The organism is Pseudomonas sp. DE0010, assembly GCF_007680745.1.
GTDB classification, from domain to species: domain Bacteria; phylum Pseudomonadota; class Gammaproteobacteria; order Pseudomonadales; family Pseudomonadaceae; genus Aquipseudomonas; species Aquipseudomonas parafulva_B.
Window position 1 is genome coordinate 1 of the sequence record NZ_VEJQ01000016.1, and the last position, 57671, is coordinate 57671.

Consider the following 57671-nt stretch of genomic DNA (forward strand, 5'->3'; position numbering starts at 1 on the left):
GACGACCATAGAGCATTGGAACCACCTGATCCCATCCCGAACTCAGTAGTGAAACGATGCATCGCCGATGGTAGTGTGGGGTTTCCCCATGTGAGAGTAGGTCATCGTCAAGATTCATTTCGCAAAACCCCTATCTGCGCATGCAGGTAGGGGTTTTGTCTTTGGGGCTACCCAAAGCTATTGCAACTGCATAGGTGATTTGATCTGTAAGGCCATGCCTACCATCTGAATCGTAGAATCCTACCGACTTATCAGAAACGCCCGACTGTATCCGGTCAATGAAAGCCGGCTCTACTGGCTTCCTTCTAAACGATCAAAAGAGGGAAGGCATCATGGCCGCATTCAGCCCGGCACGCATTGCCGTCATCCAGTTCGCGCCTCAGGTGGGGCTTGAACATTGCGCTGGTAACCTCGCCAAGAGCCTGGCGTTGGCACGCAGCGCCGCGCGTGCTGGAGCCAACCTCATCGTGCTGCCCGAACTCACCAACACGGGCTACACCTTTGTGTCGCGGGCAGAGGCCTTTGCTCACGCCGAAACACTTGAGCACGGCCCTAGCGTGCAGGCCTGGGCAGACCTTGCCGAGCAATACCAGGTCTACTTGGTTGCCGGATTCGTCGAACAGGATGCATTGAAACTGTATGACAGTGCGGTGCTGTTCGGCCCGAGCGGTTTGCTCGGGCATTACCGCAAGGCTCACTTAGGGGCCCAGGAAAACTTGTGGTGTGCCCCAGGTAACCTGGGCTTTCCAGTGTTTGACACATCGATAGGCCGCATAGGTCTGTTGATTGGCGGTGATATCTGGTTCCCGGAAGTGCCACGACTGCTGGCAGCGCAAGGGGCCGATCTGATCTGCAGCCTCAATAACTGGGTCTGGACACCACCACCGCTATTCGATCAGGCAGACCGGTGCATGGCCAACTACCTGACCATGACGGCCGCCCACGTCAACAATATCTTCATCGCCGCTGCCAATCGTATCGGTGACGAGCGAGGTAGGCGGTTTCTGGGATGTTCACTGATTGCTGGAACCAACGGCTGGCCTATCGGCGAAGTGGCCAGTGCACAAGAGCAGACCATCGTCTATGCCGATATAGACCTGAGCAGTGCTCGCTCGGCCCCCTGCAATACCTTGAATGACGCACCCCGTGATCGGCGTACAGATCTTTATGATGTGACGCTCGGTTATCGCCTGCATGCGGCCATGCCGCTAAGGAAGTGAGCACACTATTCAGGCGTACCCACGTGAGGCCTATGTGGCGCGCAGGCGCTCTGCAGGAGGTGTTTATGTTAGGGTGCACGCATACCCGACTGCCAGGACCCTACTGCATGTTCTTACCGCTTACCGAAAAAGAACTCAATCGCCTTGAAGACATGTTGATCGTCTACGGCAATGACTACTCGGTCATCAATCTGGCAGAGCTCAACGGCTTCTTCACCGCCCTGGCCAGCTCACCCACTACCGTCCAGCCGATGGAATGGCTGCCAGCGGTAGCCGGCGGTCACGTTCCCAAGTTCAAGAAGCCTGCTGACGAAGAGGCCTATACGGCATTGATGTTGCGCTACGCCGGTCAGGTTGCCGAAGACCTGGAAGACGATGTTGATGGCTTCGAACCGCTTTTCGAGCAAGGCGAGGGCGACCAAGGGACCGAAGTCGTCATGGAGGAGTGGTGCTTTGGCTACATGCGCGGCACCCAAGTCGCGGGTTGGGCTGACCTGCCTTCAGAACAGGATGCGCTGCTCAAGGCCATCTCGCTGCATGGGCTGGAAGATAACGTCGAGCTATTGGATCAGATGTCCGAGCAGGATATCCAGCAGTGCGTGCCCCAAGTCATCGATGCCGTTCGCCAGCTCTATCGCTTCCATTCAAAGCAGCGGTAAGGCCATGAAGGACCGCGAATTTGATGAACTGAGCGAGTTGTTGTTCAAGTACGGTAACGACGCCGCCATCTTCACCCTGTTCGAGTTGGACGGCTTCATGAACGCGCTGTGTAGCGCACCGCGAGTGGTGCCCCCAAGCGAGTGGCTACCTGCGGTAGGTGGGGGAAAGCTCCCTCATTTCAAAAGCAAAGCACAGAGCCGGCGCTATTTTGATCTGCTGATCAAGTTCCACAACCGTGTGTTGCAAATGCTTGCGCAGGCAACTGACGCGTCTGAATTGCTATTCGAAGTGCGTGAATTTCCAGACGGTGATGTCGTGGTTCTCGAGGACTGGTGCTTTGGCTACATGAAAGGTGTCGAAGTAGGCCAGTGGCCGTGTTTGCCTGCTGGGCTTCAACATCATCTTGATGCCATCGCGCTCCATGGCGAGGAGAAGAATTTTCCGCTGCTCGATGAGATGAGCCCTGAAGAACATCAAGCTACAGTTCCCCACGTTGTAGAGGCTGTGCACAGGCTCTACCTCCACAACCGTCATTCCTGAAACGCAAGTTCTTGGAGTCACCGCCCCGCATGGCTTGATACATAGGTGTAGCCGGCCACTAAATCCCCTTTCCAGCGAGCGCCACGCAGGCCCATTGTTTCGATCAGCGAAATTGAGGCTTGCTCCAGGCGCTGATTCTGCTTCTACGTCGATACATGCAGTATGGCTCCACCAGCGCTATGCCGGCGCTGACCAGGAGCCATGGCAATGTCCAACCCAATAAAGCTCTACAACTTCCCCAAGTCCGGTCACGCGCACCGCATCGAGCTCATGCTTTCTCTGCTTGCGTTGCCCACCGAACTGGTTTTCGTGGACTTGGCAGCAGGTGCGCACAAGCAACCCGAGTTTCTGGCCCTCAATCCTTTCGGTCAGGTGCCGGTGATCGATGACAACGGTACGGTGATCGCTGATTCCAACGCCATCCTGGTGTACCTGGCCAAGAAATACGACAACGGTGCATGGCTGCCCGAAGATCCAGTGGCAGCGGCGGCTGTGCAACGCTGGTTATCAGTGGCGGCCGGCCCGCTGGCCTTCGGTCCGGCCGCCGCGCGCCTGGTAACCGTATTCGGCGCGGCATTCGATACCGACGAGGTCATTGCTCGCGCCCATGCGCTGCTCAAGGTGATCGATACCGAGTTGGCCAAAAGACCGTTCCTGGCGGGCCATACGCCAACCATTGCCGACATCGCCAACTACTCGTACATCGCCCACGCACCTGAAGGCAATGTGTCGCTGGAGCCCTACGCCAATGTGCGCGACTGGCTGGTGCGAATCGAAGCATTGCCAGGCTTCGTGGCCATGCCACGCACCCAGATCGGGCTGCAGAACAACGCCTGATACTTTGCCGCCCCGAGGACGTCGCCATGCAGCACACACTCGACCATCGCCCATCGCCTTGGCACCCAGGCGAGAAAACCCTGCAGGAAAAGGTGGGTGTTGCAGCGCGCATGGAGGCGGTGGGGCATAAGGTCATTCGCGACTACATGCCCGATCAGCACCGCACCTTCTATCACCAGCTGCCGTTCATTGTTGCCGCCAGCGTGGACTCGCAGGGCCGTCCATGGGCGACCCTACTGGAGGGGCCGGAAGGTTTCATCCGCTCGCCCCATTCACGTGAGCTGATAATCGATACCCAACCGCCAGCCGACGATCCAGCGACGCCAGGGCTGGCCGCCGGGCAGGCAGTTGGTCTGCTGGGTATCGAATTGCACACCCGTCGGCGCAATCGTCTCAACGGCCACATCCAACAGGCCATCCAGGGGCAGTTGCAGGTGACCGTGGCTCAGTCATTTGGCAACTGCCCGCAATACATCCAACGGCGCGACTACACCCGGGTTGCGCAACTGCCCCAGGGGCGCGTCGATTCCACAGCGCTGGATGCCGATGCCGTCAGCCTGATCCAGGCAGCCGATACCTTCTTCGTTGCCAGTTATGTCGAACACGCCGATGGCCAGCGAGCGGTGGACGTCTCCCACCGGGGCGGGCGACCCGGCTTCGTCAGGGTTGAAGGCAGCCTCCTGACCATCCCCGATTACGCCGGGAACCTGCACTTCAATACCCTGGGCAACCTGCTGGCAAACCCCCGAGCTGGGCTACTGTTCATCGACTTCAGCAACGGCAACCTGCTGCAACTGTATGGGCGTGCCGAGCTAGTGCTGGACAGCCCCGACACTTCCCTGTTCGAAGGCGCCGAGCGTCTATGGACGCTGGAAGTCGAGCAGGTGGTATGGCGTCCGGGCGCAGTTGGCCTGCGTTGGGCATTCAAGGATTACGCGCCAACCACGTTGGCGACCGGCACCTGGATCCGCCATTCGCCACGCTTGCAACAGGCGCAATGGCAACCCTGGCGCGTGCTGCGGGTAGAGCAGGAAAGCCGTGATATCCGCTCGTTCTACCTTGAGCCACCTGGCGCTACCGCAGTGACGTTCGCGCCAGGCCAACATGTGCCCGTGCAAGTCCCGCTCGACCGGCACAAGCCTCTGATCCGCACCTACAGCCTGTCCAGCGCACCCTCCGACGACCATGTGCGTATCAGCGTCAAAGCCCAGGGGCCCGCTTCGCGGTACCTGCATGAGCGCGTCGTGGCAGGCGATGTACTGCAGGTGCGCCCGCCCGTAGGCAGTTTCACGCTCGATTTGAACAGCACCCGGCCGCTGGTACTGATTGGCGCTGGCGTGGGTATCACGCCTTTGCTGGCCATGTTGCGCGAGCAGTTGAAGCAGGGGCAGGCTCGGGTCATTCATCTTTTCCAAGGTGCCCGTAGCTTGGCTGATCTGGCATTCCACAAGGAACTGACCCACTTGCAACATCACGCCGCAGGGCTGCTGCATGTGTACCGCGCCCTGAGCCAACCCGAAGACCACGCCCGGCCAGGCCGCGATTATCAGTTTGCCGGTCGGCTGGGAATCGAGCACGTCAAAGCCACACTGACACTCGATGACTACGACGTCTACCTGTGTGGCCCAGGCAACTTTACCCAGGACTTCTACCAGGGGCTGCGTGGCCTGCATGTGCCGGACGCGCGGATTCATGCCGAAGCGTTCGGCCCGTCAAGCCTTCGCCGCCACCTCGACGCCGGCCAGCCGACGCTGCAGCAGCCGCCTGCTGCCAGCGAGCCAGTGGCGGTGCATTTTGCAGCATCAGCTAAGCAGGCACAGTGGTCACCCTCCAGCGGCACACTGCTGGAGCTGGCCGAAGCACATGGCCTGTCGCCGGAATTCAGTTGCCGGAGTGGAACCTGCGGCACCTGCAAAACGCGGTTGCTCAGTGGCCAGGTGCATTACCTTAACCTCCCGGCCGAAATGCCAGAGAGCGGGACCGCGCTGATCTGTTGTGCGGTGCCAGCGAACATGGATGAGCGGGGGCAGGCGCTGATGCTTGATATCTGATCGGCCAGAACAGGCAGCACCAGCGCCTCGAATCAACCATAATGCCCGCATTCCCGCCCCCAGGAGCCCGCATGGACCAGATCCACCTGATGAAGGTGTTCGTTGCCGTTGGCGAACTGGAAAGCTTCGCCGCCGCTGCCCGGCGCCTGGATATCTCCCCGGCGGCCGTCACCCGTGCTGTTGTCGCCCTGGAAGAACAACTCGGGGTCAAGCTGGCGCTGCGTACCACGCGCAGTGTGCGCCTGACCGAAGCCGGCGGCCGCTACCTGGAGGACACCCGGCACATTCTTGCTAGCATCCATGAGGCCAACGAAGCCGCTGCCGGCATCAACGCCACCCCCAAGGGTGACCTGGCCGTTACTGCGCCCATCCTGTTTGGCAAGAAGTTCGTCATGCCGTGCATCGTCCGCCACCTGCAGCAATACCCCGAGGTTGACGTCTGCGCCTACTTCCTCGACCGCATCGTGAACATGGTCGAAGAGGGTATGGATGTGGCCGTTCGTATCGGGCCCTTGCCCGACTCCGGGCTCAAAGCACTGCGGGTGGGCAGGGTCCGACGCATGCTGTGCGCCTCTCCCGAATATCTGGCGCGTCATGGCGTGCCAAAGCACCCGTCCGACCTGGCGGAGCATGCAGTGATTGGTACCACCAACCTGTCGCCGCGAGCCGGCTGGCGTTTCGGAGTAATCGGTGAACCGACCTTGGTGCGCATGAAACCCCGCTTGACTGTGACCAGCAATGACGGCGCCATCGCTGCGGCCAGCTGCGGGTTGGGCATTGCTCGCCTGCTGTCTTATCAGGTCGCGGATGAACTGGCCAGCGGGCAGCTGCAGGTGGTTCTGGCCGATTACGAAGAGGCGCCTTGGCCAATCCATATATTGCACCGGGAGAGCAAGTACGGTTCAGCCAAGGTCCGGGCCTTCATTGACATGCTGGCGCAGGCGCTGAGGGCTCGACAGCTGGACTGATTTAACTGAGCAGGGTGAATGTAAAGCAACCTGGGTGGTTCGTGCTGCAGGTCCTTGTGCAGGTTGAGCTTGCCCACCACGACTGCTTGCCGGTACGCGGGCATACGTGCGGCAAGCCAGGGTCATGCGGCAGCGAATCAATTGTAGAGGTCGGCCCGCCTTCCAGATCGAGGTAGTCGGTAATGGGCTAGGCGGCTGGGGTGTCTGGGCCGGCGCGCTTGATGCTGTCTACATCGGTACCTTCGCCCAAGTCTCCCCAAGGGGCGGCGCGTTGTCCAAGTGATGGATGTTCACGTGAATCTCCTCAGCCCTTGCTCCTCTCGGGTGATCGCCTTGAGTCAGCAGCCCTTCAGGTGAACTGAATGAAGAAGAACCCGGCGTCATCGCCTTCCTTGCCACGGCGCGCCTGCATGTCCACGAACAGGTAGCCGTTACCTTCGCCAAACAGCCCACCATGTGGCGGACTGGCTTGGGCCACGTCGGCGTCTACCAGTTGCATCATGAACATGTAGCGCGGTGGTTCATAGATCGGATCCTGCAGCCAGCAAGGGCGACCGCTGGGCTTGCTCAGGCCGATCCCGCTGTCTTCATCCTCATGCTCCTCGTCATGCTCCTCGTCGGTCATTTCTTCGAAATCGATGAACGCTCGCTCCAGCAGCAAGGGCGGGGTGCTGGGCTCCAGTGGATGGCTGGCGAGTTCATGCAGAATGACCCGGGCAAAGCCACCGCTGAGCACGCTCTGCAGTTCAGACTGCTGATTGACCGTATAGCGACGCTGAAGTGGGCGGTTGAAGCTACCGTCCTGCTGTTGCTCGACTGCAAGAAAAACGGTGATAGCCATGCCTGGTGGGACGAACCGGGCCGGTTGGAATTGTTCGGTAAGGGTCATGATGGGAGTCATCAGCCCACCGGTTTGCGGGTTGGCCGGCCACAGGGAGAGGTCCTTGAGCAAAGGCGCACCACCGATCTGGCCGTAGCCGTGATCTTGTTGGGACAACACGATTTTCTTCATGGCTAGTAACACCCTTTGCTTTTGGCGAACGATTTGGCGTAGCGTCGGGCCGTTCTGAGTTGCTGGATTGTGACATCCCCCTGGCTGACTAACGATTGGTAGATCGCCTTGGACATCAAGCGGATTTCAAGCTTGCCGCTTTTGAGCATCTGGTTAGGCTTGAGGCCCATTGCCTTGCGTAACCGGTTCTCTGCAGCATGCACCTGGTCATGGTGCTTCGGCGTCAGGGCAATCGAAGGGTTGCCGCGCAACCTGCGGTTTTTCGGTGCAATACCGGCGTCCTGCAAGAACTTGTTACGCAGAATCTCATGAGCTTCAAGGCCATCGCCTCGGTGCGCCTTGGCACCATACCCCGCGGTCTCGCCTTCCTTCAATAGACCCCATGGGTCGATCCAAGTAAACGGGTTGGGCGCATACTCGTACAGGTTCAAACCACCGGCCAGACCAATCGGGTCAGGCTGGGTAAAGCGGCCTATCTCCGGGTCGTAGAAGCGGAACAAGTTGTAGTGCAGGCCGGTTTCGCGGTCCAGGTACTGGCCTTGGAAGCGCAGGTTCTGTTTTTCAGGCAGACGGGTAGCCCGCTGTTCATCCCAGCTTGCGCCCCAGGTCAGGTAGCGCGCCGACCACACCTCCTCGCCAGCGTCGTCGGTCAACTGCTCCGGCAGGCCGTTGATGTCATTGTGGTAATGCAGTACCTGCTGGTGAGCACCCAGGCCATCCACCCGGGCCAGCGGTTCATGACCATCGTCCTCGTACAGGTACAACGCCTGCCGGCCATTGTGCTGCTCGCCGAGCAGGCGCAGGCCACTCCAGATGAAGCGCGTGCGGCCGACCACCTGGCCGTCGAGCGTCGATTCGATCTTCTCGGTACGCCGGCCCATCGGGTCGTAGCGCATGTCGATGATGCGCTCCCGCCCGGGTTGCAAGTTGCGCACCTGGACCAGCCGGTGCTCGGCGTCGTAGCGAAAATGCTGCGTACCGCGGCGACGGCTGCGCTTTTCCACCAGGCGACCGAAGCCATCGTAGCGATAGCGCTTGTCCTCAAAAGTGAGCACGCGGTTGTGCCGGACCAGCCCGGCACCTGCTGCCCGCGGGTCGAGCAGGTTGCCGGCCGGGTCGTAGCGGAATGCTTCGCGCTGGCCGACAGGGCTGTCTTGGCGCCCCAGCACATAGCCGCAGCCATCATGCTGGTAAGCCTGCAGATAGCCGCTGCCCGGGTGCTGCACTTCGCGTACGGCCAGTTGGTCGGCCGCGTCGAATTGGTACCGCTGCTGGTCTGGCGCCGGCAGCTGGCTGGGTTGGGTTGCCGGGCGGCGCAGCAGGGTGCGCACGCGCCCGCCACGGTCGTACTGGCGTTGAACCGCCAGGTTGCCCTGCAGGCGCAGCGTCTCCCGGTGTACGCGGTCTCGCTCGAAATCGCACACCACCTTGCCATCGAGGTTGATCTGGTGCAGGTGCCCGCTACCGTAGTACAGGCGGTTGATCCAGCGGCCGTCGGGGACTCGCGTGCGGGTGACATTGCCGAGCGGGTCGTACTGATACTGCACGCGGCCCTGCGCGCTGTGTTCTTCGAGCAACTGGCCAAGTGCATCGAAGGCGAAGCCAAGTTCCTCGACCTGGCCATCCACGGCGGTACGGCGGACCGCAACCACGTTGTCCAGGGGGTCATTGCAGTAGTCGGTGCGCCCCTCATCGGTATGGCGGGTCAGCAGGCGACCGCCGGCGTCATACGCCATGCGATGAATGATGGGCGCATCCTCGCTGCCCGGCGCAGGCAGGAAGGTCACCTGGACAAGGTTGTCCAGTAGGTCGTACTGGTAGCGCCGCAAGCCGCCGTCCAGGTCGCGTTCTGCGATCAGCCGGTCGCCTGCATCCCATTCGAAACCGTATGCTTCGCCATTTTCGTTGTACAGCGCGAGCAGGCGCCCATGGTTATCGTACTGGTAGCGCACCTGTCGGCCGAGCGCATCAGTGCGTAGTTCCAGTTGCCCGCGGCGGTTACGCCGGTATTGGGTAACGTGACCTGCTGTGTCGATGTGCTGGGCCAACAAGCCGCTGGCATCCAGGGCAAACGCTTCGCTGCGGCCATCGGGCAAGGTCACGCTGCGCAAGCGACCCTTGCTGTCATGCTGGTAGCCGGTGCGCTCGCCCTGGGCGTCGGTGATCGATTGCAGGTGGCCCAATGTATCGTAGGCGAAGCGGGTCAGATAGCCGGAGCAGTCCCGCTGTTCGACCAGCAGTCCTTGCTCGTTCCAGCGCAGGTGGCGGCTGGAACCGTTGGCATCGATGATTTCGACAGGGTTTCCCTGGCTGTCGTGGCGATACCGTGTGTGCTGGCCCAGCGGGTCAGTTTCGCGCGTGCAGTTGCCACGTTGGTCGTAGGCGAATATCCAGCGGTGGCCGGCCTGGTCGGTCTGGCTGCGAGGCAGCGACCAATGCTCGAGCCACTCGGTCGACTCGCTACGCCCCAGCGGGTCGACCGTTTCGGCAAGATTGCCCGACTCATCGTAGAAAAATTGCCAGCGTCCATCCATGGGATCGCTTGCCTCGAGCAACTGGCGCTCGTCGTTCCATTCGAAGCGCCAGGTCCGCTTGAGTGCATCGGTGTAGGCGGTGATCTGATACTGCGGGTTCCAGTGGCGCACGGCGACGCGGCCAAGACTGTCGGTCACCCGGGTGATGCCAGCGGCCACATCGTATTCGAAGGCGTAGCTGTCGCCGCCGTTGGTCCAGTGTCGTACTACCCGCCAACCGTCCTCATGCTGCGCCCATTCGTAATTGCAACACAGGCCGCCGCCAGTACGGTGTTCGATCATGCGTCGGGCGGCGTCGTAAGCAAAGCTGCGCAGCGGCTGGCTTGCGCCATCCAGCACCTGAGCCAGGTCACCGTTGGCGTCATAGCCATAGCTGGCCAAGCGTTGCGATTCGCCGCTCGCCGCGTGGAAGTCGACGTGGCTCACACGCTGTGGCCATTGCTGGCTGTAGCCGAGCCGGACACGCACCTGGTCGAAGGTATCGCGCAACTGGCAAAGACGGCCTTGGTCGTCGTAATCCAGGTAGATCCGGTTGTCGTTGCGATCACCGATCTGGCTCAGGCGCAGTCGGTCAGGCCGCCCCGGGGTCGGCTGGAACAACCGGTACTCGCCTTCGCGGCTTTCGGTCAGCAGCTCGCCGTTGTGCGCCCGGCGTACGCTCAGCCCTTCACCGACGCTGAACACCGCATCACCCAAGGTGATGATGCCCATATCCACCCGGCGGGCCTGCTCGTCGACCAGCACCAGGTGATCGTCTTCGCCAACCTCTACCGAAACTTCGTAAGGCAGGCTCCAGCCCGCGCCGAACAAGCCATCGATCCGCTCGTCGTGGCTGTTGTAGAAGCGTTGCCAGGCGATCGGCAGGGTGGCCTGCACGGTGAAGTCGAGGTCTTCATCGCCACACAGGACCTTGCCGCCGGTCGCCGCATGTACCGGGTTGGGCGAACCGGCCATGGCCTGGGTGAGGGCACCGGTCACCTGGCCGGTCACGACGCTGCTCACCCCGCCCACCAGCATGCAACCGAACTTGCTGTAGAACTTGCCGCCACGCCCGCGCAGCAGCATCAGCGCGGTCACCGCCAGGCCGATGCCCGGCGTCTTGCCGCTGCGTATCTCGCGCACCACGATCGGCTCTCCACCGATGCGCACGTTGCTCGATATCAGGCCACCTTCGACGATCACCGCTTCGCAGGTGCTGCGGTCACCGCTGCGGCAGGCCGGGTGGCCATTGATCAGTACCTTGCTTGACCCTTCGGCCAGATATTGCGGTGGCATGGGCGGGTGCTTGCTGCACAGTACTTTGTCGTCCGGGGCTGGCAGAGTATTGGCGGCTGGCGTGGCCACGGTCGGCCGCCACATCTGCGAGAAGAAGCCCTTGGCCATGTCCAGAAAGCTTTCTTCCTTCGCCTCGCCAGCCTCGGCGCCGGCCGGCTCCAGCGGTGCCGGCGGGCCGATGACGATGCCGGCAGCACGTGCCGCGCGCATGCCGTTGGTGCGAGTGTTCGGCGAGCCACTGATGATGGTGGCCTGCACCGACGGCGGGAACAGGAAATTTCCGATACCCTCGCATAATCGGCTCAGGCCGGTATCGGCGCCGGTCTTGGCCATGACCACACCGACCACCAGGCCGACCACCGCACCCAGCACGAAGCAGCCCAGGCCACCGGTGGCCACGGTCAGGCCGAACGCCGCCGCCACGGCGGCAGTGGCCAGGGCACCGATGGCCACGGTGGCAGCGATTTCCAGTACACCGCCGACGATGTCTGCCAGCATCGAGGTGTGCATCAGCGCGTCGCCTTCGCGGGCGGCCCACAGGGCGTCGGACATGGTGCGCGTTCAGCCCAGGTTGTCGAAGTCGAGCGACTGCTTGATGGTTGCCCAGTGCGCCGCTTCTGCTGCGCCCAGCGGGCTGGCCTTGACGTAGCTCAGGGCAAACATCTTGCGCGTGCCGGGCAGCACCAGGGCCAGCTGGTACTGGTGGACCTTTTCCTGGCCCTTGCTAAATTGGCTGCTCAGCTCGATGGCGGCGATCGCCTGGGCGGCACCCACTTGCACGGCCTGGGCCGGTTGCATGCGCAAGTCCTTGACCTGTTGTTGCAGGCGCTGCAGCTGGCCATCGAAATTGCTCTGCAAGGTCTCGCCTTCGGCCAGCTGGCTGCGGCTGATGATCAGCGAGGTGGCCAGCGCCTCGAAGCGCAGTATGTTGATGCTGCTGTCCTGCACGGCGGCATCGGGCAGGGTCAGGCGGAATTCGTTGATGCGATAACTCATAGCTGGTCTCGTTACTGGTCAGAGCCGGAGAAGATCGCCTTCACCGAACTGTCGATGGTCTGTTTCACGCCCTGGTTGTCAGGCGCGGTCTGCGCGCCGCTGCCGACGTTGAGGTCGAGGGTGCCGTCGGTATTGATCTCGCCGTTCTGACTGGCATGGAAGCTGAACTGCTCGCAGCTGATGTTGATCTGGCCGCTGGCGTTCAGCTCGATCACGCTCTTGCCGCACACCAGGCGCAGGTTTTCACCCACTTCGATCAGGTAGCTGGTGCTGACGCTGTCAGTCTTGCTGGCGCCGACCAGCAGCATGTCGTCGCGGCGCACGGCGCGGATGCGGTCCTGGCCGATGGTGATGGTTTCCAACATGCCGACCGTCTGGGTGCGGTTGATGCCGACCGCCAGCGTCTCGCACTGCTCGACCACGGTGTCCATGTTGCGCTCGGCATGCACGTACAGCTGCTCGGCGCCCTTTTTGTCCTCCATGCGGATTTCATTGAAATTGGCCGGGCTGCCCCCCTTGCTCGAACGGCTCTTCATGCCGCTTTGCGTGGCATTGGCGGGCAAGTCGTAAGGCACGCTCTGCTCGGCGTTGTATACGCGGCCGGTGATGATCGGCCGGTCAGGGTCGCCTTCGAGGAAGCTGACGATCACCTCCTGGCCGATCCGCGGGATCTGCATCGAACCCCAGTTCTTGCCGGCCCAGGCCTGCGACACGCGAATCCAGCAGGAGCTGTTCTCGTTGGACTGGTCATGACGGTCCCAGTGGAAGTGCACTTTCACCCGGCCATACTGGTCGGTCCAGATTTCCTCGCCAGCGGGGCCGACCACCACGGCGGTCTGCGGGCCCTTGACGATCGGCCGCACGGTGCTGCATTCGGGGCGGAAGCTCTGCTGCGCGTCGATGCAGCTGAGGTTGCTCTCGAACTGCGCGGCGCCGCTGCCGGTGCCGCTTTCCAGGCGCTCTTGATGCACGTAGTAGCGCGCGGCGACGATCAGGTACTCGCGGTTCTGGTCCTGACGGGTGAAACCGCTGAGGCTGAACAGGTGACCGCTGCCCAGGCCACGGGCGTTGCCGCGCAGCTCGACGCGCTCGTGCAGGCTTTGCAGCGATTCCAGGCGCGTACGCGCGTAATGCTCGCCGTCCTGGCTTTGCTGGTAGGCGCCGGGGTAGTCGTACAGCGGGTAATCCCCGGCCTGGTGCGGGCGCGGCATGGCCGAGCGCACATCGATGCGTGCGCTGGGGCGCTGGAAGTCATAGTCGTTGAGTTCCAGCGAACCAGGTTGGACTTCCTGGGCCAGGTGCCAGTCGTTGATGTGGTCGCGCTCGCGATGCTGCCCGTCCGGCGGGTAGTAGGGCACGCTTTCGTAGCCCGGCACCTGCGGATGCGCGCCGTAGGCATCGGCCAGCACTAGCACGTGGCGCTGCGCTTCATGGCGGAAGAAGTAGTAGATGCCTTCCTCTTCCATCAGCCGGCTGACGAAATCGAAGCTGGTCTCGCGGTACTGCACGCAGTACTCGCGCTCGCAGTAGCTGCGGCTCAAGGCATCCTCGAAATCGGAAAAGCCAAGGTCGCGGAACACCTGCTTGATGATTTGCGGTGCGCTCAGGTGCTGGAAAATGCGGCAGTCGCTGGTGCGGGTCAGCAGCCACAACCACGGCCGCAGGGTGACCCGGTAGCTGGCGAACTGGCCCTGATCGACCGCCTGGCTGCAGCGGGCGACGATGCCATGGAAGTAGCGAGAGGTGTCCAAGCCCTGTTGCACGCTCAGGCTCATCGGCTTGCCCAGCAGGGCGTTGAGGTCGATGGCCGGGTCGTCGCTGGTCAGCCGCAGCTCATAGTCGAACAGGCGGCCGAGCTCGTCGCTGCCGCCCATTTCGGCCAGGATCAGCTTGTCCGGCCCCACCGGGCTGTTGATCTGCGCCAGGCGCGTGAACTGCGTGAACAGCATGGTCGGTCCTGTCAGTCGGCTGCGCCGAAGTCATAGTGCAAGTCGTTGTCGCGGCGGCTGATGCGTACGCTGGCTAGCGGCTTGCCTTCGAGCATGCGGGTGAGAAACTCGCGGCTCATGTCCGGCAGCAGGCCGTTGGTGAGGATGGCGTCGATCATGCGGCCACCGCTTTCGGTTTCGCTGCAGCGCGAAACGACCAGCTCGACCACACCGTCGTCGTAGGCGAAGCCTACCTTGTGCGTGCCTTCCACGCGCTTACGAACGCGCTCCAGCTGCAGACGGGTGATGGCCTTGAGCATGGCGTCGCTGAGCGGGTAGTAGGGGATGGTCACCAGTCGGCCGAGCAGCGCCGGCGGGAAGATCTCTAGCAGCGGCTGGCGCAGCTGGCTGGCTACCGTGTCGGGGTCGGGCAGAGCCTGCGGGTCGTTGCAGGTACGCGCGATCAGCTCGGTACCAGCGTTGGTGGTGAGCAGGATCAGGGTATTGCGGAAGTCGATCTGGCGGCCTTCGCCGTCTTCCATCACGCCCTTGTCGAACACCTGGAAAAAGATCTCGTGCACGTCCGGGTGGGCCTTTTCTACCTCGTCCAACAGCACCACGCTGTACGGCCGGCGGCGCACCGCCTCGGTCAGCACGCCGCCCTCGCCATAGCCGACATAGCCGGGCGGGGCGCCCTTTAGGGTGGACACGGTGTGCGCTTCCTGGAACTCGCTCATGTTGATGGTGATCAGGTTCTGCTCACCGCCGTACAGCGCCTCGGCCAGGGCCAGTGCGGTCTCGGTCTTGCCCACGCCGGAGGTGCCGGCGAGCATGAACACGCCGATCGGCTTGTTCGGGTTGTCGAGGCCGGCGCGGGAGGTCTGGATGCGCTTGGCGATCATTTGCAGCGCGTGGTCCTGGCCGATGATGCGCTTGGCCAGCAGGCTGTCGAGGTTGAGCACGGTCTCGATCTCGTTGCGCGCCATGCGCCCCACCGGAATCCCGGTCCAGTCGGCCACCACCGAGGCGACGGCCTGGTAGTCCACGGTCGGCAGAATCAACGGGCTCTCGCCTTGCAGCGCGCTCAGGCGCTGTTGCAGGTCGGCCAGTGTTTCGCGCAGTTCGGAGTTTGCTGGCAACGCCGCGTCCTGGTCGACCACACCGGCCTGGTCGCGCAGCTGCGCGCGGGTGGCCAGCAACTGATCGACCAGGGCCTTTTCCTCGGCCCAGCGGCTTTCCAGGGTGGCTCGGCGTTGGCGCTCCTCGGCCAGCAAGCCGTCGGCCTGGGCCTGGCGCTGCCCGGTGGCCACGCCGATGGCGGCTTCGCGGGCGATGATCGCCTGTTCGACCTCCAGCGCCTCGATGCGCCGGCGGCTGTCATCGACCTCGGCCGGCACCGCGTGCAGGCTGATGGCTACGCGCGCGCAGGCGGTATCGAGCAGGCTCACCGACTTGTCCGGCAGTTGGCGCGCCGGGATGTAGCGGTGGGACAGCTTGACCGCGGCCTCGAGTGCCTCGTCGAGGATCTGCACCTGATGGTGCTGTTCCATGGTCGATGCCACCCCACGCATCATCAGCAGGGCCTTGGCTTCGCTCGGCTCGTCCACCTGCACTACCTGGAAGCGGCGGGTCAGGGCCGGGTCTTTCTCGATGTGTTTCTTGTATTCGGCCCAGGTGGTCGCCGCCACCGTGCGCAGGCTGCCACGGGCCAGGGCCGGCTTGAGCAGGTTGGCCGCATCGCCGGTGCCGGCTGCGCCCCCTGCACCGACCAGGGTGTGTGCTTCATCGATGAACAGGATGATCGGCTTGGGCGACGCCTGCACATCCTCGATCACCTGGCGCAGTCGCTGTTCGAATTCGCCTTTCATGCTGGCGCCGGCCTGCAGCAGGCCGACATCCAGGCTGCGCAGTTCTACGTCCTTGAGCGCCGGCGGCACATCGCCGGCGACGATGCGCAAGGCGAAGCCTTCCACCACGGCGGTTTTGCCGACACCGGCCTCGCCGGTAAGGATCGGGTTGTTCTGCCGGCGGCGCATGAGGATATCGACCAGCTGACGGATCTCTTCGTCGCGCCCGACGATAGGGTCAAGCTTGCCGCTGCGCGCTTGTTCGGTAAGGTCGACGGTAAAGCGCTTGAGCGCCTCCTGCTTGCCCATCGCCGCCGGCGCCACGGCGCCGCTGGCTTCGCCGGGCAGCGCAGCGCTGAAGCCGTCGGTGGCAGCCAGGTGGTTTTCCGGCGAGTCGCCCACGTACTCGCTGAAGCGTTCGCTCAGCGCCTCGACCTTCACTTTGCCGAATTCGCTGGACAGCCCCTGCAGGGCATGGCGCAGGCTCGGGGTCTTGAGGATGCCGACCAGCAGGTAGCCGGTGCGCACCTGGCTTTCGCCGAACATCAGGCTGCCGTATACCCAGCCGCGTTCGACGGCTTCTTCCACCTGCGAAGACAGGTCGGTGATCGACGTCGAACCGCGCGGCAGGCGGTCCAGGGCATCGGTCAGGTCACGGGCCAGGCGCGCCGGCTCGATATCGCACTGGCGTACGATGCGGTGCAGGTCGCTGTCCTGCAGTTGCAGCAATTGGTGCAGCCAGTGCACCAGCTCGACATAGGGGTTGCCCCGCAGCTTGCAAAATACCGTGGCGGCCTCGATGGCCTTGTAGGCGACGCTGTTGAGTTTGCCGAACAGCGCGGCGCGGCTGATTTCACCCATGGTCCTGGTTCCTTGTGTGGTGGGCGGCGGCCGGCTGGTCGGCGTAGTACCGGGCCAGCTTCAGGTCGCGTGCATCGTGTGCAGGGCGGCCAAGCCAGGTGTCGAAACCCAGGCGTTGGCCGGCATTGAGTTGCAGCGCAGGCACCTGGTCCTGCGCAAGGATCAGGTTGAGGTCCCAGTCCAGTTCCTGGCCCAGGTACTCGGCGACCCAGGCCGCCAGTTCGACGAAAGCCTGCCCGCCGGGCAGCAGGGCGTGGTACTGGTCGAGGCTGAGTGGGCCCAGGCACAGGCGGAACTTGTGCTGGCGGTCCCAGACGTAGCGGCCCAGGCACAGGTCCACGCCCAGGCGGTTGGCGCGCACGCCGAGCTGGCTGCGTTCGGGCAGTTCTAGCCATTGGCCGACGTATTCTTCCAGCGTCACCGGCACGCCAAAATAGCCGCCAAGTATGCTGCACAGGCCGTCCGGGTAGCGGGTTTGCGCGCTCAGGTGGCCCGACCAGTGCAGTTTGCCGGTGTCGGCCAGCGCGCCCTGACCTTGCAGTTCGGGCTGGCCACGGCCACTCAGCGCCGCCAGGCGCGCGGCCCAGTAGTCGTCACCCGGGCGGTCGTGGCTGACCGTCGGGCGCGCTTCGGCCCAGGCTCGGTAGAACAGGCTCAGCAGGCGGTGATGGAAGACGTCCAGGAACGCCTTGCTGGTCGCGTCGCCGTGGTTGCGCTGGCGCTCGCGCATGTATTCGGTGAGGTGCAGTGGCAGCGGGCCATTGGGGCCACCCAGGCCGAAGAAGAACTGCTCCAGGCGCGCCGGCTGGTCGCCGTCGGCACTGACCGCAGCCAGGGTCGCCGGGGCGAACCCGCAGTCCAAGCGCTGGCCCAGGCGCACCGGCTCGTCTGCCAGGCGCAGGGAATGGCCGAAGCGTGGCAGCTCGGGGTGCTGCGCCTCGAGGCGGCGCAGCGCCTGGAAGAAATCGTACGCCCAGGGCTGCGCCTGCATGGCCTGCAAGGTATTCATAACGTCGGCCTGCGCCCGGGTTTAGCGGCCCAGCGCATGATCTCGCCACGTTCGCTGGTGCGCAGTACAGTTTCGGTGAAGCTGTTGATCGACACATAGCGGGTCAGGAAACGTTCGAACACCGCACCCAGCAGGAACACGCCGGTGCCGCGGAAGGCGTTCTCATCGAAGGTCAGGGTAATTTGCAGGCCACGCCCGAACACGATTGGCCCCGGCATCGGCAGGCGCCGCGTGCAGGGCTTGCTGCTGACCTCGCGCAGGCCGTCGATCTGCAGGTTCAGGGCGCTGTCCTGCGGGTCGCCGTACAGGCGCAGCAGTTCGCGCAGGGCAGCGGCGCCCTGGCCGTGTTCGGCCAGCGACAGGTAGTTCAGCGACAGCTGGCTGATAAGGCGCCAGGCGCGGTTGTCGTGGGCATGGCTGGCTTTGGGCCTGCTCGGGCCGGCCAGGCAGCGGATGCCGGCCACCGGCGCGCTGTCGGCCAGGCTGAAGTCGCTGCGGCCATCGCCCACGTTCATGAACAGCGGCAGGTCGCGGTTGCTGCACAGGGCGCTGATACCCAGCTGGCGCAGGTCGTGGCGGTACGGCGCCTGCTGGCCGTCAACCAGGCTGATGAACGTCTCGCTCCCCATGTAGCTGGAGCGGGTACCGTTGCGGCGCTGGTCGCTGGACAACACCCGTGGCTCGCGGCGCACGATGTAGTAGGCCTGGTCGCGGCCATAGCGCGACGGGTCGCGCACGGCGTAGAACGGCAGGAATTCCTGGTCCGGGCCGGTGCCGTAGCCGGTGACCCGCTGCAGCGAGTGAATCTCGAAATCGGTGGGCCGGGTGCGGTCGGCGATCACGTGGTGCTCATGCACCCGATCGGTCAGGTGCAGGCGGTCGACCCGGCGCGGGAACAGGTTGATCGCAGGGGTGCAGAACGGCACGAACTGGCTGGCGCCGACGCTGCTTTCCAGGCTCTGGTCGAAACGCTCGAACAACACCAGCACTTCCAGCGTCTGGCCGCTGCAGCGCTGCACCGCCCGTTCCAGCCCGGCGATATCGACGAACAGAAAGCGCTGCGGCAGGGCGAAATATTCCTGCAATAGGCGGTAGCCCTGGAACGCCTGCGGTACCACTGGCAATGCTGCCTCGCGGTCGTCGAAGCCACACGGGCGCAGTGCCTGTTCGACGGGAATACGCTCCACCCAGTCCGCGCCGGGTTGGCGGACGAACACCGCGCAAGCGCTGCCCAGCAGTTGCTCGTAGAGGCGGAACGGGGTTTCGTCGGCGCCGTTGAGGTACAGCGGCAGGTGGCTGAGCGGCAGGCTGGCGAATGGCACCTCGGCGCCAGTGCGCAAGGTCAGGCGCATGCCGGCGCGGGCCTGCGGCACGCTGCTGGCTAGGCGCCCGAGCACCGCACCGGGGTTGCCGAAGTACTCGGCGGCGGCCACCTGCAACGGCCACAAGGTAACGTCCTGGGTGCTGCGGAACTCGCACGGGGTCTGCGAGTTGCGCCCCAGGTTGGCGCGCAGCACACTGTCACGCGGCAGGCGGAAACCGCTGGCCAGCGAACCCTCGTCGGGGTCGGTCTGCAGTTGCACCACGGTCATCGACGGGGTCGGCGCCAGGTAGTGTGGGTAGGCGATTTCCAGCAGGTTGTGGGTGAAGGTCGGGTACTCGGCGTCGAGCTTGAGCTGCACCCGGGCGGTGAGGTAGGCGAAGCCTTCGAGCAGGCGCTCGACATACGGGTCGGCGCACTCGATGCCGGACAACGTCAGGCGCCCGGCAATTTTCGGGTATTCCCTGGCGAACTCCGCGGCACTCTCGCGAATGTGCTGCAACTCCTGGTTGTACAGCTCGAGCATGCGCGGGTTCATGCACGCCTCCGGCGTTCGGCGGGGGCCACACGCACATGCCCGGACTCAAGGTCGATGTCGGTCTGCAGCAGCAACGGCAGCGCCGCTGGCTGGGCCCACAGGTCGCCTTCGATCTCGAAGCTCAAGGCGTTGGCGTTCATCTCGCCGGGCGCGGCCTGGGCCCGCACCTTGAGGGTGTGGGGGAGAATGCGTGGCTCGTAGGTGGCGATGGCCTGGTGGATGATGCGTTCCAGTTCGGCCAGGTCGATGTTCGAGGCGCTGTTGCCGGCCAGCGCCGGTAGCCCATAGTTGACCACCGAGGCCCCGGCCGGGGTGTCCAGGGTGGTGACGCTGTCGAGCAGCGAAGTGGTGTTGAGCAACCAGGCGAGGTCGCGCAGCACAGAGGCCTTGAGCTGGTGCAGGCTGAGCACGCGCTTGTCCGGTGCTTCCTGCGGGTTGCCCGGGTTGTCGTCGGTCAGGCGGTCCAGCAGCGACGGCTGCAGACGGTCGCGGGCGGCGATCTCGGCTACCACTCGAACAGCCCCACGAAGTTCTTCTGGTCCACCGGGCCACGCGAGCAACTGCCGCCACGGGCCAGGATGGAGGGTTCCAGGCGCGTGCCGAGCTGGCGCACAGCCTGGAACTGGCTGTCGCAACGGCCAGGTTGCGCCGGGTCTGGCTGCACATGGCTGACAATGATGATCTGCGCCCCCTTGAATTGTTCGACGCGTGGCTTGCCGCTGTCGCGCCCTGGGCTGAGCTGGCAGGGCCAGGGCATGTCCAGTTGCAGCAGCGAGGCATCGGCTTTGCGCAGCGCGCAGCGGCCTTGGTGGTTAACCAGCGCAAGGGTGTGGCCGCCCAAGGTCACCTCAGGCGCCTCGCCCGACGGGGCAGCGGGCGCCTGGGCACACGCGTTCAAGGCGAATGCGAGCAGCAGCGCCGGCAGCAGGGTTGTGCATGCAGGTCTCATTTCAGCTCCCAGAACCAGACAGCCTTGGATCGGTGCGCCTGGTCGGCGAAATAGCCCGTGACCCGGCCTCGGTCCCACAGATCGATGTGGTCGCCGGTACGGTTGTCGAATGCCTGCCCGGCACGGGCGAAGCAATCCTTGAAGAAGATGATGCCGCGCTTCTCGCTGAGCTTGAGGCGGTCGCCGGCGCTGCCGCTCAGTTGCAGGGGTGCGCCGAGATGGTGCTTCCACAACCAGTTGGCCAGCGACTCGGCGCCCCGGGCATGGCCATGAGCACAGCGCGGTTCGCTGTAGCTGCCGGCGTTCACCTTGATGGTGTGTTCGCCATTGAGCGCAATGCTCATGCGAATGGCGCACTGGTTGTCCCAGCCGCCGTCGCAAGGCGACGAGTCGGTCGGGTAGGCATTCCACAGGTTGATGAAAGAAGGCTTGGCCATGGGTTCACCGTAAGCGGGTGAGGTGAGGGAAGGGCGCCCACGCCAGCCAAGGCGGCGCGGACGCGGTCGGTCAGATCTTGACGTTGGAGCGGATGTTCCAGCCGTACTTGATCGGGCCGCCTTCCTTGCTGCCGTCGGCTTTCTGCGGCTGATAATCGACGGTGACCTTGGCGAAGTTCAGGGTCACGTTCTCGGTCAGGCGGTCGTCGCTGCCCGAGCCACCGGTGCTGAGCGAGCTGATGATGACTTCTTCGAGGTTGATGATCAGGTACTCGACCTGACTCTCGCCCCCGGCCTTGCGCACGGTCAGCTTGACCTTGTCGATGTGCTTGCCGCTGGAGCAGTGGGCCATCAGGTTGGGGCTGGACTTGTCGATGTACTTGGTGATCGACAGGTCCTGGATGTTGACCTTGCCCGAGCCGCCGCCGCTGCCCGTGTGCATGTTGCCGGACTGGGACATGCCCCAGCTCCAGTTGAGCACGTCGATTTCGTCCTTGTGGGCCTTGTCGTGGGACTCGCCCTTGATGTCGCCGATCTTGATGAAAATATCTACAGCCATGATGTCCTCGGTATTACGCGTCAGGTTGGCGGTTGGGTGCAGTTGGGGCTGTCAGACAGCCCGGGGGCGGTCAGGCCCCTTTGGCCGAAGGCAGCTTCGATACCAGGCGCAGCGACACGGTCAGCCCTTCGAGCTGGTAGTGGGGGCGCAAGTAGAAGCGCGAGTTGTAGTAACCCGGGTTGCCTTCGACGTCCTCGACCACGACCTCGGCCGCTGCCAGCGGGTGCTGGGCCTTGGTGGTCTCGGTGGAGTGCGCCGGGTCGCCGTCGACGTAGTTGAGGATCCAGTCCTGCAGCCAGCGCTGCATCTCGTCCTTCTCCTTGAACGAGCCGATCTTGTCGCGAACGATGCACTTGAGGTAGTGCGCGAAGCGGCAGGTGGCGAACAGATACGGCAGGCGCGCGGCCAGGTTGGCGTTGGCGGTGGCGTCCGGGTCGTCGTACTCGGCTGGCTTCTGCAGCGACTGGGCGCCGATGAAGGCCGCGAAGTCGGTGTTCTTCTTGTGCAGCAGCGGCATGAAACCGTTCTTCGCCAGCTCTGCTTCGCGGCGGTCGGAAATGGCGATTTCGGTCGGGCACTTCATGTCCACACCACCGTCGTCGGTGGGGAAGGTGTGCGCCGGCAGGCCCTGCACTTCGCCACCCGATTCCACGCCACGGATGCGCGAGCACCAGCCGTAGTGCTTGAACGAGCGGTTGATGTTCACGGCCATGGCATAGGCGGCGTTGGCCCATGTGTACTTGCTGCTGTCGGCGCCATCAGTGTCTTCTTCGAAGGCGAAGGCCTCGACCGGGTCTGTCTTGGCGCCGTATGGCAGGCGCGCCAGGAAGCGCGGCATGGTCAGGCCGATGTAGCGCGAATCTTCCGACTCACGCAGCGAGCGCCAGCCAGCATACTCCGGGGTGGTGAAGATCTTGGTCAGGTCGCGCGGGTTGCTCAGTTCCTGCCACGAGCCCATGCCCATCACGGTCGGCGAGGCGGCGGCGATGAACGGCGCGTGCATTGAGGCGCAGACTTTCGACATCTCTCCCAGCAGCTCGACGTCGGGTGGCGACTGGTCGAAGTAGTAGTCGCCGACCAGGCAGCCGTAAGGTTCGCCGCCGAACTGGCCGTACTCTTCTTCGTACAGCTTCTTGAAGATCGGACTCTGGTCCCAGGCGGTGCCCTTGAACTTCTTCAAGGTCTTGTGCAGGTCGGTCTTCGACACGTTGAGCACACGAATCTTCAGCTGCTCGTCGCTTTCGGTGTTGTTGACCAGGTAGTGCAGGCCGCGCCAGGCGCTTTCCAGCTGCTGGAAATCATCGTGGTGGATGATCTGGTTGACCTGGGCGGTGAGCTTGGCGTCGATGGCGGCAATGATCTGCTCGATCGAACCGATGGCGTCGTTGGACACCAGGCTGGTCTGCGCCAGGGCCTGCTCGGCCAAGGTACGCACGGCGCTTTCCACCGCTTCCTTGGCGCGCTCGGTCTTGGGTTTGAACTCCTGCAGCAGCAGGCTGGCGAATTCGCTCGTGTCCTGGGTGGCGCCAGCTGGCTGGGCCTGGGCTTCGCGCAATGGATCGTTCATGGGCTGTCTCCTCAGGCCTTGGGCTCGTTGTCGACGGGTTTTGGCGCGCTGGCCAGTGCCTGTAGCAGGGCCGGATCCTTGATGGCCTTGAGGATGATGTCCTCGGCACCGGTCTTGCCGTCCATGTAGGTCAGCAGGTTGGCCAGCTGGGTGCGCGCCTCGAGCAGCTGGTTGAGGGCATCGACCTTGCGTGCCACGGCGGCCGGGCTGAAGTCGTCCATGCTCTCGAAGGTAATGTCCAGGCTCAGGTTGCCTTCGCCGGTCAGCTCGTTGGGCACGTTGAAGGCCACGCGTGGCTTCATGGCCTTCAGGCGCGAATCGAAGTTGTCGACATCGATCTCCAGGAACTTGCGTTCGGCTACCGCAGGCAGCGGTTCGGCCGGCTTGCCGGCGAGGTCCGACAGCACGCCCATGACGAATGGCAGCTGGACTTTCTTCTCGGCGCCGTAGAGCTCGACGTCATATTCGATCTGCACCCTCGGCGCACGGTTGCGTGCGATGAATTTCTGGGAGCTGTCTTTCGCCACGTTGTTCCTCCTGGTCGCCGGTGCGGCGGCGCTGTTCGTTGCGGGCGTCGGTGTTGATGCGGGCCGAGGGCGTCAGTTGTCCTCGGTGCCGCGCAGGTTCTCGAATTGCGACCAGCCATCGGGGATCAGGTCGCGGACAATGGTTGCGAAATCGGCATTGACCAGCCGCTTCGCCCGGTGCAACAGCACCGGCAGCGGGCTGGAGGGCTCGTGGCGGGCGTAGTACTGCAACAGCCGGTCGAGGCTCTGCTGCACGTCCTCGCGGCTGTTTACTTCGCCAGGGCGGGCGGCAGGCCGGGCGCTGGGGCTGGCGGCGGCGGGCGGCACTTGCTCGCTGGTGGTCGCCGGTGCTTCGGCGGCGGCCAGGGCAGGGCCTGCCCCGGCCGGGGCGTAATCGGCGAGCACCTGCTGCACCTGGCGCAGCGGCTGGCGCAGAGCCGACAGGTCGACGCCACTGGCCGAGCCGACCTGGTCGTTGACCCGCTGTTCGATGACGTCCACCGCCTCGCGGGCCAGCTGCAGGGCTGCCTGGCACTGCTGCACCTGGTCTTCGTCGGCGTCACGCAGGGCGGCGGCCAGTTCTTCGGCGCTGAGCTGTTCGCTGGCGAAGTGCTGCACGCCGGCGGCATGCAATGCGGCGCGCAGGGTGACCGGGCCGAAGGCGCGCGAGCGCACCAGCACGGCATCGCGCAGCAGGCCGATATTGGTGTCGCAGGTCAGGCCGGCCAGGGCGTTGACCCGTACCGTGGGGTCGTTGTCGTCGGCGGCGTCCAGCTGCGGGTGCAGGTAGAGCCAATACTCGGCGAGCAGGTCGCGGATCAGTTCCAGGCTGGTGGCCAGGCCCGGCAGGCCATGCAGGGCGAGGTTGGCCTGCAACAGAAAATGGGTGATGCGCAGGTCCTTGCTGCGTTGCAGCAAGCGGCTGCATGCCTGCTCGATGTCGCGCCACTGCGGCGGCTCGGCGGGCTGAACGGCATCGCCCATGACGCGCTCGGGGCGGCCCTGGGCATCACGCTCCAGTTGCAGAAACTCAGCGTCATATTCGAGGTCTTCGCCGCAGGGGAAGTCAGCAGAAACAGCGGCGAGCAACGGCGATGCGTACACCAGAATTCGATCTCCCTATCGGCCCTTGGTGAGGGCGTGTTCTTGTGCGAATTTGCAAATGTGAACTGGCGCACAAACTTTTTAACGCGTGTCGAAGTGGTATCACGATGATATTATTTTGGCACTTCGAAGTTGCGCATTTATGGTTTATTTATTTGCAGGTGTCAAGGTAAGCTACGCGCCGCCGAGTGCCTGCTGTGACGCTGTTGGCAGTAGCCAGGCACCGCTCGTCATGGATTCTGGTTAGGCCACGGCATGGGCGTTACATACCCTTCATATATTTGTGGTTTTTGCCTGGGCCGCGTGAATCAAGCGTTGCAACGGTGTTCGAGTGGCTTCGCGCACTAACTCGAATGGATGGATCGACGTTCTAAACGGATGCAAGGAGGCATGATGGCACTTTGCCTAACTATCACCAGCTATCACAAGATTACCCCTGGACAATGTCCGGAAATGCGGCTGGAGAGCGGTGCCATCACTATTGGTCGTGCGGCTAATAATGACTGGGTACTTCCCGACCCGGAACGGTTGGTATCGTCTCGGCATTGTGTGATCCAGTTCAAGCATGGCCAGTATTACTTGACCGACGACAGCACCAATGGTGTCGAGTTAGTTTGTGCCGGTATTCGTTTGCGTCGTGGTAACAGTGAGCCGTTGATGGATGGCGAAGTTATCCGTATTGGTGAATACGAGATACAGGCGCGGATCGACGCGAGCCTGCCTGGCAGCCTTGAAAGCGAGCCCCAGGCGCACAGTTTCGAAGCGCTGATGGCCAACCAGATGGCCGCTCCGGCCATGCCTGCCCCGGCGATTTCCGGGGCGCCGGCTGCGCTCCTGCAGGGGGCTTCGAGCCATGACACCCTGCCTGACCTGTTCGATTTCCTCGGCCCGGCCAGCGTGCCGCCGGTCAGCCAGCCCGACCACGTCCCTGCCCAGCAGCATGACTTTCGCCCACCAACCCCGTTGGCTCCCCCGGCACCGACTGCCGCCCCGGCCACCCCGGGGATGATCCCGGAAGACTGGGACCTGCTCGGCTCGACGCCGGCCGCAGCGCCGGCGGCAGTGGCCCCGGCCCCGGCTGCGGCTGCGGCTGCGGCTGCGGCTGCGGCTGCGGATATGATATCGCCACCGTCAGCGCCGCCGGTGACAGCGGCAGCGGTCGCGCCGCCTGCCGCTGCGCCCGCACCGGCCATGGCCAGCGACGCCCTGTTGCAGGCGTTCCTGCGCGGCGCTGGCATCGAGCACCTGCGCATCGACGCCGCCGATGCCGCCGCGCAGATGGAGGCCATCGGCCGTAGCTACCGCCTGATGGTAGAGGGCCTGATCGATGTTTTGCGTGCGCGCAGTAGCCTGAAGGGCGAGTTCCGCATGCAGCAGACCACCATTGCCCCGGTGCAGAACAATCCGCTGAAATTCGCCCCCAATGCCGACGAGGCGTTGCTGTTGCTGCTGCGCCACGGCAACCAGGCGTTTATGCCGGCAGACCAGGCGGTGCGCGAGAGCTTCGATGATGTGCGCGCCCACCAGCTGGCGGTGATGGCCGGTGTGCAAGCTGCCATCCAGCACTTGCTGGGGTGTTTCCAGCCGGCCCGCCTGGAGCAGCGCCTGGCACCGGCTGCCGGGCTGGCCAAGCTGTTCGGCGGCTCGCGCCAGGCGCATTGCTGGCAGCAGTTTACCGAGCTTTACGGGCAGATTTCCCGCGAGGCCGAAGACGATTTTCAAGAGCTGCTAGGCCGCGAATTCAGCCGCGCCTACCAGCTCCACAGCAGCCGTGCGCAACGTCGCTGAGTGCATCGGGGAAGCCCAAGGTACGTCATGAGGACAAGGATGAAAGCAATAACACTGGTAGCCGCCATGAGCCTGGTGCTGCTCGCGGCCTGCAGCAAGGACACGCCTGTTGCCGCGGTTGCCAACGAGGTGCCGGAGCGCGCCGCCGTGACCCTGTATTTCAGCGCTGCCGCCGGGCTGAACCCGGGCCCTGGTGGCACCCCGGCGCCGGTCCGGGTGCGCCTTTTCGAGCTGAAGAACAGCGCCGCCTTCGCCCGCGCCGACTACTTTGCCCTGGCCGAACGCGCCCAGGCCACCCTCGGCGCCGACCTGATCGACCAGGACGAAGTGCTATTGCAGCCCGGCGGGCATTTGCGCCTCGAGCGCCCGCTGGACCCCGCCACGCGCCACATCGGCCTGGTGGTCGGTTATCGCGAGATCGACCAGGCCCAGTGGCGCAGCGTGCTGCCTGTGCCGCCGCGCGACTACCAGATCAGCCTCGATGTGCGTGACGTGCGCAGCGCCGAGGCCACCCCTCAACCTGAACCTGCCCGCTAGGCAATCGGAGCCCCCATGTCCTGGAACAATCGCGTGGTCTGGTCGGAAGGCATGTTCATCACGACCCAGCATTTCCAACAGCACGACCGCTACCTCGAACACCTCGTAGACGCCCGCAGCCGGCCATTGAGCGCTGCTGCCTGGGGCTTCTCCGAACTGCTGTTCGACCAGGGCTTGCTCGCCCAGGGCAAGGTGGCAATCATCAGTGCCCGCGGCCTGCTGCCCGACGGCACACCGTTCGACATACCCCGCGACGACCTGCCGCCAGCGCCGCTGGAGGTGCCCGACGCGCTGCGCGATGGCGTGGTCCACCTGGGCCTGCCGCTCAAGCGCGCCGGGGCCCGCGACACCGTCGACGAAGGCGAGGCCAGCGCTGGCGCCCGCTACATCAGCCGGGTCAGTGAAGTGCGTGACGACAACGCGCCGTTCGAGAACCGTGCCGCGCTGGCCCTCGGCAGCCGCGCCTTGCGCCTGCTGCTCAGCGAGGATGGCCTGAGCGACTACGCCGCCCTCGGCATGCTGCGCATCCGCGAAAAGCGCGCCGACCGTGCCCTGATGGTGGATGACAGTTACATCCCACCGCTGCTTGACGTGGCGGCCAGCCAGCAGTTGTCCGGCTTCTGCGGCGAGTTGCTGGGGCTGCTGCACCAGCGTGGCGAAGCGCTGGCCGGGCGAGTGGTCGCCTCGGCCAATGGCGGGGCGTCGGAGATTGCCGACTTCATGCTGCTGCAATTGGTCAACCGCGCCCAGCCGCTGATCGAGCACCTCAATCAGCTGAGTCCGTTGCACCCCGAGCGCCTGTACAGCGAGTTGGTGGCGCTGGCCGGCGAGTTCGCCACCTTCACCCGTGATGGCCGGCGCCCGCTCAGCTTCCCGGTGTACCAGCACGACGACCTGGCAGCGACCTTCGCGCCGGTGATGAGCGCATTGCGCGAGGCCCTCTCGACGCTGATCGACAGCAAGGCGGTTGCGATTCCGATCGTCGAGAAGGCCTACGGCATCCATGTCGGCATGCTCGCCGACCGCAGCCTGCTCGACAGCGCCAGCTTCATCCTCGTGGTGCGCGCCGACGTGCCCAGCGAGACCCTGCGCAGCCGCTTCGGCCAACAGAGCAAGATCGGCTCGGTGGAGCACATTCGCGACCTGGTCAACCTGCAACTGCCGGGCATCGGCCTGCTGCCGTTGCCGGTGGCGCCACGGCAGATTCCGTTCCACGCCGGTTCCACCTACTTCGAGCTCGACCGTGGCAGCGAACACTGGAAGCAGCTGCAGCATTCCGGTGGCTTTGCCTTCTACGTCGCCGGCGAATTCCCCGGCCTGAGCCTGGCCTTCTGGGCTATTCGAGGATAACCCGCGATGCACCCGGACGATCCGCTGGCCAACGACCGTACCCAGTTCATGCCGCGCCCCGGGGGCCGCGCCGCGCAACCGGCCCCGGCCCCGGCTCTCGCGCCGTTGCAGGTGCCGGCCGAGCCGCTGGCGCCCGGCCAGGGCATGGGCCTCAACCCACTGGAGCAGGCCGCCGGGCCGCTGCTGGCCTTGCTTACCCGTCTGCGCAACACCATCGCCCACTCAGCGCCGGCCAGCCTGCGCGCGCAGTTGCTGGCCTACCTGCGCGAGTTCGAAACTCGTGCCGAAGCTGCTGGGGTCGCGCGTAACGAGGTGCTGCTGGCGCGCTACGCACTGTGCACCGCGCTGGACGAGGCGGTGCTCAGCACGCCGTGGGGCAGTGCCAGCGACTGGAGCCGGCAGAGCTTGCTGATCACCGTGCACAACGAGGCCTGGGGCGGCGAGAAAGTATTCCAGTTGATGGAGCATTGCCTGCAAAGCCCGCGCGAACGACTCAACCTGCTGGAGCTGCTGTACCTGTGCACCAGCCTCGGCTTCGAAGGCCGCTACCGGGTCATGAACGATGGCCGCGCCCAGCTCGAAGCACTGCGCGAGCGCGCCGCTGCGGCGATTCGCAGCGCCCGTGGCGAGCGCGAGCGCGAACTGTCGCCGCACTGGCGCGGGGCGACCGTAAGCCGCGATCGCCTGGCCCAGTTCGTGCCGCCATGGGTAGGCCTGGCGGTGGCCGTGGCGTTGCTGTTGCTGTTGCTGTTCGGTCTGCGCCTGAAGCTGGCTGCCGATGCCGAGCCGGTGTTCCGTGGTATCCACGCGCTGGGCGAGATCCCGGTGCAGGCCATGGACCGCCCGGTGGTGCAGCCCAAGCCGGTGCAGCGCCCGCGCCTGGCCGGGTTCCTCGCCGAAGACATCAAGGCTGGCCGGGTCGCCGTCGAAGATGCGGTGGACCGTTCGGTGGTGACCATTCGCGGCGATGAGCTGTTCGCCAGTGCCAGCGCCAGCATCAAGGGCGATTTCCAGCCGTTGATGCTGCGCATTGCCGAGGCCGTGGCCAAGGTCAAGGGCAACGTGCGGGTGACCGGGCACAGCGACAACCAGCGCATCGCCACACTGCGCTTCCCGTCCAACTGGGCCTTGTCGCAGGCGCGCGCCGAAGAGGTCAAGGGCCTGCTCGCTGCGCGCACAGGGCAGCCCGAGCGCTTCAGCGCCGAAGGATTAAGCGACACCGAACCGCTGGCGTCGAACGACACCGCGCAAGGTCGGGCGAAGAATCGCCGGGTTGAAATCACCGTGCTGGCGGAGGGCGTCGAGTGAAGGCGTTGTTCAGTTTTGTCATTCGCTGGGTGATCCCGCTGCTGGGCCTGATCGCCCTGAGCCTGATCATCTGGTTTGTCGGGCCGTTGCTGGAAGTGCTGGCGCCGCCCGCACCGCGCTGGCTGCTGATTGTCCTGCTGTTCGCCGTGTGGGGCGCCTACCGCGCCTGGCGCATCGTGCAGGCGCGTCGGCAGGCGGCCAAGGTCATGCAGAGCCTGGCCGCCGAGACCGCCCCGGACCCGGCCAGCGTGGCCACCGCCGAAGAGCTGGCCGCCCTGCGCCAGCGCATGGACGAGGCCCTGGCCCTACTGAAAAAGGCCCGCCTGGGCGGTGACGAGCGGCGCAACCTCTACGAGCTGCCGTGGTACGTGATCATCGGCCCGCCCGGTTCCGGCAAGACCACCGCGCTGGTCAATTCCGGGCTGCATTTCCCGCTGGCCGCGCAATTGGGCGAGGGCGCCATCCGCGGGGTGGGCGGCACGCGCAACTGCGACTGGTGGTTCACCGACCAGGCGGTGCTGCTCGATACCGCCGGCCGCTACACCACCCAGGACAGCCACGCCCAAGTCGACAAGGCGGCCTGGCTGGGCTTCCTCGACCTGCTCAAGACCCAGCGCTCGCGCCGCCCGATCGACGGTGCGTTCATTGCCATCAGCCTGGCCGACCTGCTGCTGGGCAGCGACGCCGAGCGTGCCGCCCATGCTGTGGCGATCCGTGCGCGCATCCAGGAACTGTACAGCCAGCTGGGCGTGCGCTTCCCGGTGTACCTGATGCTGACCAAGCTGGACCTGGTGCCGGGCTTCACGGAGTTCTTCGACAACCTGGGCAAGGACGAGCGCGCCCAGGTGTGGGGCATGACCTTCCCGCTGGATACCCTCGAGCAGGGGGCTGACAGCCCGTTGGCACAGTTCGACAACGAGTTCGGCCTGCTCGAACAGCGCCTTGGCGAGCGCCTGGTCGAGCGCCTGCAACAGGAACGCGACCCGACCCGGCGCGACCTGATCTACGGCTTTGTGCAACAGTTCGCCGCCCTGCGCGGCGACCTCAAGGGCTTCCTCGATGGCATCTTCAAGCCCAACGCCTTCGAGGCGCGGGCGTTGCTGCGCGGTGTGTATTTCACCAGCGGCACCCAGGAAGGCAGCCCCATCGACCGGCTGATCGGCAGCATGGCCCAGAGCATGGGCCTGGACCGCGCGCAGCTGGCGCGCCAGAGCGGTAGTGGGCGCAGCTATTTCATCGAGCGACTGTTCACGGCTGTGGCCTTCGCCGAGCGCGGTCTGGTCGGCAGCAACCCCAAGGTTGAACGGCGGCGCAGGTGGATCGCCCGTGGCGCGCTGGCCCTGAGCGTGGCGCTGGTGCTGCTGGTCGGCACCTTGTGGGCACTCAGCTACCGTGCCAACCAGCAATACATCGCCGAGGTCGACAGCCGCCTGCAGCCGCTGGGCAAGAGCGTGCAAAGCCTGAGCCCGGCGCAGCGCAACGTCGTCGAGGTGCTGCCGTTGCTCAACACCGTGCGCCATCTGGCCGACGACCCACCCAGCTGGGCCGAGGGCCTGGGCCTGTACCAGGGCGACATGCTCGAAAGCGAATCGCAAAGCCTGTATCGCAAGCTGCTGATCGCCATTTTCGCTCCGCGCCTGGTGACCCGCATCGAGGAGCAGCTGTACGCCGGCGGCCCGTCGGACTACCTCTACGAAGGGCTCAAGGCCTACCTGATGCTGGCCGACGGCGAACACTACGACGCGGACTTCATCAAGGCCTGGATCACCCTGGACTGGGAGCGCCAGCTGCCTCGCGACCTTGCCCCTGATCTGCGCCGGGCCTTGGAACAGCACCTGGCAGCGCTGTTCGACAAGCGCCTGCCAAATGCCCGCCTGGACCAGCGCCTGATCGACGACACCCGGCGCCAACTGCAACAGCTGCCGGTGGCCCAGCGCGTCTACGACCGGGTCAAGCGCCAGAAGCTGCCGGCTGGGGTCGAAGACTTCCGCGTCAGCGACGCGGCCGGCCGCGATGCGGCCCTGGTGTTTCGCTTCAAGAGCGCCAAGCCGCTGAGCGAGCCGCTGCCGGGGCTGTTTACCGTGCTGGGTTACCGCCAGGCGTTTCTGGCTGCCAGCCTGACGCAGAGCACCACGCTCGCAGAAGAGCGCTGGGTACTCGGCCGCGCGCCGGGCGAGGCGGGCGATGCCAGGCGCCTGGCCGACGATGTGCAGCAGCTTTACTACCAGGATTACATCCGCCACTGGGATGCCCTGCTCGACGACCTGGACTTCGTGCCGATCACCAGCGTCGGCCAGGCCGCCGACGTGCTGCGGGTGCTGTCCGGGCCCAGCTCGCCGATGAAGCTGCTGCTGCAGGCGGTGGCGCGGGAAACCAACCTGGCGCAGCCGACCACCCTCGACAAGGTTCAGGACAAGGCCCAACAGGCCGGTGTCGACCAGTTACGCCAGCGTCTCGGCGGCCTGCTCGGCGACGCCCCGCTGCCGGCCGACAGCCCCGCTGCCCGCACCCAGGACCCGGTGACCGCGCACTTTGCCCAACTGGCTGCGCTGGTTGACAGCGGCGAAGGCCAGCCGGCCGCCATCGACGGCCTGCTCACCGACCTCAACGCGCTTTACGTGCAAGTCAGCGCCATGGTCGGTGCCAGCGGCGACGCGCTGCTGGGTGAGGCCAAGAACCAGGCCCAGGCGGCGGCGCAACGGGTTGCCTTGGGCGCGGCGCGCCAGCCCAAGGTGGTGCAGAACCTGGTCAGCTCGGTACTCGGCTCGACCCACGGCGTGGTCATGGGCGGGGTGCGCAACCAGCTCAACGCCGCCTGGGCCAGCGAAGTGCTGAACGTCTACCGCCAGTCGCTCAGCGGCCGCTACCCGATGGTGGCCGGCAGCTCGCGCGACGCCACCCTGGAAGACTTCGGCCAGTTCTTCGGCGTTGGCGGGGTGATGGACAGCTACTTCCGCAAGTACCTGCAGCCCTACGTCAACACCTCCAGCACACCCTGGAGCTGGCAGCCGGGCGCGGCGCAGAAGCTTGGCATCAACAGCAACGTGCTGTACACCTTCCAGCGCGCGGCGACCATTCGCGATGCCTTCTTCCGCAGCGGCAATGGCCTGCAGCCAGGCGTGCGCTTCGAGCTCAAGCCAGTGGCGATGGACGCCAGCATCAACCAGTTTCTGCTCGACCTCGACGGCCAGCAGGTCAGCTACGACCACGGCCCGAGCCGCCCGGTGGCGCTGCAGTGGCCCAACCCCAACAGCATCGGCGTGGTGCGCCTGGCGATCGCGCCGCCGGCGGCCAGCGGCCGTTCTGGGTTGACCATGGAAGGGCCGTGGGCGTGGTTCCGCCTGCTCGACCAGTCCGACCTGGTGGCCGGCAGCTCGCCGGAGCGCTTCAACCTGCGCTTGCGCGTGGACGGCGCCAGTGTGTCGTACGAGCTGCGTGCCAGCAGCGCCTTCAACCCGTTCCGCAGCCGAGTGGTCAGCGGTTTCAGCCTGCCGGAGCGCCTGTGAACGACGTGGGTTTCTACGGAAAAATGGCCTGTCGCGGCGACTTCGTCAGCCGTGGCCTGCCACAGAGTTTCATCCAACCCTGGGACCAGTGGCTGGCCGCCGGTATCCAGGCCAGCCAGCAGGCGCTTGGCGAGGGCTGGCTGCAGGCCTACCTGGTCAGTCCGCTGTGGCGTTTTGCCCTGGCGCCCGGGGTGTGTGGCCCGGAAGCGGTGGTCGGCGTGCTGATGCCGAGCATCGATCGGGTCGGGCGCTACTTTCCGCTGAGCGTGGCGCAGCTGCTGGAGCCCGGCGTGGCACTTGCGGGTATCGTTGGCGGCGCCGATGAATGGTTCGAAGGGGTCGAGGCGGCGTTACTGGGCACGCTTGCCGCAGAGGCAACGTTCGAGCATTTCACGGCAGCCCTGCAGCCTTATCGCGACGCCCCCCCACTGCTGCAGGGGCCACGGCTGACCGTGGGCGGCTTGCAGCGGCTGAACGGCACCACCTCGCAAGGCCGGGCATTGGCCCTGGCCGAATGCGCCTGTGACGGCATGAGCCTGTGGTGGGGGCAGGGCAGCGAGCGGATCGAGCCAGGCCTGTTGCGCAGCCAGGGCCTGCCACGCAGCGAGCAGTTCGCCGCATTTTTACTGGGCAGCGAGGCGAGGCCGGCATGAGCAGCGTGCGCTACAGCGCGGCCAGCTACAGCCATGTCGGCATGGTCCGCAAGATCAACGAAGACGCTTGCCTGGAGCTGACCTGGGATGGCCTGTGGGCCGTTGCCGACGGCATGGGCGGGCATGCCGCCGGCGATTATGTCAGCAGCCTGGCGGTGGACAGCCTGCGCCAGTTGCCGCTGATCGATGGGCTGGAGGAATTCACCCAGGCCTTGCGCGACACCTTGGCCCGGGTCAACCGTGCGGTGCGCGAGCAAACCCTTCGCCAGGGCGTGGCGATGATGGGCAGCACGGTGGTGGTGCTGGCCGCACGCGGCGACCGCGCCGTGGGCCTGTGGGCCGGTGACAGCCGCCTGTACCGCCTGCGCGGTGGCCGCATCGAGCGCCTGTCGCATGACCACAGCTATGTCCAGGAACTGCAGGACAGCGGCCTGCTCAACGAGGCCGAGGCCCGCATGCACCCACGCGGCAACATCGTCACCCGCGCCATCGGCGTCGAGGACCAGCTCGACCTGCAGGCGGTGAGCGTGCAGGTGCAGCCCGGCGACACCTACCTGTTGTGCAGCGATGGCTTGAACAAGACCGCCGAAGACCACGAGATCGCCGATGTGCTCGGCCATGCCGACCCCTACCAGGTGGTCCGCAGCCTGGTGCACCTGGGGCTGACCCGTGGCGCGCCCGACAACATCACCGCCGTGGTGGTGAAGGCGAATTGAAGAGCACCCTGAACATGCAGATTCCCGGATTCGACATCGACAGCGAGATTGGCCAGGGCGCCATGGCCAGTGTCTACCTGGCCACCCAGCGCTCGCTGCAGCGCAAGGTGGCGCTGAAGGTGATGGCCGCAAGCCTTGCCGCCGACCCCATCTTCTGCGAACGCTTCCTGCGCGAAGGGCGCACCCTGGCGCGTCTGTCGCACCCGCACATCGCCACCATCCATGACATCGGCAATATCGGCGAGCTGTACTACATGGCCATGGAGTACCTGCCCAGCGGCACCCTGAAGGAGCGCCTAGCCGCCGGGCTTGCGCCTGAGCAGGGCCTGCTCTACGTGCGGCAGATCGCCCAGGCGCTGGGCTATGCACACGCCCAGGGCTTGGTGCACCGCGATGTGAAGCCGGCCAACATCCTGTTCCGCGCCGACGGCACGGCGGTGCTCTCGGACTTCGGTATCGCCAAGTCTTTGGATGACCGCACCCAGTTCACCCAGGCCGGGTTCGCCGTCGGCACCCCGAGCTACATGAGCCCGGAGCAGGCGCGCGGCATGGACATCGACGGCCGCGCCGACCTGTATGCGCTTGGCGTGGTGCTGTACGAGATCCTTGTCGGCGAGCTGCCTTACCGTGGTACCGATGCCTTGTCGACCGCACTGGCGCACCTGACCGAGCCGCTGCCGGAACTGCCGATCGAGCACGGGCGCTTTCAGAGCATCCTGCGCGGCTTGCTGGCCAAAGACCCCGAGCAGCGCTTTGCCGATGCTGCCGCGTTGCTGGCAGCGCTCGGCCGCTTGCCTGTCGATCACCAGGACAGCACAGTGATCCGGCCATTGCCGGTGGCGATGCCGGGCAAGGCTGAGCTGGGCGGACTGACGCCGGTATCCATCGATATCCCGCAGGCCGTAACTGCGCCAGTCGCCAGCCCCGCGCCTGCGCCGACCCGGCCGCAACCGAGCGCGCCAGCGCAAGCCGGCCCGGGCAAACCGGCCAAAGCGCTGCTGGCCGTGGCCATCGCTGCGGCGCTGGGCCTGGGGGTGACTTGGTTGTGGTGGCCGGCCGATAGCGACCAGCCGGCTGCGCCGCCGCCGGTGACGCAAGCCGCCAGCCAGGTGCAGACACCGGCCACGCCGCCACTCGCCGCCAGCGAGGATGGCCGGCCATTACTGATGCCAGGCAAGAAAACCCTGTTCCAGCGCGTGCTGAGCAAGCCCGAGGCGCAACTGCTGGCGCGGCCCGGCGACAGCGCGGGTGAGCCCCTGCCGGCTTTTTCGGTGCTGTACGTGTACCAGCGTAAGGACATCGACGGCCAGCAGTGGCTGGAAGTTGGCACCTCCAGCGCCGGCCAGCGCGATGGCTGGTTGCCGGCGACCCAGGCCAGTGACTGGAAGCAGAGCCTGGTGCTCAAGTTCACCGAGCGTTCCGGCCGTTCACCGGTGATGTTCATGCGTCAGGCCGATGACCTGCAGCAGCTGCTCGACGACAGCGGCAAGGCCCGCGCCGAGCTGCTCAAGGCGCAGCAGCAGCCGGAGCAGGCGCCGCAGGTGCTGGCGCTGGAGCCGGCCGCCAGCGCGGTGCCGCAGAACCAGTTCTACCTGATGCCGATCTTCGACTATCGCGAAAGCTTCGGTGCCGACGGCCAGCCGGTGCAGTTGCTCAACGTCGCCTCCATCGACCCTGGCAGCCGCGCGCGCAGCCAGCCGGCCACGGCTGCCGGCGCGGCGCTTATGGCGGACAACCGCTTCCGCACCGGCATCGTCCTGGTGGTCGATACGTCGGTGTCGATGCAGCCGTACATCGACCGGGTGCGCCAGGTGGTCAGCGAACTGCAGGCGCAACTGGCCGCGCGTGGCGAGCTGGACAACGTCAGCTTCGGCCTGGTGGGCTTTCGCAACAGCGTCAAGCGCACCCCCGGCCTGGATTACCTGAGCAAGACCCTGGTCAGCCTGGAGCAGGGCCGCGACCCGGCGCGCTTCCTCAAGGCCGCCGCGCAGGTCAAGGCCACCAGCGTTTCCAGCCATTCGTTCAATGAAGATGCCTTCGCCGGGGTGATGCAGGCCGTCGAGGGCATGGACTGGTCCGGCTACGGCGGGCGTATCGTGCTACTGGTCAGCGATGCCGGCGCGCTGCGCAAGAACGACCCCTACAGCAGCACACAGATGAACGAGGCCGAGGTCCGCCAGGCTGCGCTGAGCAAGCAGATCAAGATCTATGCCCTGCACCTGCGCACGCCAGCCGGGGCGAACAACCATGGCGCAGCCGAAAGCCAGTACCGCGTGCTGACCGCCGACAGCAACCCGCAGATCGGCGACCTCTACGTGGGCGTGCCGGGCGGCGATGTCGGGGCCTTTGGCGAGCGCGTGCGCGAGATCGGCTCGACGTTCGCCGAGCTGGTGCACCAGGTGCGCCAGCAGCAGGCGCAGCCGCTGCCGCAACTGCACGCCGGGGCAACCCTGGCGGCCAAGACCCAGGCCATCGGCTATGCCATGCACATGGACTTCCTCGGCCGCGCCGGCGCCAGCCAGGCGCCGCAGCTGGTCAGCGCCTGGGCCGCCGACCGCGACCTGATCAACCCGGCATTGCCGAGCCTGCAAGTGTGCGTGATGCTGACCAAGCTGCAGCTCAACGACCTGCAGCAGTCGCTGAAGCTGATCGTCGATGCCGCGCGCAAGACCCGCAGTTCGCCAGGCGATTTCTTCAATGAAATCGCCAGCGCCAGCGCTTACATGAGCCGCGACCCGGGCGCGCTGGCCAAAGGCGCCAACCTGGCCCAGGGCGGGGTACTCGGCGAATACCTCGAAGGCCTGCCGTACCGCAGCAAGTCGCTGAGCATGACCGAAGACCTGTGGCTGTCGCTGTCGGTGGCCGAACAGGAGGACTTCATTGACGAGCTGGACTCGAAGATCCGTCTGTACGAAACCTTCCACAACGACATGGCCAACTGGGTGCGTTTCGGCAAGGCCGAGCCCGGCGATGCCCTGTACCGTGTGCCGTTGTCGACGCTGCCGTGATGATCAGCCTGCACGGGGTGCGCAAGACGCGCGGGCAGGGCGCCCAGCGCTACAGCCTGCAGATTGACCAGCTGCAGCTGGCGGCGGGCGCGCGGGTGGCGCTGGTCGGCCCAAGCGGCTGCGGCAAGAGCACCTTGCTCGACCTGCTGGCGCTGGTGCTGGCGCCGGATGCCGCCGACGCTTTCGTCGTCGCCGGCAGCGACGTGGCCGGCCTGTGGCAGCAGGGCCGCCTGGACCGGTTGGCAGCGCTGCGCAGCCGCCAGCTGGGCTACGTGCTGCAGGCTGGCGGGTTGCTCGGCTTTCTGGATGTGCGCGGCAATATCCGCCTGCCCCGGCAGCTGCTGGGGCTAGCCGAGGACGGCAGCGTCGAGCGCCTGGCCGAAGCGCTGGATGTGCACGATCAGCTGGCCAAGAAGCCTGCCGCGTTGTCGCTAGGGCAACGCCAGCGAGTCAGCTGTGCCCGCGCCCTGGCGCATGCGCCCGCGTTGTTGCTGGCCGATGAACCTACCGCAGCGCTGGACCCGGTGAACGCCGAGCGGGTCATGCAGCTGCTGCTGCGCGAGGCCCAGGCACGCCAGGTGACCTGTGTGCTGGCCACCCATGACGAAGCATTGGCACGCCGGGCCGAGTTGAGCGTGCTGCGCATGGCCTGCCGCCGCGATGCCGACGGCGGCGTCACCGCCACACTGGGGCAGGCCTGCTGATGCGCGCGTGGCTGATCGCCGGCCTGGCCTGGCAGGACTACCGCAACGATGCGCGGCTGTCGGCGTGCAGCGTGCTGGCATTGGTCGCAGTGATCGCACCGTTGCTGGTGCTGTTCGGGCTCAAGTTCGGCCTGGTCGGCAGCCTGACCGAGCGCCTGCAACGCGACCCGGCGGTGCGCGAGATCGTGCCGCTGGGCGGGGGGCGTTTCCGCGCCGATTTCATCCACGAACTGGCGCAGCGACCGGACGTTGCCTTTGCCATCGCCCGTACCCGGCAGATCGCCGCTACCGCCGAGCTGTTGCTGCCGGCACGCGGGCGTGCGGTGACCGTGGAGATGCTGCCGACCGCTGCCGGCGACCCGTTATTGCAGCAGGTGACGCCGCCGCAGGGGCTGCAGCAGGTGGTATTGAGCTTTACCGCCGCTGAAAAGCTCGGTGCCAAGGCCGGTGACGAGCTGCATGCCAGCTTCAGCCGGCAGCAGGCCGGCCAGCTGCAATGGCGCCAGACCCGCCTGCAGGTGGCGGCGGTGCTGCCGCTGGCGGCGTTCGAGCGCGATGGCCTGTTCGCCTCTCTGGCCCTGCTTGAGGCGGTCGAGGACTACCGCGACGGGCGCGGCGTGCCGGCGCTGGGCTGGCCGGGCGAGGCCGCAGGCAGCGATACCCGGCGGGTGTACCCGGCGTTTCGCCTGTATGCCCGGGGGTTGGCCGATGTCGAGCCGATGCGCGCGTATTTCGCCGAACGCAAGTGGCTGGTATCGACCCAGGCGGCGCAGATCGCCCAGGTGCAGGCGCTCAGCCGCAACCTCGACCTGGTGTTCTGGATCATCACCAGCCTGGCCGTGGCCGGTGCCCTGGCTGCCATCGCCGCTGGCGCCCTGGCGGCGGTACAGCGCAAGCAGCGCGAACTGGCGGTGCTGCGCCTGCTGGGGTTCGGCACGGCGGCGCTGCTGCTGTTCGTGGTGCTGCAGGCGCTGTACAGCAGCGTGCTGGCGGCGGCCGCAGCCGGCGGCCTGTACCTGCTGGCCGAGCAGGGCTTGAACCGAATATTCACGCAGGTGCCCGGCGAACACGCCAGCCATCTGTTGCCGATGCATTACCTCGTTGCGTTGTCTGCGGTGCTGCTGGCCAGCACCGCCGCCGCTGCCTTGGGCGGCTGGCGGGTGACGCGCATCGATGCCAGTCAAGGAATCCGTGATGTCTGAACTTCGCGCTGGGGCTGCGGCCCTGTTGTTGACCACGCTGGGCCTGGCCGCCTGCTCACCAGGCGCCGAAGAGCCGCCTGCCAAGCCGCAGGCCACCGCTGCCAGCGCCCCGACACAGGCACAGGCACCGGCACCGGCCGTCGACACCAGCAAGCTGGACAACCCCAAGCCGTTGCCGGGTGACGTCAGCCTGCCGCTGCCGTGCGGCGGCGAGTTGGTGCTGCGCAGTGTCTATGTGCTGGCCCAGGGCAGCCTGGACGACCGCGAGGTCAACCTCGGCTACCCGTTCAGCGAGGGGGAGGCCGGCTACCAGCAGTCGTTCATTTCCGGCTACCGGCGTGACTTCATCAACGGCCAGTTCAGCCTGCACGACCTTTCCGCCGACTGGCAGAAAGCCGTCGCCCCGAGCCTACCCAGGCTCGACCAGGCCGGCCCGCTCAAGCCGATGATGTATTTCATCGGCAAGTACGAGGTCAGCGCCCGCCAATACGCGCAGGTGATGGCCCAGGCGCAATCGCTGGCCAGCGGCGAGCCGGCGCCGGCCTGCCAGCCCGACACCACGGCGGCCGGGCGCCTGCCCAAGGTCAAGCTGTCGCGTTTCGAGGCCGAGCGCTTCGCTGCGGTGTACAGCGCCTGGCTGCTCAAGTATCACCGCGAGCTGCTGCCGGTCAGTGGCCGTGGCAGCAAGGCCGAGGACGGCGGGGTCGGCTTCGTGCGCCTGCCCACCGAAGTGGAGTGGGAGTTCGCTGCCCGGGGTGGCTCGGCGGTGAGCCGCCAGGAGCTGGAAGGGCGCCTGTTCCCGCGCAAGGTGCCGGGCAGTGACAGCGACGGGCCGCTGGCCGATTGGGCAGTGTTCAACCAAGTGGCCGGTGGCACCGGGCAGGCTGCCCGGCTGATGCCGATCGGCACCCGCCTGCCAAACCCGCTGGGGCTGTTCGATATGATCGGCAATGCTGCGGAAATGGTCCAGGAGTCGTTCCAGCTGGTGCATGCCGGCCGCCTGCAAGGCGCCTATGGCGGCTTCGTGGTCAAAGGCGGCAATTACCTGGAAGGCGAAGGGACATTGTTCACCGGTATGCGCCGCGAGTACCCGCTGTTCGGCGCCGACGGTACCGAACAGCGCAACGAGACCACCGGCTTCCGGGTGGCCATCGGCGCTCTGTCGGCACCCCGTTCGCGCTACCAGGAACTGTTCGAGCAGTGGCAGAAACAAGGCCGCCTGACCAGCCTGACCGATGACATCGACGCCGCCCAGGACCCGACCAAGCGCCTGGACAGCATCATCGCCGCCACCACCGACCCACGCCAACAAGCCGAGCTGGGCCTGGTCAACGAAGAGCTCAAGCGCAGCGTGTCGCTGATCGGCCGCCAGCGCGAGGAAGCTGCCGGCAACCTGATCCAGTCCGCCGCGCTGGTGGCCGAGACCATCAACAACTACAACATCCGCCTGACCAACCTGCGCAACACCCAGGCCGAGGCTCAGGCGCGCGGTGACCAGACCAGCGTGCGCATGTACGCCGCCGCCATCAGCAACGGCCGCGCCGCCCTCGATGGCGCGGTGGCGATCTACATCGACAACCTGGCCAGTGGCACGCGCTACACCGAGGCGGTGATCCAGGCGCAGTTCCAGCGGGTCAAGGAAGAACTCAACCGCAAGCCGGTCCTGGGCAACAGCCTGGTGAGCCGTGCGACCCTGTTCGTCCGCCACGTTGGGGAGTACCGCCAGAACCGGCGGGCCGACCCGGCGACGATCCTCAAGGAGCTCCTGGCATCGGCCGCGGCGCGGCCCTCGTAGTAGTAGCTTCTGCTTGACGTACCCACGGTGGGCATGAGGCCCGCCGTTTTAACCAACCACGTGAGAAAGTGACATGCTCAAGACCCTCTTCACGGCTTCCCATGCCCGTTCCGCCCTGCTGCTCGCCGCAGGTTTCAGCACTGTCCTGGTCGCCGGCTGCTCCAGCTCGCCAGTGTCCAAGGTGGGTGCCACGACCAAGGTCGAGTACTACCCGAGCTGCTACGAGCCGGTGCAGCACCTGCGTTCCACCGACGGGGACATGACCCGCTCGGTGGCCAGCGGTGCGGTCATCGGCGCCCTCGGCGGTGCCTTGACCGGCGCCCTGATCGACGGCGACAACCGCGGCCGCAATGCCGCCATCGGTGCAGCAGGTGGTGCCCTGGTGGGTGGCGCCGCCGGCTACTACACCGAGCGCCAGAAGCAGATCAGCGACGACAAGCAGCGCATCGCCTCGTACGCCACTGACATCGACAAGAGCGCCGCCGACCTGGACCGCACTACGGCCTATGCCAAGGCTTCGCAAAGCTGCTACCAGCGTGAGTTCACCAGCCTGATCAACGGCCGCAAGGCCAACCGCATCAACGACACCGAAGGGCGCAAGCGCCTGGCCGAGATCGTCTCGGGCCTGCAGGAGTCGAACAAGCTGCTGGCCACCGTCAATGGCCGCGTCGCGGAAAACCTCGACAGCTACACCCAGGCCTACGAGCAGGACCTCAAGCAGGTTGGCGTGGCGCGTACCGAAGTCGCCACCGTGGCCGCACCGGCCAAGACCACCGGCAAGAAGACCCAGGCCAAGAAGGTCAACAAGGCCGTGCCGCAAGAGGCCGTAGCCACCGAGAAGACCCTGCAGAAGGCCGCCACCAAGAAGGCCGAGGCCCAACAGGTGGCCAACGCTGGCGTGGACCAGGTCAACAAGATGTGCCGCAGCCCCGACATGGGTGACTGGGCGCCGGTACCGTGCCCGAACGTGTAACCCCACGCTGCGTTGCGCTCGCGCCGCTGCACCCGCAGCCCGTGTGCAGGTCGCCTGACCTGCCAGGGACGCGGTTGCGCCGGCGCAGCGGCTTTTTGAAACTAGGAGAGTTGTTGTGACAGACCTGATGACCGACGTGCTCGGCGGCTACCGGCAGCAAATGGCACGCCAGCGGTTGTTGCTGACCCTCGACCAGCAGAAGCTATTCAGGGCCATTGATTCCGACCCGGGTATCGTTGGCGCGGGTGTTGTTTACATCGATGCCCAGTACAACGTGATCGTCCTGCGCGAATTCAAGCCGATCTGCAGCATCGCGCCCAAGCGCGTGATTTTGCAGGAGGCGCCACCTTACAAGTCACCTGAACAGTTCATGACCCAGCTGCAGACCGGCGCTCGTGAGCGCAAGGTGATGGGAGAGGCTGTGAACGCCAGTTTGAGTTGCCTGTCGGCCTACCTGGGTTGGGTCGTCATGTTCAGCGGCACCATTGCCGTACCTTTCACTGGCGGCGCCAGCATGGTGTTGACGGCGGTCGGTTATGCCGCCGCAGCGGCAGGGACCGGGCAGTGCATGATGGGCGGGTACCGGGTGTTCAACGAAGTGTTCGACCCTGGGCAGAACGACTGGCTCGACAGTAATGACACGGTCCAGACGGTAATGAGCATACTCGACGGCGTAGCGCTGGCCGGTGTGGGCGCATCGAGCCTGAACACCGTGCGTTTCCTGCAGGCACGCAAAGCGGCGACCGGCAAGGGCTGGAGAGAGCTGTTCCAGAGCCTGTCGCGGCAGCAGCGCAAGGCCCTGGCCGAGGAACTTCTGCAGATCAAGCACCCGTCGCTCACCGCCAAGCAGCTGAAGCTGAAGCAGGCGGCGGGTACCGCGATCAAGCGTTTCACCCCCACCCAAATCCAGCACGCCACGCATACCTTGATCAAGGACTCGATTGGCGGCTTGTCGGGTTTTGCCAGCAGTAGCTTCGTGCAGTCGGTTGCCGTGGGGCTTTATGAGGAAATTTACGAATGACCCATGGCCAGGAACTGCAAGCATTCCTTTCCCGTTATTTCGGCGTGTTCATTGCCGAGTTTTTCTTTTCCTGCATGGCGCTGGGCGGCACCGTCTCGCTGGTGTTCTCCACCTATATGCGCGGTTCAGACCCTGAACTCTCGGTGATGGTGCTGGCGGCAGCCGGTGTAGTGAGCGCCGCCTCGCATATCGCCATGGTGCGTGGCTTTGCCTGGGGCGTGCGCGGTGTGGTCGGCATCCTCGTGGTTGCCTTGCTCGCCGCATTGCCCAGCTACGGTTATCGCCCGCACATGGGGGGGTATATTTCCGTCCTGGTGTTCGGTTTGCTGGCTCTGCTGATCATCAACAGCCAGCGCTACCGGGACATGCGTGTTCGCCTGATGGAGTATCGGGACATCCGTAAATTCAACCGCCGGGTAGCGAAAGCCGGTAAATGACACCTTTGTATTGATGTAACGAGGTTATCTGGATGAATCTGCGCCGAAAGCGTACCTGGCTTGGCGGTTTGCTGTTGCCCTTGCTCGCCGCCTGCAACGGGCACAAGGTCGAACGCGTCGTGGTGTATGAAAACGACGTCCATCACTGGCGCATCGAGCACGTGGTAGCGCACAACTGGCCTGCTGGGTCTCGCCAGTACTACGAGGTATTTCTCAAAGACCGCTTGCTGATCCTGCCCGCCAACACCTTCAACGACGTGCGCGACATCCGCGAGTTCATTGCCGCCGGCGGCTTCGATATCAGCAACTGGCGTAACGATACGGTCGTTGTGGCGTTCGAGAACGTTCAGGAGCGCAAGGGCGGCAACGAGCACTTTGTCCGCTCGCTGATGATCACCCCGACGCACCAGGAAGGGGAGGTGATACTGGCCGACATGACCACCCGCCAGCAGGTTGCCGTGCAGCGGGTGGAGCCGGGTGGTGATCACTAATGTGCATAACGACTTGCGTTGCACCTGTAAGGTGAACAGCGGACTGAGAGGCAAGTGAAACCGGCCTCTCTGCTGCCATTGCCATTGGCGCTTCCCTCTGCTTTGCGCTTGCGTGGCCTGAGCGCCCGACCCATTCTGGGCGGATAACAGCACTGCCAGGGACACTGGTCCCCGGCAACTCTTGGCGCGTGACGGTTCAAATTGGAACCCGGTCCTTCCTTGCTATTCGACGATACAAAACAACCGTCGAGCACAGCGCACACAGTGCAGCGAATGCGACCCAGTAAGCAGGCGCTGCTTTGTCACCGGTTTCATGGATCAACCAGGTCGACATGACCGGTGTGAAACCGCCGAACAGGGCCGTAGCCAGGCTATAGGCTAGGGAAAAGCCCGCTACCCTCACTTCGACTGGCATGATTTCCGTGAGCGCCGGGATCATCGCACCGTTGTACATCGCATAGAGGAAGGAGAACCACAGCAGTACCTCAAGCATGTGCGCGAAGCTTGCCGCATGGGCCAGGTAAGACAGTGCCGGGTAAGCGGTGAGCAAGGTGAGTACGGTCATGGCGATCAGGATTGGTTTGCGACCGAAACGGTCGCTGAGCGTGCCGCCGATGGGTAGCCAGATAAAGTTGGACACCCCTACCAGAAGCGTCACCAGCAACGCGTCGGTTGTGCTCAGGTTGAGTACAGTCTTACCAAAGGTAGGCGCGTACACCGTGATCAGGTAGAAGGCACTGGTGGTCATGGCGACCATCAGCATGCCTGCGATGACTATCGATGAGTTTTGACCAAGGGTGGCGATCACCTGCTTCATGGTCGGGCGATGCTGACGCTTCTCGAACGCTTCGGTTTCTTGCAGGTTACGGCGCAAGAAGAAGATGAACGGGATGATCAGGCAGGCAGCGGCGAACGGAATTCGCCAGCCCCACTCGCTGATCTCGGCTGGCGCCAGGCTCTGGTTCAGTCCATAACCCAACGCAGCGGCGACCACGATGGCGACCTGTTGGCTGCCGGATTGCCAGCTGGTATAGAACCCTTTGCGACCCGGTGTAGCCATTTCGGCTAGATAGACCGATACCCCACCCAGTTCAGCACCGGCGGAGAAGCCTTGCAGCAAGCGGCCAAGCAGTACGAGCGCGGGTGCCCAATAGCCGATCGTGGCGAAGCCAGGGACCAGGACGATGAGCAGCGTGCCACTCGCCATGATTGACAGCGTGACGATAAGGCCTTTGCGGCGGCCCACATCGTCGATGTAAGCGCCCAGAATCACCGCCCCCAGTGGACGCATGAGGAAACCGGCGCCGAACACCGCGAAGGTCATCATCAGCGAGGCGAATTCGCTGGAGGCAGGAAAGAAAGCAGAGGCGATTTGGGTGGCGTAGAAACCGAACAGGAAGAAGTCGAATTGTTCGAGGAAGTTACCAGATGTGACACGTAGAACCGCCGCGGCCTTGGACCGGGCGGGAGGCGAAGCAGGCATAGACGGTTCTCCAGCATAAATCTGTTTATCGTTGAGCGATTAAGCCCTTCGATTATGCTGGACACATCCTGAAATGCTTAATGAAACATTCTGATCACTGCGGTGCAGGGCGCAGTCACGCGACACGAGCGCTAACAAGCGCTTGTACCCATTCGCAAGTCATCGTTTGACGAAAGAACCGATTTTCAGCCGCAGATTTGCCAGATCACTGGTCTTTTCCAGGCTCTGGCTGCTTCTTCACGCCGGTACAACCCGCGTCGGCACCAGATAACGTTTTTGTCGCCAGGCGACAGGTGAGCGACCTCCGCTACATCGGCCGTAGACTTTCCGCCTGCTGTAGCACGTGTCGGAGGTGCAGTGAAGGGTTCAGCGTTGACTGAATTTCAGTACAAAGGCTGAATAAGAAAATTTCAGAGGGATTGGGTGCACAATGAGCTCATCCGGGCCTTGTGCACTCAATCAACATCGCTTGTAGCAGGAGGGGTTCAGTTTAGTGTTGGTGAAAAAACTTCAGCCAGAGGTGAAAACCTACGCGCTTGAAGATCAATCCCAGCTCAACGCCCCACCCGTCTGATACTCGATCACGCGCGTCTCGAAGAAGTTCTTCTCCTTCTTCAAGTCCATGATCTCGCTCATCCATGGGAACGGGTTGGTAGTCCCTGGATACTCTTCCTTCAAACCAATCTGGGTCAGGCGACGGTTGGCGATGAACTTGAGGTAGTCCTCCATCATCGCCGCGTTCATGCCCAATACCCCGCGTGGCATGGTGTCACGGGCGTATTCGATCTCCAGCTGGGTCCCTTGCAGGATCATCTGGGTGGCTTCTTCCTTCATCGCCGCATCCCACAGGTGCGGGTTTTCGATCTTGATCTGGTTGATCACGTCGATACCGAAGTTCAAGTGCATCGACTCGTCACGCAGGATGTACTGGAACTGCTCGGCCACGCCAGTCATCTTGTTGCGGCGGCCCATGGACAGGATCTGGGTGAAGCCGCAGTAGAAGAAGATGCCTTCCAGCACGCAGTAGTAGGCGATCAGGTTGCGCAGCAGTTCCTTGTCAGTCTCGACAGTACCGGTATTGAATTCCGGATCGGAGATGGCGCGGGTGTACTTAAGGCCCCAAGCCGCTTTTTTCGCGACCGACGGGATCTCGTGGTACATGTTGAAGATCTCGCCTTCATCCATGCCCAGCGACTCGATGCAGTACTGGTAGGCGTGGGTGTGGATCGCCTCCTCGAAGGCCTGGCGCAGGATGTACTGGCGGCACTCGGGGTTGGTGATCAGGCGGTACACGGCCAGGGCCAGGTTATTGGCAACCAGCGAGTCGGCCGTAGAGAAGAAGCCCAGGTTGCGCATGACGATGCGGCGTTCGTCCTCGGTCAGGCCGTCCTGGCTCTTCCACAGGGCGATGTCGGCGGTCATGTTGACCTCCTGCGGCATCCAGTGGTTGGCGCAGCCGTCGAGGTACTTCTGCCAGGCCCAGTCGTACTTGAACGGGACCAGCTGGTTGAGGTCGGCGCGGCAGTTGATCATGCGCTTCTCATCCACCGCCACACGGGCGGAGGAGCCTTCCAGCTCAGCCAGGCCTTCGGCAACATCCAGGGCATCCAGGGCCGCCTTGGCGCGCTTGACGGCCTCGGAGTCCGACGCCGTCGCGGCGCGAGCTTCCAGGGCCGCGGCACCGCCAGCGCTGTCGAGCTTGTCGAGGGTGGCGGCGGCGTGTGCCTGCGCAGGGGTGTTGCCTTTGGCGGCGACTTCGCCGTCATCTTCTTTATCGAATTCGTCCCAGCTCAGCATGGTGAGAGTCTCCTGCTCGAGGGCCATCTGTGGAGTATGGCCGGTAGATCTTGGTTGCGGTGCGGTGCACGCAAATCAGCGGTGCCCGTAGCGGGCTGGCCCCAGCGGCGTGGCTGCGGCTTTTGTATCGGGTAGCGGGGCGGCAGCGCCACACCCGCAGGCTTGCATACGGCTCTACAAAAAAGAGGCTTCCCGCAGGAAGCCTCGGCCTGGCCTTACTGGCAGGCTTCGCAGTCCGGCTCGTCGATCGCGCAGGCCTTGGGCACTGGCGCAGGGCCGGCTGCCTGGACCGGGGCGCTGTCGCCACCGCTGGACACGGCGTTGAGCTTGCCGGTGTTGATGGTCGACTTCTCGGTGCTGGTGGCGGCCAGGGCACGGAGGTAGTAGGTGGTTTTCAGACCACGGTACCAGGCCATGCGGTAGGTCACGTCCAGCTTCTTGCCCGAGGCACCGGCGATGTACAGGTTCAGCGATTGAGCCTGGTCGATCCACTTCTGGCGACGGGAAGCGGCGTCGACGATCCACTTGGTTTCCACTTCGAAGGCCGTGGCGTACAGGTCCTTGAGCTCTTGTGGAATACGCTCGATCTGCTGTACCGAACCGTCGTAGTACTTCAGGTCGTTGATCATGACCGAGTCCCACAGGCCACGGGCCTTGAGGTCGCGAACCAGGTACGGGTTGATCACGGTGAACTCGCCCGACAGGTTCGATTTCACGTACAGGTTCTGGTAGGTCGGCTCGATCGACTGCGACACGCCGGTGATGTTGGCGATGGTTGCGGTTGGCGCGATGGCCATGATGTTCGAGTTACGAATACCTTTCTGTACACGGGCACGGACCGGCGCCCAGTCCAGGGTTTCGTTCAGGTCGACGTCGATGTACTTCTGGCCACGGGCCTCGATCAGGATCTGTTGCGAGTCCAGCGGCAGGATACCTTTGGACCACAGCGAGCCCTGGAACGTCTCGTAGGCACCGCGCTCGTCGGCCAGGTCGCAGGAGGCCTGGATGGCGAAGTAGCTGACCGCTTCCATCGACTTGTCGGCGAATTCGACGGCAGCGTCGGAGCCATAGGCGATGTGCTGCAGGTACAGCGCATCCTGGAAGCCCATGATGCCCAGGCCCACCGGACGGTGCTTGAGGTTCGAGTTACGCGCTTGCGGCACCGAGTAGTAGTTGATGTCGATCACGTTGTCGAGCATGCGCACGGCCGTGTTGACGGTGCGTTGCAGCTTGGCGGTGTCCAGCTTGCCATCGACAATGTGGTTCGGCAGGTTGATCGAGCCCAGGTTGCAGACCGCGATCTCATCCTTGTTGGTATTCAAGGTGATCTCGGTGCACAGGTTCGAGCTGTGCACCACGCCCACGTGCTGCTGAGGCGAGCGCAGGTTGCACGGGTCCTTGAAGGTCAGCCACGGGTGGCCGGTCTCGAACAGCATCGAGAGCATCTTGCGCCACAGGTCCTTGGCCTGGATGGTCTTGAACACCTTGATCTTGTTGTACTCGGTCAGGGCTTCGTAGTACTCGTAGCGCTCTTCGAAGGCCTTGCCGGTCAGGTCGTGCAGGTCTGGCACTTCCGAGGGCGAGAACAGGGTCCACTTGCCGTCGTCGAAGACACGCTTCATGAACAGGTCAGGGATCCAGTTGGCGGTGTTCATGTCGTGGGTACGACGGCGATCATCACCGGTGTTCTTGCGCAGCTCGATGAATTCTTCGATGTCCAGGTGCCAGGTTTCCAGGTAGGCACACACAGCGCCCTTGCGCTTGCCGCCCTGGTTGACCGCAACAGCGGTGTCGTTCACGACTTTGAGGAACGGCACGACGCCCTGGGACTTGCCATTGGTGCCCTTGATGTAGGAGCCCAGTGCACGCACCGGCGTCCAGTCGTTGCCCAGGCCACCTGCGAATTTGGACAGCATGGCGTTGTCGTGGATCGCGTGGTAGATGCCCGACAGGTCGTCCGGGACGGTGGTCAGGTAGCAGCTCGACAGCTGCGGGCGCAGGGTGCCGGCGTTGAACAGGGTCGGGGTCGAGGCCATGTAGTCGAAGGACGACAACAGGTTGTAGAACTCGATCGCGCGCGCTTCCTTGTCCTTTTCTTCCAGTGCCAGGCCCATGGCCACACGCATGAAGAACACCTGTGGCAGCTCGAAGCGCACGCCATCCTTGTGGATGAAGTAGCGGTCGTACAGGGTTTGCAGGCCCAGGTAGGTGAACTGCTGGTCACGCTCGTGATCGATGGCCTTGCCCAGGCGCTCCAGGTCATAGGCTGCCAGTGCCGGGTTGAGCAGCTCGAACTCCACGCCCTTGGCGACGTAGGCCGGCAGGGCCTTGGCATACAAGTCGGCCATTTCGTGGTGCGTGGCGCTGTCGGCAACGTTCAGGAAGGCCAGGCCTTCGGCGCGCAGGGTGTCCATCAGCAGGCGAGCGGTGACGAACGAGTAGTTCGGCTCACGCTCGACCAGGGTGCGAGCAGTCATCACCAGGGCGGTGTTGACGTCCTTGATGGCCACGCCGTCGTACAGGTTCTTCAGGGTTTCGCGCTGGATCAGGTCGCCATCGACTTCGGCCAGGCCTTCGCAGGCTTCGCTGATGATGGTGTTCAGGCGCGCCATGTCCAGCGGCGCCAGGCTGCCGTCGGCCAGGGTGATGCGAATGCTTGGGTGCGGCTCGACCACGGCGTCGGTGCTGACGCGGGTGGCGCGCTCCTTGGCGCGCTGCTCACGGTAGATGACGTAGTCACGGGCGACTTTCTGCTCGCCGGCGCGCATCAGGGCCAGTTCGACCTGGTCCTGGATTTCTTCGATGTGGATGGTGCCACCCGATGGCATGCGACGCTTGAACGTGGCCGAGACCTGCTCGGTCAGGCGCGCGACGGTGTCGTGAATGCGCGACGAAGCGGCGGCGGTACCGCCTTCAACTGCGAGGAACGCCTTGGTGATGGCCACGGTGATCTTGTCGTCGGTGTAGGGGACGACAGTACCGTTACGCTTGATCACGCGCAGTTGGCCAGGGGCAGTGGCGGCCAGATCCTGATTGGATTCGGCAACCTGCGGGGCCTTGGCCTGCGGGTTCTCGCGAGTCGTGTCGGTTTGCATGGGTGGGTGTCTCCACAGTTTCTATATTGATCAGGCGCCCAATTGGGCGCCCACCGTTCCGTCCACTTGCTCGATTGCCTGGCGGGGATGCGCAACGCAAGCGCATCCGTCCGCGCGGGCGTACCGACTTCGGGACAGACTCAGGAATAAGGGCAATGGCTTGCCGCTCCCTGGCCGAAGTCAAAAGTTCCGGGTTGCCGGAATCTGTTGCTGATGAGTGCCAGGCTCGCCTGGTGCACCCATGCCCGAACAAGGCCCTGGCAGGGCTTGCCTCGGTCGCCTCCGCAGGAGCGGTTTGGCTGCTGAAACCACCGTAAGTTCAGCCGAAAAATCCGATGATTTTGCGGGTTGACTTTTGTAAGTGATTTTGCGCGAACCCCTATATCTAGTGGTTCGTCGCGATCGCGATACAAGATAATGCGGTATGGGGGTGTTTGCAAGGCGAGCGGCTGTGGATATCTTGTGGGTACTTTGTGAGTGAAACGTAAGTATTCGCTGTAGGCCTTGTGCCCACTGGTTTGAAGTATTTTTCTGCGTCTGCTTGCCGCTGGGCAGTTTTTTTCAGGGGCTGCCAACGCACCCGGTTCTTCGTCCACAGAACCACCCGGTGGGTTGGCTCGGCAGGGCGCTGGTCGTACTATCCAGGGAAAAACAACACCAACAGGCCCTACGCCATGGATCCAACGCCACCGCGCATTCTCATCGTCGAAGACGACCAGCGTCTGGCCGAGCTGACCGCCGAATACCTGGGCGCCCAGGGGTACGCGGTCAGTGTCGAGGGCGATGGTGCGCGTGCAGCGCGACGCATCGTCGATACCCAGCCGGACCTGGTCATGCTGGATGTGATGTTGCCGGGGGAAGATGGCATGAGCATCTGTCGCCGCGTGCGCAGCCAATACCCTGGGCCCATCCTGATGCTCACGGCACGCACCGACGAGCTGGATCAGGTGCAAGGGCTGGACATCGGCGCAGACGACTACGTGTGCAAGCCCGTACGCCCCCGGCTATTGCTGGCGCGCATCCAGGCCCTGCTGCGTCGCAGCGAGGTGCCTGCGGGCAAGCGCCAGGACCTGACCTTCGGCGCGCTGCGCATCGACAGCCGGGTGCGTGAGGCGTGGCTCGGCGAGCGGCAGATCGAGCTTACGGGCGCCGAATTCGACCTGCTGTGGCTGCTGGCCAGCAATGCTGGCAAGGTACTGACCCGCGAGCAGATATCCACGGCGCTGCGCGGTGTCGGCTATGACGGCCAGGACCGCTCCATCGACATACGCATTTCCCGCATCCGCCCTCGCATCGGCGACGATCCCATCCAGCCCCGGCTGATCAAGACCCTGCGCAGCAAAGGCTATCTGTTCGTGGGCCAATGCTCGTGAACTCCATTTTCCTGCGCATTTACGGCGGCATGCTGGCGGTGCTGGTACTGGTGGCGCTGCTGGGGGTGCTCAGCCTGCACCTGGTCAACGAAGTACGTGCCGCCCAGCATCGCGAGGGCCTGGCCCAAGGCACGTTCAGCCTCATGGCAGACAACCTGGCCTTGCAGAGCGACACCGAGCGCAAGCGTTCCCTGCTGCTGTGGGGGCGGCTGCTGGGGGTGCCGCTGCAATTGCAGCCCATGTCGGCCTACGCCCTCGATGGCACACAACGCGCGCGCCTGTACCGCAGCCTCGTGGTGGTCGAGAAGACCGGCCCGCATGCGGCTCGGGTGTTGCGCAGGGTAGGGCAGCAGGACCTGCTGCTGGTCGCCCAGGTCAGGCAGATCAGCGAGCAACTGGCCCGCGCGACCCTGTACTTGCTGGCCGACGAGCTGGTGCGTTATCCGGTGACCGAACAGCAGCAGCGCCTGGAGCAGATCAAGCGCGACAAGGGCTTCGGGTTCGGGGTTGCCTTGCAGCGCATCGAGCGGGCCAGCCTGGATGACGATCAGCGGCGCCGGGTGGAGGAGGGTGACACGGTGATGGCGCTGGGCATGGATGGCGATTCCATACGCGTGTTCGCCGGGCTCTCCGGCTCGCCGTGGGTGCTGGAGATCGGGCCCTTGCACCAGCTCAACCCTTACCCACCCCAGTTGCTGGTATTGATCACCCTGGTTGGGCTGAGCCTGATTGGCCTGGTGGTCTACCTGCTGGTGCGCCAACTGGAGCGGCGCGTGTCTGGCCTGGCGCTGGCCGCGGCGGGCATCGCCCAGGGCAGCCTGGACACACGCGTACCCGCAGGCGATGCCGACTCGGTCGGGCGCCTGGCCGCAGCATTCAATGGCATGGCCGAGCACTTGCAGCGCTCGCTGTCCATGCAGCGCGAGCTGGTGCGTGCCGTGTCGCACGAGCTGCGCACCCCCGTGGCCCGCTTGCGCTTCGGCTTGGAAATGGTCGAAAGCGCCGCCACCGAGCAGGCCCGCGCCAAGCACCTTGCCGGCATGGACGGCGACATTCAGGACCTGGACAAGCTGGTCGACGAAATGCTCACCTACGCGCGCCTCGAGCAGGGCGCCCCGGCGCTGACGTTCCAGCGTATCGACCTGGATGCCTTACTCGATCAGGTCATTGCCGAATTGGCTCCACTGCGCCGTGAGATACGCCTGCTGCGAGGCGATTGCCAGGGCGTCGAAGGCGAGACCGCCTGGGTCGAGGCAGAACCCCGCTACCTGCACCGCGCCGTGCAGAACCTGGTGAGCAATGCCCTGCGCCATGCCGAGCACGAGGTGCGCGTGCGCTACCAGCTAGGCCCGCAGGTGTGCCGTATCGATGTGGAAGATGACGGCCCAGGCATCCCGGAAGGGGTGTGGGACCGCATCTTCACGCCGTTCATGCGCCTGGACGACAGCCGTACCCGGGCCTCCGGTGGCCATGGCCTGGGTTTGTCGATCGTGCGCCGTATCATCTATTGGCATGCAGGCCGTGCCACGGTAGGTCATGGCAAGGCCCTGGGAGGCGCCTGTTTCAGCCTCGCCTGGCCGCGGCAACAGGCGCCGATGTAGGCCTCAGGCGCTGACCAGGCTCAGCAAATGGCCGTCCTGCAGGCAGAATTGCCCCTGCAATTGGTCGCCCTTGCGCCATTGGGCGGACAGGTCGGTGAGCAGGCGCAGCGTGGCCAGCCCTTCAGCGGACCATTCGAGCAGCTCGGCATGTTCGAAGTAAAAACGCTGGCCAGTGAGGGGGTAGAGCGTCTTGAACAGGCTTTCCTTCAACGAGAAGGTCAGGGTCACGGCCAGGCCCAACTGCCGGTGGTCCAGGCGCTCCAGCTCCATCGGCGTCAGAATCTCGCCCATCAGCCGCTCGGCGCGCTCGTCATCGAGCAGCGCTTCCTGATCCAGCCCCAGCCCGCGACAGCTGCTTTGGGCGGCAACCACCGCCGCCGCCCAGCCTTTACCGTGGGTAATCGAGCCCCGAATACCGGCAGGCCAGATGGGGGAGCGGTCTTCGTGGGTGGTGGGCACGTAGTCCCGGCCATCCAACTGCTGCAATGCAGCACGCGCGCATACCCGTCCGGCGACATATTCAGCCTGGCGCTTGGCGACTGAACGTAGCAGGCCCGCACTGGGTACGATGCCAGCACGCGCGAAATCGTCCGGGGTCATGCGTGTGGGGTCGAAGGCGCAACTGACCAGCACCGCGCCAGGCAGGGGGCGGGGCAAGGGCCAGTGTTGCCGAAGCGAGGTACAGCAGGCAGGAAGGGTAGTCATGCGCGGTATTGTGCCAGCTGAGCAGGAGTTGCGGGAGGTGCAGGGCGATGCTGCCCGGCACATGGGCGCAGTTTTCAACGCAAGCATGAAAACGCGCCCAGTGTTGCCTACCTATCACGGTGAGCGCTGGCGCCCCAGCATGGCTGCCCCGTGTGATCACTCATTGAACACTTGCTTGAAGAACGCCTGCATGTCTGCCCAGGAGCGGTCGTCGGCTGCCTTGTCATAACCGATGTCCGGGCCGCCGTGATCCCCATGGCTCAGCCGGTCGGCATCAGGGTTGGTGAACCCGTGCTTGGCCCCGTCGAGGCTGACGAAGCGGTAATTCACCTTCGCCGCGTCCATCTCCGCCTTGAAGGCCTGCACTTGTTCGGCCGTCACCATGCTATCCGCGGAGCCGTGCTCCACCAGAATCGCCGCCCTCACCACCCCGGGCTTTGCTGGTGTAGTGGTAGCCAGGGCGCCATGGAAACTCACCACTCCGTCAAGCTTCTCGCCGCGCCTGGCGGCATCGAGTACCACCTTGCCGCCAAAGCAGTACCCCACAGCGCCCAGGTCATGCTTGTTGGTGTTGGGCTGCAGCTTGAGCAACGCCAGCCCGGCGTCGAAACGCCTGGCAGCAGCCTTGGGGTCCTTGAGTGCTGCCGCCATGAACGCCTGTGCGTCCTGAGGGTGCTCGGTGTGCTTGCCGTCACCGTACATGTCGATGGCCAGGGCGTTATAGCCCAGCGCTGCCAAGTCCCGGGCGCGCCGTTTGGCGTAGTCATTGAGCCCCCACCACTCATGCACCACAACGATGCCAGGCCGCTTGCCGGTGACGGCGTCGTCATAGGCGTAATAGCCCACCAGCCGGTTGCCGTCGGCATCCTGATAGGGAATCTCGCGGGTCTGTACCGCCGCCTGGGCGAAGGCGGCGGTACACATCAAGGTCAAGGCCAGCAAGGCGCGCATGGTGACTACTCCTGGATTGCGATCGGTTCGTTCAGTCAATGTTCAGCAGGGGTTCAGTCGAGGTTCAGTGTGCCCTGCTTACTCTAGCTTCCACACCTCAACAGCGCACTCGACTGGAGTAACCTCACCATGAAAACATTCAACACCCTGCTTGCCGCCGTAGCCGTCTGCGCCGCTGGCATGACCAGCGCCCAGGCGGCCGACGAAAACTTCGCCAGCCTCACCTACGGCCAGACCAGCGACAAGGTTCGCAAGTCAGGCCTGCTGCAACGCAACACCGACCACCTCAACACCGACGGCGTGATCGCCAAGGACGGTACCTGGGGCGTGCGTTTGGGCCGTATCAATGACCAAGGTCGCTACTACATGACCTACGACAACGTCTCCGGTGACCACAGCGGCTTGAAACTTCGCCAGGAAAACCTGCTGGGCAGCTATGACCTGTTCCTGCCCGTAGGCGATACCACCAAGCTGTTCGGCGGCGGTACCCTGGGCATGACCAAGCTGTCCCAGGAATCGCCAGGCCTGAGCCGCGACACCGACTACGGTTACGCCTACGGCCTGCAGGCAGGCGTCATCCAAAACATCACCGACAAGGCCTCGGTCGAACTGGGCTACCGTTACCTGCGCACCAACGCCGCCACCGAAGTCAGCCCCCACGGCGCGCCGAAGGCCGGTACATTGCGCCTGAGCAGCAGCGCGCAGACCTATCTGGCGGCTTCCTACAAGTTCTGACTTGCCCGTCGCGTTATCCTGTAGCGACCCGGGTCTGGCAAGCCAGCTCCAACCAGTGCCATGCTGGGCCATCGGGCCGGTAGGCGCACGCGGTGGGGCTGGCTTGTCAGCATTGGGCACCGTACAGGCACATCCATCAAGGAGCTGCACATGAAACTGCTGGTGGTCGAGGACGAAGCCTTGCTTCGCCATCACCTCTATACCCGCCTGGGGGAAAGTGGCCACGTGGTCGAGGCGGTCGCCAATGCCGAGGAGGCGTTGTACCAGGCCGAGCAGTACCACTTCGACCTGGCGGTGGTCGACCTGGGGCTGCCGGGCATCAGTGGTCTGGAGCTGATCACGCGCCTGCGCAACCAGGCCAAGACCTTCCCCATCCTCATCCTCACTGCCCGCGGCAACTGGCAGGACAAGGTCGAAGGGCTGGCCGCTGGCGCCGACGACTACCTGGTCAAGCCGTTCCAGTTCGAAGAACTGGAGGCGCGCCTCAATGCGCTGCTGCGCCGCTCCAGCGGCTTTACCCAGTCAACCATCGCCGCCGGCCCGTTGGTCCTGGACCTCAATCGCAAGCAGGCCACGCTCGACGAGCAGCCACTGGGCCTGACCGCCTATGAATACCGCATCCTTGAGTACCTGATGCGTCATCACCAACAGGTGGTGGCCAAAGATCGCCTGATGGAGCAGCTCTACCCTGGCGATGAAGAGCGTGATCCGAACGTCATCGAAGTGCTCATCGGGCGCTTGCGGCGCAAGCTCGAAGGCGAATGCGGCTTCAAGCCCATCGATACCGTGCGCGGGCTTGGCTACCTGTTCACCGAGCGCTGCCGATGATTCGATCCCTGCGCGTGCGCCTGATGCTGGCCGCTGCCGTGTTGGCGGTGCTGTTCATGCTGGCGCTGCTGCCAGCCTTGCAGAAAGCCTTCAGCCTTGCCTTGCAGGAATCGATCGAACAACGCCTGGCCTCGGACGTGACCACGCTGATCTCGGCGGCGCGTATCGAAAACGGGCAGTTGCAGATGCCGGCACTGTTGCCTGACGAGCGCTTCAACCTGCCCTATACCGGCCTGCTGGGGTACATCTTCGACCGCAGTGGCCACCTGGTCTGGCAGTCCCGGGCCACGGCAGCGCAGAACATCAACTACCAGCCTCGCTACGATGGCCGCGGAAACGAGTTCGCCCGCATCCACCAGGCCAACGGCGAGGAATTCTTCGTCTATGACGTCGAGATAAAGCTGCTGGGCGGCAAGAGTGCTGCCTTCAGCATCGTGGCCCTGCAGCCAGTGCGCGACTACCAGCGCACCCTCGACGGCCTGCGTGAAAAACTCTACCTGGGCTTCGGCGCTGCCTTGCTGGCACTGCTGGCGCTGCTCTGGGCAGGGTTGACCTGGGGGTTGCGTTCGCTGCGCCGGCTCAGCCGCGAGCTCGACGATCTGGAATCCGGCGCGCGGGACGGGCTCAGTACCCAGCACCCGCGTGAACTGCTGCGCCTGACCGGTTCGCTGAACCGCCTGCTGCAAAGCGAGCGCGAGCAGCGCCAGCGCTACCGGGACTCGCTGGACGACCTGGCGCACAGCCTGAAGACGCCCTTGGCCGTATTGCAAGGGGTGGGCGAAAGCCTGCAGCAGCACAACGGCGAACGCGAGCAGGCCAGGGTCCTGCAGAGCCAGATCGAACGCATGAGCCAGCAGATCGACTATCAACTGCA

45 protein-coding genes, 1 rRNA gene and 1 pseudogene (1 of these 47 running past the window's edge) are annotated in these 57671 nt (G+C 64.6%); 27 read left to right on the forward strand and 20 right to left on the reverse strand.

Features of this window, described 5'->3' with window-relative positions; genetic code table 11:
• The 7 genes from rrf to FS767_RS13480 all read left to right on the forward strand — a co-directional run.
• Nucleotides 1–113 (forward strand): 5S ribosomal RNA (gene rrf / locus FS767_RS13450); the annotation flags it as partial.
• 219 nt (nt 114–332) lie between these two features.
• Nucleotides 333–1220, forward strand: coding sequence for a nitrilase family protein (locus FS767_RS13455; RefSeq protein ID WP_144966178.1), 888 nt, complete (start codon nt 333–335; stop codon nt 1218–1220).
• 107 nt (nt 1221–1327) lie between these two features.
• Complete coding sequence (locus FS767_RS13460) at nt 1328–1879, forward strand: UPF0149 family protein (protein WP_144966180.1); 552 nt, start codon at nt 1328–1330, stop codon at nt 1877–1879.
• A gap of 4 nt (nt 1880–1883) precedes the next feature.
• Nucleotides 1884–2420 carry a UPF0149 family protein gene (locus FS767_RS13465; protein ID WP_256674270.1) on the forward strand — a complete coding sequence of 179 codons (537 nt, stop codon included), beginning with the start codon at nt 1884–1886 and terminating at the stop codon, nt 2418–2420.
• Nucleotides 2421–2627: 207 nt separating this feature from the next.
• Nucleotides 2628–3257, forward strand: coding sequence for a glutathione S-transferase family protein (locus tag FS767_RS13470; RefSeq protein ID WP_144966184.1), 630 nt, complete (start codon nt 2628–2630; stop codon nt 3255–3257).
• A 26-nt stretch (nt 3258–3283) separates the two neighbouring features.
• The gene (locus FS767_RS13475; RefSeq protein WP_144966186.1) at nt 3284–5308 is read left to right on the forward strand and encodes a pyridoxamine 5'-phosphate oxidase family protein; all 2025 of its coding nucleotides are present in this window, start codon (nt 3284–3286) and stop codon (nt 5306–5308) included.
• 71 nt (nt 5309–5379) lie between these two features.
• The gene (locus FS767_RS13480) at nt 5380–6276 is read left to right on the forward strand and encodes a LysR family transcriptional regulator (protein WP_144966188.1); all 897 of its coding nucleotides are present in this window, start codon (nt 5380–5382) and stop codon (nt 6274–6276) included.
• A 349-nt stretch (nt 6277–6625) separates the two neighbouring features.
• On the opposite strand, the gene FS767_RS13490 is transcribed toward FS767_RS13480, so the two are convergent.
• From FS767_RS13490 to tssA, 15 genes and pseudogenes are all read right to left on the reverse strand, one after another.
• Nucleotides 6626–7288: a hypothetical protein gene (locus FS767_RS13490; protein WP_144966190.1), complete on the reverse strand. Its 663-nt coding sequence runs from the start codon at nt 7286–7288 to the stop codon at nt 6626–6628.
• A gap of 2 nt (nt 7289–7290) precedes the next feature.
• Nucleotides 7291–8619 (reverse strand): RHS repeat domain-containing protein, encoded by a 1329-nt coding sequence (locus FS767_RS23520; protein WP_371921593.1) that lies wholly within the window; start codon nt 8617–8619, stop codon nt 7291–7293.
• Between the two features lie 168 nt (nt 8620–8787).
• Nucleotides 8788–11649 (reverse strand): annotated as a pseudogene (locus FS767_RS13495) (DUF6531 domain-containing protein); the annotation flags it as partial.
• A 9-nt stretch (nt 11650–11658) separates the two neighbouring features.
• Complete coding sequence (locus FS767_RS13500) at nt 11659–12093, reverse strand: DcrB-related protein (protein ID WP_144966194.1); 435 nt, start codon at nt 12091–12093, stop codon at nt 11659–11661.
• Nucleotides 12094–12104: 11 nt separating this feature from the next.
• Nucleotides 12105–14042: a type VI secretion system Vgr family protein gene (locus FS767_RS13505; protein ID WP_144966196.1), complete on the reverse strand. Its 1938-nt coding sequence runs from the start codon at nt 14040–14042 to the stop codon at nt 12105–12107.
• An 11-nt stretch (nt 14043–14053) separates the two neighbouring features.
• Entirely contained in the window at nt 14054–16729 is a 2676-nt protein-coding gene (gene tssH, locus FS767_RS13510; protein WP_144966198.1) for a type VI secretion system ATPase TssH, read from the reverse strand.
• Nucleotides 16722–17738, reverse strand: coding sequence for a type VI secretion system baseplate subunit TssG (gene tssG / locus FS767_RS13515; protein WP_144966200.1), 1017 nt, complete (start codon nt 17736–17738; stop codon nt 16722–16724). Before tssG ends, tssH begins: the two co-directional genes overlap by 8 nt.
• Nucleotides 17735–19597 (reverse strand): type VI secretion system baseplate subunit TssF, encoded by a 1863-nt coding sequence (gene tssF, locus FS767_RS13520; RefSeq protein ID WP_144966202.1) that lies wholly within the window; start codon nt 19595–19597, stop codon nt 17735–17737. The genes tssG and tssF overlap by 4 nt, the downstream gene beginning before the upstream one ends.
• Entirely contained in the window at nt 19594–20109 is a 516-nt protein-coding gene (gene tssE, locus FS767_RS13525; RefSeq protein ID WP_144966204.1) for a type VI secretion system baseplate subunit TssE, read from the reverse strand. Before tssE ends, tssF begins: the two co-directional genes overlap by 4 nt.
• Nucleotides 20103–20546, reverse strand: coding sequence for a hypothetical protein (locus FS767_RS22860; protein ID WP_178102737.1), 444 nt, complete (start codon nt 20544–20546; stop codon nt 20103–20105). The genes tssE and FS767_RS22860 overlap by 7 nt, the downstream gene beginning before the upstream one ends.
• Nucleotides 20543–20983, reverse strand: a complete 441-nt coding sequence (locus tag FS767_RS13535) for a type VI secretion system amidase effector protein Tae4 (protein WP_144966206.1) — start codon at nt 20981–20983, stop codon at nt 20543–20545. The genes FS767_RS22860 and FS767_RS13535 overlap by 4 nt, the downstream gene beginning before the upstream one ends.
• 70 nt (nt 20984–21053) lie before the next feature.
• Complete coding sequence (locus FS767_RS13540) at nt 21054–21542, reverse strand: type VI secretion system tube protein Hcp (protein ID WP_058638525.1); 489 nt, start codon at nt 21540–21542, stop codon at nt 21054–21056.
• Between the two features lie 70 nt (nt 21543–21612).
• Nucleotides 21613–23109 carry a type VI secretion system contractile sheath large subunit gene (gene tssC / locus FS767_RS13545; protein WP_144966208.1) on the reverse strand — a complete coding sequence of 499 codons (1497 nt, stop codon included), beginning with the start codon at nt 23107–23109 and terminating at the stop codon, nt 21613–21615.
• 11 nt (nt 23110–23120) lie between these two features.
• Nucleotides 23121–23636 carry a type VI secretion system contractile sheath small subunit gene (gene tssB, locus FS767_RS13550; RefSeq protein ID WP_025340314.1) on the reverse strand — a complete coding sequence of 172 codons (516 nt, stop codon included), beginning with the start codon at nt 23634–23636 and terminating at the stop codon, nt 23121–23123.
• Nucleotides 23637–23708: 72 nt separating this feature from the next.
• On the reverse strand, nt 23709–24740 hold the full coding sequence (gene tssA, locus FS767_RS13555; RefSeq protein WP_144966210.1) for a type VI secretion system protein TssA: 1032 nt from the start codon (nt 24738–24740) through the stop codon (nt 23709–23711).
• A 393-nt stretch (nt 24741–25133) separates the two neighbouring features.
• Between tssA and tagH the strand changes: the two genes are divergently transcribed.
• The 15 genes from tagH to FS767_RS13630 all read left to right on the forward strand — a co-directional run bounded on the left by tagH (nt 25134) and on the right by FS767_RS13630 (nt 44229).
• Nucleotides 25134–26528 carry a type VI secretion system-associated FHA domain protein TagH gene (gene tagH / locus FS767_RS13560; protein ID WP_144966212.1) on the forward strand — a complete coding sequence of 465 codons (1395 nt, stop codon included), beginning with the start codon at nt 25134–25136 and terminating at the stop codon, nt 26526–26528.
• Between the two features lie 39 nt (nt 26529–26567).
• Nucleotides 26568–27065: a type VI secretion system lipoprotein TssJ gene (gene tssJ, locus FS767_RS13565; protein ID WP_144966214.1), complete on the forward strand. Its 498-nt coding sequence runs from the start codon at nt 26568–26570 to the stop codon at nt 27063–27065.
• A 15-nt stretch (nt 27066–27080) separates the two neighbouring features.
• Nucleotides 27081–28415, forward strand: a complete 1335-nt coding sequence (gene tssK / locus FS767_RS13570) for a type VI secretion system baseplate subunit TssK (RefSeq protein ID WP_144966216.1) — start codon at nt 27081–27083, stop codon at nt 28413–28415.
• A gap of 6 nt (nt 28416–28421) precedes the next feature.
• Entirely contained in the window at nt 28422–29723 is a 1302-nt protein-coding gene (locus FS767_RS13575; RefSeq protein ID WP_144966218.1) for a DotU family type VI secretion system protein, read from the forward strand.
• Nucleotides 29720–33229, forward strand: a complete 3510-nt coding sequence (gene tssM, locus FS767_RS13580) for a type VI secretion system membrane subunit TssM (protein ID WP_144966220.1) — start codon at nt 29720–29722, stop codon at nt 33227–33229. The genes FS767_RS13575 and tssM overlap by 4 nt, the downstream gene beginning before the upstream one ends.
• The gene (gene tagF / locus FS767_RS13585; protein WP_144966222.1) at nt 33226–33882 is read left to right on the forward strand and encodes a type VI secretion system-associated protein TagF; all 657 of its coding nucleotides are present in this window, start codon (nt 33226–33228) and stop codon (nt 33880–33882) included. Before tssM ends, tagF begins: the two co-directional genes overlap by 4 nt.
• On the forward strand, nt 33879–34598 hold the full coding sequence (locus FS767_RS13590) for a PP2C family serine/threonine-protein phosphatase (RefSeq protein ID WP_144966224.1): 720 nt from the start codon (nt 33879–33881) through the stop codon (nt 34596–34598). Before tagF ends, FS767_RS13590 begins: the two co-directional genes overlap by 4 nt.
• An 8-nt stretch (nt 34599–34606) precedes the next feature.
• Nucleotides 34607–37606, forward strand: a complete 3000-nt coding sequence (locus FS767_RS13595) for a serine/threonine-protein kinase (protein WP_144966305.1) — start codon at nt 34607–34609, stop codon at nt 37604–37606.
• Nucleotides 37606–38310 carry an ATP-binding cassette domain-containing protein gene (locus FS767_RS13600; RefSeq protein WP_144966307.1) on the forward strand — a complete coding sequence of 235 codons (705 nt, stop codon included), beginning with the start codon at nt 37606–37608 and terminating at the stop codon, nt 38308–38310. The genes FS767_RS13595 and FS767_RS13600 overlap by 1 nt, the downstream gene beginning before the upstream one ends.
• Nucleotides 38310–39512, forward strand: coding sequence for an FtsX-like permease family protein (locus tag FS767_RS13605; RefSeq protein WP_144966226.1), 1203 nt, complete (start codon nt 38310–38312; stop codon nt 39510–39512). Before FS767_RS13600 ends, FS767_RS13605 begins: the two co-directional genes overlap by 1 nt.
• Nucleotides 39505–41307, forward strand: coding sequence for an SUMF1/EgtB/PvdO family nonheme iron enzyme (locus FS767_RS13610; RefSeq protein ID WP_144966228.1), 1803 nt, complete (start codon nt 39505–39507; stop codon nt 41305–41307). The genes FS767_RS13605 and FS767_RS13610 overlap by 8 nt, the downstream gene beginning before the upstream one ends.
• 73 nt (nt 41308–41380) lie before the next feature.
• Nucleotides 41381–42280 (forward strand): type VI secretion system-associated lipoprotein TagQ, encoded by a 900-nt coding sequence (gene tagQ, locus FS767_RS13615; RefSeq protein WP_144966230.1) that lies wholly within the window; start codon nt 41381–41383, stop codon nt 42278–42280.
• 127 nt (nt 42281–42407) lie between these two features.
• Complete coding sequence (locus FS767_RS13620; protein ID WP_144966309.1) at nt 42408–43301, forward strand: NAD synthetase; 894 nt, start codon at nt 42408–42410, stop codon at nt 43299–43301.
• Nucleotides 43298–43738, forward strand: coding sequence for a hypothetical protein (locus FS767_RS13625; RefSeq protein ID WP_058638522.1), 441 nt, complete (start codon nt 43298–43300; stop codon nt 43736–43738). Before FS767_RS13620 ends, FS767_RS13625 begins: the two co-directional genes overlap by 4 nt.
• A 32-nt stretch (nt 43739–43770) precedes the next feature.
• Nucleotides 43771–44229 carry a hypothetical protein gene (locus FS767_RS13630; protein ID WP_144966232.1) on the forward strand — a complete coding sequence of 153 codons (459 nt, stop codon included), beginning with the start codon at nt 43771–43773 and terminating at the stop codon, nt 44227–44229.
• A 196-nt stretch (nt 44230–44425) separates the two neighbouring features.
• Here FS767_RS13630 and FS767_RS13635 read toward each other — a convergent pair whose 3' ends face one another.
• From FS767_RS13635 to FS767_RS13645, 3 genes are all read right to left on the reverse strand, one after another.
• Nucleotides 44426–45712 (reverse strand): MFS transporter, encoded by a 1287-nt coding sequence (locus FS767_RS13635; protein WP_144966234.1) that lies wholly within the window; start codon nt 45710–45712, stop codon nt 44426–44428.
• A gap of 543 nt (nt 45713–46255) precedes the next feature.
• Nucleotides 46256–47509 (reverse strand): ribonucleotide-diphosphate reductase subunit beta, encoded by a 1254-nt coding sequence (locus FS767_RS13640; RefSeq protein ID WP_023536270.1) that lies wholly within the window; start codon nt 47507–47509, stop codon nt 46256–46258.
• 215 nt (nt 47510–47724) lie between these two features.
• A complete protein-coding gene (locus FS767_RS13645; RefSeq protein ID WP_023536265.1) occupies nt 47725–50604 on the reverse strand; it encodes a ribonucleoside-diphosphate reductase subunit alpha in 2880 nt (959 codons plus the stop codon).
• A gap of 674 nt (nt 50605–51278) precedes the next feature.
• Here FS767_RS13645 and FS767_RS13650 point away from each other — a divergent pair.
• Together FS767_RS13650 and FS767_RS13655 are read left to right on the forward strand one after the other, a co-directional pair.
• A complete protein-coding gene (locus FS767_RS13650; protein ID WP_144966236.1) occupies nt 51279–51977 on the forward strand; it encodes a response regulator transcription factor in 699 nt (232 codons plus the stop codon).
• Entirely contained in the window at nt 51968–53578 is a 1611-nt protein-coding gene (locus FS767_RS13655) for an ATP-binding protein (protein ID WP_144966238.1), read from the forward strand. The genes FS767_RS13650 and FS767_RS13655 overlap by 10 nt, the downstream gene beginning before the upstream one ends.
• Nucleotides 53579–53581: 3 nt before the next feature.
• Here the strand turns inward: FS767_RS13655 and FS767_RS13660 are convergent, their stop codons facing one another.
• Together FS767_RS13660 and FS767_RS13665 are read right to left on the reverse strand one after the other, a co-directional pair.
• The gene (locus FS767_RS13660; protein WP_058604333.1) at nt 53582–54283 is read right to left on the reverse strand and encodes a 4'-phosphopantetheinyl transferase; all 702 of its coding nucleotides are present in this window, start codon (nt 54281–54283) and stop codon (nt 53582–53584) included.
• Nucleotides 54284–54439: 156 nt separating this feature from the next.
• Nucleotides 54440–55234: a dienelactone hydrolase family protein gene (locus FS767_RS13665; RefSeq protein WP_144966240.1), complete on the reverse strand. Its 795-nt coding sequence runs from the start codon at nt 55232–55234 to the stop codon at nt 54440–54442.
• Between the two features lie 129 nt (nt 55235–55363).
• On the opposite strand from FS767_RS13665, the gene FS767_RS13670 reads away from it, so the two are divergent.
• From FS767_RS13670 to FS767_RS13680, 3 genes are all read left to right on the forward strand, one after another.
• Nucleotides 55364–55969, forward strand: a complete 606-nt coding sequence (locus FS767_RS13670; protein ID WP_144966242.1) for an outer membrane protein — start codon at nt 55364–55366, stop codon at nt 55967–55969.
• 150 nt (nt 55970–56119) lie between these two features.
• Nucleotides 56120–56797, forward strand: a complete 678-nt coding sequence (locus tag FS767_RS13675; RefSeq protein ID WP_023536231.1) for a response regulator — start codon at nt 56120–56122, stop codon at nt 56795–56797.
• Nucleotides 56794–57671, forward strand: partial view of an ATP-binding protein gene (locus FS767_RS13680; RefSeq protein WP_144966244.1) — the 5' portion only. 469 nt of this gene lie beyond the right edge of the window; 878 of the gene's 1347 nt are visible here — the first part of the coding sequence; the start codon lies at nt 56794–56796; its stop codon lies off the right edge, out of view. Before FS767_RS13675 ends, FS767_RS13680 begins: the two co-directional genes overlap by 4 nt.

Excerpts from the sequence above, each read along its gene's own strand:
- FS767_RS13640 (WP_023536270.1), bottom strand. The coding sequence starts at position 47,509 with ATGCTGAGCTGGGACGAATTCGATAAAGAAGATGACGGCGAAGTCGCC.
- FS767_RS13465 (WP_256674270.1), top strand. The coding sequence starts at position 1,884 with ATGAAGGACCGCGAATTTGATGAACTGAGCGAGTTGTTGTTCAAGTAC.
- FS767_RS13670 (WP_144966242.1), top strand. The coding sequence starts at position 55,364 with ATGAAAACATTCAACACCCTGCTTGCCGCCGTAGCCGTCTGCGCCGCT.
- tssH (WP_144966198.1), bottom strand. The coding sequence starts at position 16,729 with ATGGGTGAAATCAGCCGCGCCGCGCTGTTCGGCAAACTCAACAGCGTC.
- FS767_RS13575 (WP_144966218.1), top strand. The coding sequence starts at position 28,422 with ATGCACCCGGACGATCCGCTGGCCAACGACCGTACCCAGTTCATGCCG.
- FS767_RS13660 (WP_058604333.1), bottom strand. The coding sequence starts at position 54,283 with ATGACTACCCTTCCTGCCTGCTGTACCTCGCTTCGGCAACACTGGCCC.
- FS767_RS13535 (WP_144966206.1), bottom strand. The coding sequence starts at position 20,983 with ATGGCCAAGCCTTCTTTCATCAACCTGTGGAATGCCTACCCGACCGAC.
- FS767_RS13630 (WP_144966232.1), top strand. The coding sequence starts at position 43,771 with ATGAATCTGCGCCGAAAGCGTACCTGGCTTGGCGGTTTGCTGTTGCCC.
- FS767_RS13675 (WP_023536231.1), top strand. The coding sequence starts at position 56,120 with ATGAAACTGCTGGTGGTCGAGGACGAAGCCTTGCTTCGCCATCACCTC.
- tssJ (WP_144966214.1), top strand. The coding sequence starts at position 26,568 with ATGAAAGCAATAACACTGGTAGCCGCCATGAGCCTGGTGCTGCTCGCG.
- tssG (WP_144966200.1), bottom strand. The coding sequence starts at position 17,738 with ATGAATACCTTGCAGGCCATGCAGGCGCAGCCCTGGGCGTACGATTTC.
- tssF (WP_144966202.1), bottom strand. The coding sequence starts at position 19,597 with ATGAACCCGCGCATGCTCGAGCTGTACAACCAGGAGTTGCAGCACATT.
- FS767_RS13455 (WP_144966178.1), top strand. The coding sequence starts at position 333 with ATGGCCGCATTCAGCCCGGCACGCATTGCCGTCATCCAGTTCGCGCCT.
- FS767_RS13480 (WP_144966188.1), top strand. The coding sequence starts at position 5,380 with ATGGACCAGATCCACCTGATGAAGGTGTTCGTTGCCGTTGGCGAACTG.
- FS767_RS13500 (WP_144966194.1), bottom strand. The coding sequence starts at position 12,093 with ATGAGTTATCGCATCAACGAATTCCGCCTGACCCTGCCCGATGCCGCC.
- FS767_RS13635 (WP_144966234.1), bottom strand. The coding sequence starts at position 45,712 with ATGCCTGCTTCGCCTCCCGCCCGGTCCAAGGCCGCGGCGGTTCTACGT.
- FS767_RS13590 (WP_144966224.1), top strand. The coding sequence starts at position 33,879 with ATGAGCAGCGTGCGCTACAGCGCGGCCAGCTACAGCCATGTCGGCATG.
- tagH (WP_144966212.1), top strand. The coding sequence starts at position 25,134 with ATGGCACTTTGCCTAACTATCACCAGCTATCACAAGATTACCCCTGGA.
- FS767_RS13665 (WP_144966240.1), bottom strand. The coding sequence starts at position 55,234 with ATGCGCGCCTTGCTGGCCTTGACCTTGATGTGTACCGCCGCCTTCGCC.
- FS767_RS13620 (WP_144966309.1), top strand. The coding sequence starts at position 42,408 with ATGACCGACGTGCTCGGCGGCTACCGGCAGCAAATGGCACGCCAGCGG.
- FS767_RS13645 (WP_023536265.1), bottom strand. The coding sequence starts at position 50,604 with ATGCAAACCGACACGACTCGCGAGAACCCGCAGGCCAAGGCCCCGCAG.
- FS767_RS13540 (WP_058638525.1), bottom strand. The coding sequence starts at position 21,542 with ATGGCTGTAGATATTTTCATCAAGATCGGCGACATCAAGGGCGAGTCC.
- FS767_RS13605 (WP_144966226.1), top strand. The coding sequence starts at position 38,310 with ATGCGCGCGTGGCTGATCGCCGGCCTGGCCTGGCAGGACTACCGCAAC.
- FS767_RS13625 (WP_058638522.1), top strand. The coding sequence starts at position 43,298 with ATGACCCATGGCCAGGAACTGCAAGCATTCCTTTCCCGTTATTTCGGC.
- tssC (WP_144966208.1), bottom strand. The coding sequence starts at position 23,109 with ATGAACGATCCATTGCGCGAAGCCCAGGCCCAGCCAGCTGGCGCCACC.
- FS767_RS22860 (WP_178102737.1), bottom strand. The coding sequence starts at position 20,546 with ATGAGACCTGCATGCACAACCCTGCTGCCGGCGCTGCTGCTCGCATTC.
- FS767_RS13475 (WP_144966186.1), top strand. The coding sequence starts at position 3,284 with ATGCAGCACACACTCGACCATCGCCCATCGCCTTGGCACCCAGGCGAG.
- FS767_RS13490 (WP_144966190.1), bottom strand. The coding sequence starts at position 7,288 with ATGAAGAAAATCGTGTTGTCCCAACAAGATCACGGCTACGGCCAGATC.
- FS767_RS13505 (WP_144966196.1), bottom strand. The coding sequence starts at position 14,042 with ATGCTGTTCACGCAGTTCACGCGCCTGGCGCAGATCAACAGCCCGGTG.
- FS767_RS13650 (WP_144966236.1), top strand. The coding sequence starts at position 51,279 with ATGGATCCAACGCCACCGCGCATTCTCATCGTCGAAGACGACCAGCGT.
- tagQ (WP_144966230.1), top strand. The coding sequence starts at position 41,381 with ATGCTCAAGACCCTCTTCACGGCTTCCCATGCCCGTTCCGCCCTGCTG.
- FS767_RS13470 (WP_144966184.1), top strand. The coding sequence starts at position 2,628 with ATGTCCAACCCAATAAAGCTCTACAACTTCCCCAAGTCCGGTCACGCG.
- FS767_RS13600 (WP_144966307.1), top strand. The coding sequence starts at position 37,606 with ATGATCAGCCTGCACGGGGTGCGCAAGACGCGCGGGCAGGGCGCCCAG.
- FS767_RS13610 (WP_144966228.1), top strand. The coding sequence starts at position 39,505 with ATGTCTGAACTTCGCGCTGGGGCTGCGGCCCTGTTGTTGACCACGCTG.
- FS767_RS13655 (WP_144966238.1), top strand. The coding sequence starts at position 51,968 with ATGCTCGTGAACTCCATTTTCCTGCGCATTTACGGCGGCATGCTGGCG.
- tssK (WP_144966216.1), top strand. The coding sequence starts at position 27,081 with ATGTCCTGGAACAATCGCGTGGTCTGGTCGGAAGGCATGTTCATCACG.
- FS767_RS13460 (WP_144966180.1), top strand. The coding sequence starts at position 1,328 with ATGTTCTTACCGCTTACCGAAAAAGAACTCAATCGCCTTGAAGACATG.